The 56,947-nt window shown below is 70.0% G+C and carries 48 protein-coding genes and 1 pseudogene (2 of these 49 only partly in view); 21 read left to right on the top strand and 28 right to left on the bottom strand.

Going from position 1 to position 56,947, the window contains the following annotated elements; genetic code table 11:
- The 5 genes from OV208_RS04520 to OV208_RS04500 form a co-directional block, all read right to left on the bottom strand.
- Window positions 1–191, bottom strand: the beginning of a protein-coding gene (locus tag OV208_RS04520) for a S1C family serine protease (protein ID WP_267572555.1). It extends 700 nt beyond the left edge of the window; only the first 191 of its 891 coding nucleotides appear in the window; it begins with the start codon at window positions 189–191; its stop codon lies beyond the left edge, outside the window.
- Between the two features lie 147 nt (window positions 192–338).
- On the bottom strand, window positions 339–1,274 hold the full coding sequence (locus tag OV208_RS04515; protein WP_267572554.1) for an HNH endonuclease: 936 nt from the start codon (window positions 1,272–1,274) through the stop codon (window positions 339–341).
- 50 nt (window positions 1,275–1,324) lie between these two features.
- Entirely contained in the window at window positions 1,325–2,182 is an 858-nt protein-coding gene (locus OV208_RS04510; RefSeq protein WP_267572553.1) for an ROK family protein, read from the bottom strand.
- Window positions 2,179–3,372: a glycosyltransferase gene (locus OV208_RS04505; RefSeq protein ID WP_267572552.1), complete on the bottom strand. Its 1,194-nt coding sequence runs from the start codon at window positions 3,370–3,372 to the stop codon at window positions 2,179–2,181. The genes OV208_RS04510 and OV208_RS04505 overlap by 4 nt, the downstream gene beginning before the upstream one ends.
- Window positions 3,357–4,898, bottom strand: a complete 1,542-nt coding sequence (locus OV208_RS04500) for an asparagine synthase C-terminal domain-containing protein (protein WP_267572551.1) — start codon at window positions 4,896–4,898, stop codon at window positions 3,357–3,359. The genes OV208_RS04505 and OV208_RS04500 overlap by 16 nt, the downstream gene beginning before the upstream one ends.
- Window positions 4,899–5,165: 267 nt before the next feature.
- Between OV208_RS04500 and OV208_RS04495 the strand changes: the two genes are divergently transcribed.
- From OV208_RS04495 to OV208_RS04485, 3 genes are all read left to right on the top strand, one after another.
- Window positions 5,166–7,088, top strand: coding sequence for a RecQ family ATP-dependent DNA helicase (locus OV208_RS04495; protein ID WP_267572550.1), 1,923 nt, complete (start codon window positions 5,166–5,168; stop codon window positions 7,086–7,088).
- A 62-nt stretch (window positions 7,089–7,150) separates the two neighbouring features.
- Window positions 7,151–8,938 carry a DEAD/DEAH box helicase gene (locus OV208_RS04490; protein WP_267572549.1) on the top strand — a complete coding sequence of 596 codons (1,788 nt, stop codon included), beginning with the start codon at window positions 7,151–7,153 and terminating at the stop codon, window positions 8,936–8,938.
- A 40-nt stretch (window positions 8,939–8,978) separates the two neighbouring features.
- The gene (locus OV208_RS04485; protein WP_267572548.1) at window positions 8,979–9,773 is read left to right on the top strand and encodes a radical SAM protein; all 795 of its coding nucleotides are present in this window, start codon (window positions 8,979–8,981) and stop codon (window positions 9,771–9,773) included.
- An 11-nt stretch (window positions 9,774–9,784) separates the two neighbouring features.
- On the opposite strand, the gene OV208_RS04480 is transcribed toward OV208_RS04485, so the two are convergent.
- From OV208_RS04480 to OV208_RS04450, 7 genes and pseudogenes are all read right to left on the bottom strand, one after another.
- Window positions 9,785–11,944 carry an ATP-binding protein gene (locus OV208_RS04480; protein ID WP_267572547.1) on the bottom strand — a complete coding sequence of 720 codons (2,160 nt, stop codon included), beginning with the start codon at window positions 11,942–11,944 and terminating at the stop codon, window positions 9,785–9,787.
- 32 nt (window positions 11,945–11,976) lie between these two features.
- Window positions 11,977–12,276, bottom strand: a pseudogene (locus tag OV208_RS04475) (aldo/keto reductase); the annotation flags it as partial.
- 158 nt (window positions 12,277–12,434) lie between these two features.
- The gene (locus tag OV208_RS04470; protein WP_267572546.1) at window positions 12,435–13,733 is read right to left on the bottom strand and encodes a phenylacetate--CoA ligase family protein; all 1,299 of its coding nucleotides are present in this window, start codon (window positions 13,731–13,733) and stop codon (window positions 12,435–12,437) included.
- Window positions 13,730–14,293 carry a hypothetical protein gene (locus OV208_RS04465; protein WP_267572545.1) on the bottom strand — a complete coding sequence of 188 codons (564 nt, stop codon included), beginning with the start codon at window positions 14,291–14,293 and terminating at the stop codon, window positions 13,730–13,732. Before OV208_RS04465 ends, OV208_RS04470 begins: the two co-directional genes overlap by 4 nt.
- On the bottom strand, window positions 14,293–15,972 hold the full coding sequence (locus OV208_RS04460; protein ID WP_267572544.1) for a M48 family metalloprotease: 1,680 nt from the start codon (window positions 15,970–15,972) through the stop codon (window positions 14,293–14,295). Before OV208_RS04460 ends, OV208_RS04465 begins: the two co-directional genes overlap by 1 nt.
- Window positions 15,969–16,796 (bottom strand): hypothetical protein, encoded by an 828-nt coding sequence (locus OV208_RS04455; protein ID WP_267572543.1) that lies wholly within the window; start codon window positions 16,794–16,796, stop codon window positions 15,969–15,971. Before OV208_RS04455 ends, OV208_RS04460 begins: the two co-directional genes overlap by 4 nt.
- Window positions 16,793–18,328 (bottom strand): MoxR family ATPase, encoded by a 1,536-nt coding sequence (locus OV208_RS04450; protein WP_267572542.1) that lies wholly within the window; start codon window positions 18,326–18,328, stop codon window positions 16,793–16,795. Before OV208_RS04450 ends, OV208_RS04455 begins: the two co-directional genes overlap by 4 nt.
- Before the next feature lie 80 nt (window positions 18,329–18,408).
- On the opposite strand from OV208_RS04450, the gene OV208_RS04445 reads away from it, so the two are divergent.
- Window positions 18,409–19,680, top strand: a complete 1,272-nt coding sequence (locus OV208_RS04445) for a hypothetical protein (RefSeq protein WP_267572541.1) — start codon at window positions 18,409–18,411, stop codon at window positions 19,678–19,680.
- 15 nt (window positions 19,681–19,695) lie between these two features.
- Here OV208_RS04445 and OV208_RS04440 read toward each other — a convergent pair whose 3' ends face one another.
- Complete coding sequence (locus OV208_RS04440) at window positions 19,696–20,325, bottom strand: LuxR C-terminal-related transcriptional regulator (RefSeq protein WP_267572540.1); 630 nt, start codon at window positions 20,323–20,325, stop codon at window positions 19,696–19,698.
- 121 nt (window positions 20,326–20,446) lie between these two features.
- Here OV208_RS04440 and OV208_RS04435 point away from each other — a divergent pair, with 121 nt between their 5' ends.
- Window positions 20,447–21,634, top strand: coding sequence for a S41 family peptidase (locus OV208_RS04435; RefSeq protein ID WP_267572539.1), 1,188 nt, complete (start codon window positions 20,447–20,449; stop codon window positions 21,632–21,634).
- A 4-nt stretch (window positions 21,635–21,638) separates the two neighbouring features.
- Here OV208_RS04435 and OV208_RS04430 read toward each other — a convergent pair whose 3' ends face one another.
- Window positions 21,639–22,715, bottom strand: a complete 1,077-nt coding sequence (locus OV208_RS04430; RefSeq protein ID WP_267572815.1) for a dipeptide epimerase — start codon at window positions 22,713–22,715, stop codon at window positions 21,639–21,641.
- A 65-nt stretch (window positions 22,716–22,780) separates the two neighbouring features.
- Window positions 22,781–23,290 (bottom strand): hypothetical protein, encoded by a 510-nt coding sequence (locus OV208_RS04425; protein WP_267572538.1) that lies wholly within the window; start codon window positions 23,288–23,290, stop codon window positions 22,781–22,783.
- A gap of 349 nt (window positions 23,291–23,639) precedes the next feature.
- On the opposite strand from OV208_RS04425, the gene OV208_RS04420 reads away from it, so the two are divergent.
- Entirely contained in the window at window positions 23,640–25,670 is a 2,031-nt protein-coding gene (locus OV208_RS04420) for an ATP-binding protein (RefSeq protein WP_267572537.1), read from the top strand.
- Window positions 25,671–25,682: 12 nt separating this feature from the next.
- On the opposite strand, the gene OV208_RS04415 is transcribed toward OV208_RS04420, so the two are convergent.
- From OV208_RS04415 to OV208_RS04405, 3 genes are all read right to left on the bottom strand, one after another.
- Window positions 25,683–26,378 (bottom strand): suppressor of fused domain protein, encoded by a 696-nt coding sequence (locus OV208_RS04415; protein ID WP_267572536.1) that lies wholly within the window; start codon window positions 26,376–26,378, stop codon window positions 25,683–25,685.
- Window positions 26,379–26,470: 92 nt separating this feature from the next.
- Window positions 26,471–27,676 carry a GNAT family N-acetyltransferase gene (locus tag OV208_RS04410; RefSeq protein WP_267572535.1) on the bottom strand — a complete coding sequence of 402 codons (1,206 nt, stop codon included), beginning with the start codon at window positions 27,674–27,676 and terminating at the stop codon, window positions 26,471–26,473.
- A gap of 102 nt (window positions 27,677–27,778) precedes the next feature.
- A complete protein-coding gene (locus OV208_RS04405) occupies window positions 27,779–28,189 on the bottom strand; it encodes a winged helix-turn-helix transcriptional regulator (protein WP_267572534.1) in 411 nt (136 codons plus the stop codon).
- Between the two features lie 109 nt (window positions 28,190–28,298).
- Here OV208_RS04405 and OV208_RS04400 point away from each other — a divergent pair, with 109 nt between their 5' ends.
- Window positions 28,299–29,153 carry an SDR family oxidoreductase gene (locus OV208_RS04400; RefSeq protein ID WP_267572533.1) on the top strand — a complete coding sequence of 285 codons (855 nt, stop codon included), beginning with the start codon at window positions 28,299–28,301 and terminating at the stop codon, window positions 29,151–29,153.
- Between the two features lie 69 nt (window positions 29,154–29,222).
- On the opposite strand, the gene OV208_RS04395 is transcribed toward OV208_RS04400, so the two are convergent.
- Complete coding sequence (locus OV208_RS04395; protein WP_267572532.1) at window positions 29,223–30,020, bottom strand: acyl-CoA desaturase; 798 nt, start codon at window positions 30,018–30,020, stop codon at window positions 29,223–29,225.
- 257 nt (window positions 30,021–30,277) lie between these two features.
- On the opposite strand from OV208_RS04395, the gene bioA reads away from it, so the two are divergent.
- On the top strand, window positions 30,278–31,609 hold the full coding sequence (gene bioA, locus OV208_RS04390) for an adenosylmethionine--8-amino-7-oxononanoate transaminase (RefSeq protein ID WP_267572531.1): 1,332 nt from the start codon (window positions 30,278–30,280) through the stop codon (window positions 31,607–31,609).
- A 173-nt stretch (window positions 31,610–31,782) separates the two neighbouring features.
- A complete protein-coding gene (locus tag OV208_RS04385; protein WP_267572530.1) occupies window positions 31,783–33,237 on the top strand; it encodes an FAD-binding oxidoreductase in 1,455 nt (484 codons plus the stop codon).
- Between the two features lie 17 nt (window positions 33,238–33,254).
- Here OV208_RS04385 and OV208_RS04380 read toward each other — a convergent pair whose 3' ends face one another.
- The 3 genes from OV208_RS04380 to OV208_RS04370 form a co-directional block, all read right to left on the bottom strand.
- Complete coding sequence (locus OV208_RS04380; protein ID WP_267572529.1) at window positions 33,255–36,620, bottom strand: ATP-binding protein; 3,366 nt, start codon at window positions 36,618–36,620, stop codon at window positions 33,255–33,257.
- A gap of 249 nt (window positions 36,621–36,869) precedes the next feature.
- Entirely contained in the window at window positions 36,870–37,481 is a 612-nt protein-coding gene (locus OV208_RS04375; protein ID WP_267572528.1) for a DedA family protein, read from the bottom strand.
- Window positions 37,481–38,566 carry an AI-2E family transporter gene (locus OV208_RS04370; RefSeq protein WP_267572527.1) on the bottom strand — a complete coding sequence of 362 codons (1,086 nt, stop codon included), beginning with the start codon at window positions 38,564–38,566 and terminating at the stop codon, window positions 37,481–37,483. The genes OV208_RS04375 and OV208_RS04370 overlap by 1 nt, the downstream gene beginning before the upstream one ends.
- Window positions 38,567–38,970: 404 nt before the next feature.
- Here OV208_RS04370 and OV208_RS04365 point away from each other — a divergent pair, with 404 nt between their 5' ends.
- From OV208_RS04365 to OV208_RS04355, 3 genes are all read left to right on the top strand, one after another.
- Window positions 38,971–39,492: a hypothetical protein gene (locus tag OV208_RS04365; RefSeq protein ID WP_267572526.1), complete on the top strand. Its 522-nt coding sequence runs from the start codon at window positions 38,971–38,973 to the stop codon at window positions 39,490–39,492.
- Between the two features lie 67 nt (window positions 39,493–39,559).
- Window positions 39,560–40,876, top strand: a complete 1,317-nt coding sequence (locus OV208_RS04360) for a TolB family protein (protein WP_267572525.1) — start codon at window positions 39,560–39,562, stop codon at window positions 40,874–40,876.
- Entirely contained in the window at window positions 40,877–41,650 is a 774-nt protein-coding gene (locus OV208_RS04355; protein WP_267572524.1) for an alpha/beta hydrolase family protein, read from the top strand. It begins immediately after the preceding gene.
- Here the strand turns inward: OV208_RS04355 and OV208_RS04350 are convergent.
- From OV208_RS04350 to OV208_RS04335, 4 genes are all read right to left on the bottom strand, one after another.
- Window positions 41,647–43,203: a hypothetical protein gene (locus OV208_RS04350; protein ID WP_267572523.1), complete on the bottom strand. Its 1,557-nt coding sequence runs from the start codon at window positions 43,201–43,203 to the stop codon at window positions 41,647–41,649. The two genes, OV208_RS04355 and OV208_RS04350, sit on opposite strands and share 4 nt — an antisense overlap.
- Window positions 43,204–43,275: 72 nt before the next feature.
- A complete protein-coding gene (locus OV208_RS04345; RefSeq protein WP_267572522.1) occupies window positions 43,276–43,872 on the bottom strand; it encodes a GNAT family N-acetyltransferase in 597 nt (198 codons plus the stop codon).
- Between the two features lie 126 nt (window positions 43,873–43,998).
- Window positions 43,999–45,246 carry an OmpA family protein gene (locus OV208_RS04340; protein WP_267572521.1) on the bottom strand — a complete coding sequence of 416 codons (1,248 nt, stop codon included), beginning with the start codon at window positions 45,244–45,246 and terminating at the stop codon, window positions 43,999–44,001.
- 33 nt (window positions 45,247–45,279) lie between these two features.
- Window positions 45,280–45,645, bottom strand: a complete 366-nt coding sequence (locus OV208_RS04335; protein ID WP_267572520.1) for a DUF4398 domain-containing protein — start codon at window positions 45,643–45,645, stop codon at window positions 45,280–45,282.
- Between the two features lie 252 nt (window positions 45,646–45,897).
- On the opposite strand from OV208_RS04335, the gene OV208_RS04330 reads away from it, so the two are divergent.
- The 4 genes from OV208_RS04330 (at window position 45,898) to OV208_RS04315 (ending at window position 48,719) form a co-directional block, all read left to right on the top strand.
- Complete coding sequence (locus OV208_RS04330; protein ID WP_267572519.1) at window positions 45,898–46,782, top strand: 5'-3' exonuclease; 885 nt, start codon at window positions 45,898–45,900, stop codon at window positions 46,780–46,782.
- Window positions 46,783–46,792: 10 nt separating this feature from the next.
- Window positions 46,793–47,233 (top strand): group II truncated hemoglobin, encoded by a 441-nt coding sequence (locus OV208_RS04325; protein WP_267572518.1) that lies wholly within the window; start codon window positions 46,793–46,795, stop codon window positions 47,231–47,233.
- A 59-nt stretch (window positions 47,234–47,292) separates the two neighbouring features.
- Entirely contained in the window at window positions 47,293–48,129 is an 837-nt protein-coding gene (locus OV208_RS04320) for a hypothetical protein (protein ID WP_267572517.1), read from the top strand.
- 164 nt (window positions 48,130–48,293) lie between these two features.
- Window positions 48,294–48,719: a hypothetical protein gene (locus tag OV208_RS04315; protein ID WP_267572516.1), complete on the top strand. Its 426-nt coding sequence runs from the start codon at window positions 48,294–48,296 to the stop codon at window positions 48,717–48,719.
- A 13-nt stretch (window positions 48,720–48,732) separates the two neighbouring features.
- On the opposite strand, the gene OV208_RS04310 is transcribed toward OV208_RS04315, so the two are convergent.
- A complete protein-coding gene (locus OV208_RS04310) occupies window positions 48,733–49,587 on the bottom strand; it encodes a hypothetical protein (RefSeq protein ID WP_267572515.1) in 855 nt (284 codons plus the stop codon).
- Window positions 49,588–49,755: 168 nt separating this feature from the next.
- On the opposite strand from OV208_RS04310, the gene OV208_RS04305 reads away from it, so the two are divergent.
- The 5 genes from OV208_RS04305 to OV208_RS04285 all read left to right on the top strand — a co-directional run bounded on the left by OV208_RS04305 (window position 49,756) and on the right by OV208_RS04285 (window position 56,486).
- Complete coding sequence (locus OV208_RS04305; RefSeq protein ID WP_267572514.1) at window positions 49,756–51,549, top strand: amidase; 1,794 nt, start codon at window positions 49,756–49,758, stop codon at window positions 51,547–51,549.
- Window positions 51,550–51,600: 51 nt separating this feature from the next.
- Complete coding sequence (locus OV208_RS04300) at window positions 51,601–52,179, top strand: TetR/AcrR family transcriptional regulator (protein ID WP_267572513.1); 579 nt, start codon at window positions 51,601–51,603, stop codon at window positions 52,177–52,179.
- A gap of 94 nt (window positions 52,180–52,273) precedes the next feature.
- Complete coding sequence (locus OV208_RS04295) at window positions 52,274–53,395, top strand: aldo/keto reductase (RefSeq protein ID WP_267572512.1); 1,122 nt, start codon at window positions 52,274–52,276, stop codon at window positions 53,393–53,395.
- Window positions 53,396–53,512: 117 nt separating this feature from the next.
- The gene (locus OV208_RS04290; protein WP_267572511.1) at window positions 53,513–55,276 is read left to right on the top strand and encodes a glycoside hydrolase family 88 protein; all 1,764 of its coding nucleotides are present in this window, start codon (window positions 53,513–53,515) and stop codon (window positions 55,274–55,276) included.
- A 91-nt stretch (window positions 55,277–55,367) separates the two neighbouring features.
- Entirely contained in the window at window positions 55,368–56,486 is a 1,119-nt protein-coding gene (locus OV208_RS04285) for a spore photoproduct lyase family protein (protein WP_267572510.1), read from the top strand.
- A 68-nt stretch (window positions 56,487–56,554) separates the two neighbouring features.
- Here the strand turns inward: OV208_RS04285 and OV208_RS04280 are convergent, their stop codons facing one another.
- On the bottom strand, window positions 56,555–56,947 hold the 3' portion of the coding sequence (locus OV208_RS04280; protein WP_267572509.1) for a glutathione S-transferase N-terminal domain-containing protein. It continues 240 nt past the right edge of the window; only the last 393 of its 633 coding nucleotides appear in the window; its start codon lies off the right edge, out of view — the gene reads right to left on this strand; the stop codon is at window positions 56,555–56,557.

The raw sequence follows: 56,947 nt of genomic DNA, 5'->3' as shown, positions 1-56,947 counted from the left end.
GCGAGGCCCACCTGGATGGAGCCTTCGTGTTCGACGGCGTGGCTGGTGGTGAGGATGTGACCGTCGGCATCCCAGACGATGCCGCTAGCGCCCCGGCGACGGCGGGCCTCGACGCGGACGATGGAGGGGGCGATGCGCTCGACGACGGTGGCGATGGACTGCGAGAGGGATTGGAGGGCGTCGGTGGACATGGGGTGTTCCTTTCGAGCTTGAAACTAAAAGGCTCGAAGGCGCGCCACATCGGCGAACCGGGCAGGACGGAGACCTGCCCATTCGGGTAGGCGGCCCCTCCATTCGACCTGGGTCGTTCGTGTGCCCGGTGCTTCGGGCAGGGGTCTTCAGCCCACCTTGCGGAAGCGCTCGTAGCGCTCTTCCAGGTAGAGCTTCTTGGGACGCAGTTCGTTGGAGCGGGGCGTCTGGAGGGACTTGCCGACGAAGCCCTTCAGCGCGTGTTCGAGCGTTGGCCCGTCATGGGTGGCAAGCAGGCTGGGGGCCAGTTCGATGATGCCGTCCGGACGGAAGCCCATCAGATTCGTGTCGAAGGCGCCGTGGTGGAGTCGGCAAAGCGCCAGTCCATTGGGGACCTCCGCGTGGCCTCGGACGTCGTGGTCGGGAAGGATATGGGCTGCGTCCAGCAGCTCCGTGCGAGGAAAGCCGCACACCGCGCAGCGCTCTTCGTAGGCGCGCAGGACGTGCCGTCGGAAGGCGGCCTGGTGCAGGCGCTTCTTGGTCTGCACCGTCGTGTAGCGGCGCTCCACCGCGCGCATCTGCGCGTCCGCCGCGTGCGAGGTGGATTGGAACTGCTTCACCGTTTCGGGCGCGGACACCATGACGTGGAAGGAATGCGAGGCGAGGTTCACCTCGGAGATGTAGACGGGCCAGAGCGGCTGATACAGGCCGGGCTCGATGCCGTAGAAGTAGATGAGGGGCGCGTCCAGTTGCTGCGCGCGCACGAGCCGGCGGTTGTCGCGGGCCTCCACGTCCGTGCCCTGGAACTTGTAGAGGAAGGCCCCATCCGAGGCCACGTTGTCATCGTCGTACCGAGCCACCCGTGAGCCGCGCGGCACGGTGGTCTTGATGGACAGCGCGGTCTCCTGCATCTGCCGGGGCCAGAATATGCCGCGCGTCCGGTTGGCGAACAGGTGCTGCTCGCCGTGGAGCATGAAGCCTTCCTGGATGTGCTCCCAGGGCAGCACATCGCCGTGTCGCTTCACCAATCGCTCCAGGGCTTTGAAGGCAGCCAACCGGATGGCCTGGTCGTTGTTGGAGGGCATGGGAGCGGGTCTTCGACCAGGCTACCAGGCTCCCCCACCCACGTGTCACGTCACCCCCGGTCGAGCAGGGCTCCCCCCGGGCCGAAGCCCAGGGACATGCACAGCACCCGCTGCCCGGTGACCCGGGCGTCGCGCCGGGCGGATTCGGCCGCCAGCTCCGCGTCATTGAGCACGAACACCGGGCCTCCTGTGTCCGGCAATCCGGCGCGGGCGAGGATGTCCGGCACGAGTGACGCCGCGCCCTCGAAGCCGTAGGTGCAGCCTCCTGGCATCAGGTCCTCATCCAGCGGACATGGCAATGCGAGACAAAGCGCGTCCGGAGCGGTCCGTGCGTCCTCCGCCAGGAACGTGCTCAGCGCGCCCGCGATGAACGCGACGATGTCGCGGATGTGATGGCCGTCCTCGGGACGCGGCTGTCCGATGAACAGCGGTGGCAGGTGGGACAGGTCCCGTTCGAAGACGCGCGTCACCCCATGCCTCGCGCACTTGATGCTGGTCTGGCCCACGTCCACGCAGACGGGTGCGTGGAAGCCCTGCGCCTCCAGCATGCGCAGGCCCGCGTGCACGGGTGCGAAGCGTGGCGTCGGCGCGATGTAAACCGGGCAGGGCAAGGCGGCCGTGGCTTCGTTCAACGCGGCCTGGAAGCCGTCCAGCTCCGCCAGTCCTCCACTCAAATACGCCGCATCCGGGACGTGCCGGGCCACCAACAGTGCGAGCGCCTCGGCCAGGGGCGGCATCATGCGCGCCGTGAGCGCGGTGCCGGCCACTCCGGCGCGCCGGTCCTCCTCCACCCACGGCGAGCCCAGCACCTCCCACAACTCCCGGCCGAACACGGGCAGGTTCCACACCTCCAGCGGGGTGATGCCCGGAGGATGGTGCCTGCTCGGACTCCAACGCACGGACGTCACGCGACGAGTCCGGCGATGCGTTCGGCGGCGGTCCTGGCGCCGTCGTGGGCCCGGTAGGACCGGGAGATCTCCGCCACCCGCTCGCGCATCGGTGACGCGGGCGCGAGGAGCTGGGCAATGGCTTCCCGGCATGTCTCCACCGTGAGGTGCCTCGGGTTCCTGGCGAGCCCCGCTCCGGACTTCTCCAGGAAGTGTGCCTGCACGGGCTGGTCGTTGCACACCGGCAGCAGCAGCATCGGCACCCCCGCGGTCATCGCCTCCATCACGGAGTTGGCGCCTCCGTGGGAGATGAACGCGGCCGCGCGCTCCAGCACCTGTCGCTGCGGCGTGTACGGCACCGCCACCACGTCACCGGGCAGCGTGTTCGGGAAGTCCGTGTCGGCCAGCTCGCCCGCGCACAACACCAGCGTCACTCCGAAGGGCTGCGAAGCCTCCGCGATGAGGCGGAACAGCTCCGGCTGATAGGAGATCTGGCTGCCGAAGGACACGTACAGCACGGGCTTGTCGCCCAGGCGCTCCCAGGGGAACGGCACCTCGTCGCCCCGGGGTTCGGGTGGAGCCGACGGTCCGACGAGCAGCGTGTTCGGCGGCACTCCGGCGTCCGGGCCCAGGAAGGCCTCGGTGGCGAAGATGACGTTGAGCCGGGGTGACAGGCATTCACAGGTGCGGAAGCGCGCGTCGAAGCCGTGCCTCTGGAACAGGGCCTGCCGGTCCTCCTTGAGCGCGCCCACGTTGCGCAGCAGGGGGATGTCCGGCCGGGGCTCCAGCAGCGTGAGCGCGGAGGACACGCCCGCCCACGGGATGCCCTCCGTGTGCGCCGCGAGCACCGCCGCATACTGCATCCCGTCCAGGGCCATCACGTCGGGACGGAAGGCGCGCACCACCTCGCGCACCGGCTCCAGGAGCGCGGGGGCCGCGTCCAGCAGCAGGCCACGGATCCACTTGCCCAGCGCCACATCGTCCAGCACCAGCTTCGCCAGGGCTTCGCCACCGGTCTCGATGCCAGGGGGCTGCGCTTCGCGGTGGGGCAGGTGGAGGATTTCCACGCCCAGCCCGTCGAGCTGAGGCGTCGGTTCGGGGATGCACAGCCAGCCGACGGTGTGCCCCAACAGGCGCAGCCATTGGGCCACCCCGACCATCGGGTTCACGTGGCCCTTCTCGGGCGAGGTGGCGATCAGGATTCGGGACATGGTGGATGCGCCTCGGTGTGGGCCTGGAGCATGGCCAGGGACACGAGTCGCATCAACAACCGATCCATCACCCCTGCCTGCGCGTCCTCGGGCGACAGCCGTGTGTAGCGCTCCAGCAGCCGGGAGACGGCCCCGGGGTCGATGACCTGGAGGGGTTCCAGGCGCTCGGGGGTGAGCCAGGCGCGGTACAGCTCCAGCCAGCGTGTCCGCACCGGACTGGAGAGCGCCGTGTGGCCATATCGGGGCGTCTTGCGCGCGAGGCGCACCTCGTCGGGCACGAGCGAGCGCACCGCGTGCCGGAACAGCCATTTGCCGAACCCGTCCCGCATCAGCACGGACTCCGGCAGCGCGAGCGCCACCCGCGCGAAGCCCGGGTCCAGGTACGGCGTGCGGACCGTGAGGCCGTGGGCCCGCGCGCCTCGCAGTTCAGGCGGGAGGATGAGCTCCCGCAGCACCCATTCGGCGTAGCGCAGCTCTCCGGAGGCGGAGGCGTCCCCCGGCGGCAGATCCCACGGAGCAGGCAGCGCCGCGAGCACGGCCCCCAGGTTGTCCACAGGGGGGGATGCCGGTGCGTGATCGCTGTTCACGCGCTCGGAAACACCCCTCAAGTTGTCCACAGGCTGGTGATTGCCACGAGGGCTCGCTGTTTGATCGCGACCCCGGGTTCCAGAGGGGGTGAGCCCGGTTTCTAAGGTGGACGACTCCCCGCGGGCTCCCGGTTCCTGATCGCGGGCCCCCGCTGTGCCCAGAGGCGTTCCCGAGTTGTCCACAGCCCCCCGGGGGGCTCGGAGGGTGTCCTCATGATCGCGCGAGCCGCCCCGGAGCGACGCCCGCAAGTTGTCCACAACCGCCAGGGCGTCGTGCCTCAGGACCTCCACGGCCAGGGCCCGGTCTTCATCCACGCGGGTCTTCGCGGAGGCCATCGCGCCCGGGGTGCCCTGGAGGACTTCATCCGCGCCCGCGCCGCTCAGGAGGACGGGACCCGCGCCCAACTGGTGGGCCTCCAGGTAGAACACGAAGCTCGCCACGGCGCGGGCGTTGAGGATGACGGCCTGGTTGGCGAGGACCGCGCGCTCGAACAGGTCCGGTAGCACGGCGTCCGGGATGAGCACGTCCACCAGCTCCGCGCCCGTCACCTTCGCCATCCGCCGTGCGTTGCCGCGCTCCACCGCGTCCGCGAAGTGCACATCCATGGTCCACGCGCGCACCTGGCCGTGGGCATGGCGCGCGACCATCGCGCACAGGGCCGCGCTGTCCACCCCGCCGCTCAGGCTGACCTCATGCGTGCCGGCCTCCACGTGGGCCCGCACGGTGTCGGACCAGATGGCCAGCAGCCGATCCGCCAGCGCGTCCTCGTCTTCACGCGTGTGCGCCGGCCGGGTCATGCGCGGCAGCGTCACCTCCAGTGACTCCGCTCCCGGCAACAGGGGCGTGTTGGACGCGCTCCCATGGCACAGCAATTCGGCGACCGCTTGGGCGGAGAGGCCGTGCGCGGACGGTGGCGCGTTGGGAGCCCGGATCGGCATGCGGGCCGCATCATAGAGGCTGTGTCCGCGCTTGACCGCTCCCGTCGTGTCGGAGGGCGCGAGCGTCTTGGACAAGGCCTGGTCCGTTGCGCCGGCCAGGGAGGAAGCGAGTACGAAGCCGATCCGTGAAGCCCCGCGGTGGGTGAGCTTGTGCGATGACATGGGAAGCCTTCGGGAAGGCGCCAGAGCCAGGGATCCGGAGGGCTACAGGGGCGGGTGGGATATCCTCACGCGAACAGGGAAGGGCGGGACATGCGGGAGGATGCGATGGACGTCGTGTTGCGGGAGCGCTTCGGTCTGGATTCATTCCGGCCCGGACAGCGCGAGGTGCTCACGGCCCTCTTGAAACCCCAGGGCTCCGCGCTCGCGGTGTTCCCCACGGGCGGTGGCAAGTCGCTGTGCTACCAGCTCCCCGCGCTGCTGCTCGAAGGACTCACGGTGGTGGTGTCACCGCTCATCGCGTTGATGAAGGATCAAATCGACGCGCTGGGCCGCAAGGGCATCCGCGCGGCACGGTTGGACTCGTCCCTGTCGTTGGAGGAGTCGCGCGAGGTGACGGAGTCCCTGCGCGATGGGTCGCTCAAGCTGCTCTACGTGGCCCCGGAGCGCTTCAACAACGAGCGCTTCATGGGCCTGCTGAGCGAACTCCCCATCTCATTGTTCGCGGTGGATGAAGCGCACTGTGTCTCCGAGTGGGGCCACAACTTCCGTCCGGACTACCTCAAGCTCGCGCAGGCGGCGCGGACGTTGAACGCCGAGCGCATCCTGGCGCTCACCGCCACCGCGACACCTCAGGTGGTGCACGACATCTGCGAGGGTTTCGGCATCCCGGAACAGAACGCGATCGTCACCGGCTTCTACCGGGGCAACCTCACGCTGGAGACGACGCCCACGGGCATCGAGGCGCGCGACGCGCTGCTGGTAGAGCGGCTGAAGTCCCGCCCGCCCGGCTCCACCATCGTCTACGTCACGCTGCAGAAGACCGCCGAGCGCATCGCGGCGCTCCTGTCCGCGGCAGGCCTGCCCGCGAGCGCCTACCACGCGGGTCTGGAGTCGGAGGATCGCGAGCGGGTGCAGGAGTCATGGACCCACTCCGCGAAGGGCATCGTCGTGGCGACCATCGCGTTCGGGATGGGCATCGACAAGGCGGACGTGCGCGCCGTGTATCACTACAACCTGCCCAAGGGCCTGGAGAGCTACAGCCAGGAGATTGGCCGCGCGGGACGTGACGGCAAACCGTCGGTGGTGGAGTTGCTGGTGTGCCCGGACGATGTGCCCACGCTGGAGAACTTCGCGCTCGGGGACACGCCGCTGCCTGAAGCGCTGGAGAGCCTGGTGACGGGCCTCCTGGCCGCCGGGCCTGAACTGCACCTGGACATGTATGCACTGGGCAACCGCCACGACCTGCGCCCGCTGGTGCTGCGCACGGCGCTGACATACCTGGAACTGGAGGGCGTGCTGCGGCAGGGCACGCCGTTCTACGCGGGCTACAAGGTGCAGCCGGTGGGCACGTTGGAAGCGCTCATCGGGAAGTTCCAGGGCGAGCGCGCGCGCTTCGTGAAGGACCTGTTCGCGCACGCGAAGAAGGGACGCACCTGGTACACGTTCGATCCCGCCGAGATTTCAAAGGCGATGGGACAGCCGCGCGACCGCATCGTGAAGGCGCTCGACTACTTCCAGGAGCAGGGCTACGCCGAGACGCAGGTGGCCGAGCCCCGCCAACGCTACACCCGGCTGCGCGAGCACGAGGACGCGCAGGCGCTCGTGTCCCTGTTGCAGGAGCGCTTCCAGAAGCGCGAGGCGCAGGAGATGTCACGGGTGCGGGAGGTGCTCAAGCTCGTCACGCATGACGGGTGCCAGAGCAACGCTCTGGTGGCCCACTTCGGTGAGCAGCGCGAAGCGCCGTGCGGACACTGCACGTTCTGCCGCACCAGCGTGGCCCGCGTGCTGCCACCGCCGCATCCCCGGCCGGACCTGCGTGAACAACTGGATGCGGCCGCGTTCCAGTCCCTCGTCACGAAGCACCCGGACGCGCTGGGCCACCCAAGACAGGCGGCGCGCTTCCTCTGTGGCCTGAGCAGCCCCGCGCTTTCCAAGGCGAAGCTCAATGGGCACAAGCTCTTCGGCACCCTGACCGAGTGGCCGTTCGCCCAGGTGCTGGCGCTTTGCGAGGAACGCCGAGTTACATAGGCCGCCTTCTCCGGACGGGAGGCGGAAATGCTGTTTCCCTTCCACCAGGATAGGCTTGGGACATGGCGACGCTCATCCCAGTCCTGAGCCAGTGCCTCGGCCGGATGCAGGCGGGTGAGAAGCGGTTCGCCCGACGGCTGGAGGAGAAGCTCGAGGACGACTACCTCCTCTGGTACGACGTGCCCATCGGCGGAACGGGGCACCACCCGGACTTCCTCGTCGTGCATCCTCGCCGGGGGCTCCTGGTCCTCGAAGTGAAGGACTGGAAGCGCGACACGCTGCGAAACCTCGACAAGGCGCGCGCCGTCCTCCTGACGGAGACCGGTCTCAAGGAGGTGGGCAACCCCTTCGAACAGTCGCGCACCTATGCCCAGGAGATCGCGACGCGGCTCCAGCGCGACCCGATGCTGGTCTGTCCTGACGGTCCCTATCGGGGCCGGCTGGTGCTGCCCTGGAGCCATGGGGTCGTCCTCTCGAACATCACCCGCAAGCAGTTCGACGAGGGCAACCTGGGCGAGGTGCTGCCCCCTCACCGGGTCATCTGCAAGGATGAGATGACGGAGGAGGTCACCGCCGAAGCCTTTCAGCAGCGGCTCTGGGCCATGTTCCCGTGGGTTCCGGAACGGCCTGTGTCCCTGCCGCAGTTGGATCGGATCCGGTGGCACATCTTCCCGGAGCTGCGCATTGGCAGCTCCCCGCTGGACCGCTCCGCGCCGGTCCAGGTGGAAATGGAACTGTCCGTGCCGGACCTCATCCGCATCATGGATCTCCAGCAGGAGCAGCTGGCCCGCAGCCTGGGCGAAGGACACCGCGTCATCCATGGGGTCGCCGGCTCCGGCAAGACGATGATCCTGGGCTACCGCTGCCTGCAATTGGCCAGGACGCTCCATCGCCCCGTGCTTGTCCTCTGTTTCGGCAAGCCGCTCTATGGCTGGTTGGAGCAGATGTTGCGGGCCCGAGGACTCTCAGAGCAGGTGGTCATCCAGACCTTCCACTCCTGGTGTCATGCCCAGCTCCGTCATTTCCACGCCGGACTCCCACCGCAGGGACTGCCACCTGGGGAGTACGCCGAGCAGCTCGTCCAGCGGGTCATCGCCGCCGTGGATCGCGGCCTGATTCCCCGGGCACAGTACGGCGCGGTGCTCATCGACGAAGGGCACGACTTCCAACCGGAATGGTTCAAGCTCGTCTCGCAGATGGTGGACCCGTCCACCAACGCGCTCCTGCTGCTCTATGACGATGCCCAGGCCATCTACCCGCACAAGCGGTTCAGCTTCCGGAGCGTCGGCATCCAGGCCCAGGGGCGCACCACCATCCTGCGGCTGAACTACCGCAACACCGCGGACATCCTCCAGTTCGCCGCGGCCTTCGCGCAGGAAGTGCTGACCCCCAGTGATGCGGATGATGATGGGGTTCCGCTCATCCAGCCCCAGTCGGCGGGACGGCGCGGACCCACGCCCCAGATCATCTCCCTGCCCAACCTGCACGAGGAGCTGCGCTACATCGCGGGACGCTTCCAGCAGTTGCATTCGGAGGGCAGGGTCTGGAACGAGATGGCCCTGCTCTACCGCAGCGCGGACATCGGCCGGGTCGCCGTCCAGCACCTGACCCGGATGGGCATTCCCCTGCAATGGGTGGGCAAGGGCGCGGGTCAATCCACCTTCAGTCCGGGCGAGGCCAGCGTGAAGGTGCTGACCTTCCACTCCAGCAAGGGATTGGAGTTCCCGGTCGTCGCCATTCCTCGCCTCAAACGCCCTTCGCCGGAGCGGCCCGAGGCCAAGGAGGAAGCTCGCCTGCTCTACGTGGCGATGACCCGCGCCATGGACCAGCTCGTCCTCACCGCGAGCTGAAGTCCGTCCGCTCCCGGATTCGGGGCTACACTCCACCGCCGTGCGCTACGAGCTTCACGACAGCCGCGTCCTCACCTGGTCCCTGGAGACGCACGTCACCACGCACTGCAACCTGCGCTGCGTGCAGTGCTGCCCGCTGTCGCCGCACCTGCCCGCGTGGGCTGTCTCCCCAGAGGCGCTGGGCGAGGACCTGCGCAAGCTCGCGCGCGTGCTCAAGCCCAACGTCTTCAAGCTCACCGGCGGCGAGCCCTTCCTCCACCCGGACCTGCCCGCCGTACTCGACCAGGTGCGCGCCTCCGGCATCTCCGAACAGGTGTCCATCACCACCAACGGCTTCCTCGCCCAGAGCGCTCCGGACGCCGTCTATGAGCGGCTCGACCGGATGACCCTGTCCGTCTACACCTCCGCGCCCCTGCCCGAACGCTCCATCGCGCGCATCACCGAACGCTGCGAACGCCACGGCGTCCACCTCTCCGTGAAGCACATCGACGCCTTCCAGCGCATCACCCCGGACGCACCGCTGGACTCCGACGCGGACATCCAGGACGTCTTCGCGAAGTGCTGGCTCAAGCACCGCTGCCACCTCGTCTACCGGGGCCGCTTCTTCACCTGCACCCGCCCGCCCCACGTCGCCACCGTGCTCGCCGCGCAGCACCCGCACCTGCCCGCGCTCGCGGAGTCGGATGGCCTCTCGCTCGACAGCCCGGAGCTGCTCTCAGGCCTCCTCGCCTACCTGGAGCGAGACACTCCCCTGGCCACCTGCCAGCATTGCCTGGGCTCCAGCGGCCCGTGGGAACCCCACGCGCAGTTGCCTCGCCTCCGCGCGGCTACCTGAGTCGGGCTGAGTCAGGGCGGCGGGGGAATCAGGGCGGGCGGATTCGCTCGCAAGGGCAGCGCCATGGTGAAGACGGACCCCTGCCCCAGTTGGCTCTCCACGCGCACCGTGCCGCCCATGGCCTCCACCAGCGTGCGCGTGATGTAGAGCCCCAGGCCCAGGCCTCCGTAGTGCCGCTCGCTCACCGCGCGCTCGAAGCGGCCGAAGAGCCTTGGCAGTGACTCCGCCGAGATGCCGATGCCCTGGTCCCGCACCGTCAACGTCGCATGCCCGTCCGTCGCCTCCACGCGGATGTCGATGGGGCGCCCCTGGCCGTACTTGATGGCGTTGTCCACCAGGTTCACCACCACCTGCTCCAGGCGCGGCCGGTCCCACCACCCCGTCGTCGTGGTGTCCACGCCCTCCACGCGCAGCTCGGAACCCGAACGCGCGGCGGGGCCCTCGTAGGCGGCCACCACGTCGCGCACCAGCTCCGCCAGGTCCACCGACGCGGGGTCCAGGGACATCCGCCCGGAGGCGATGCGCGACACGTCCAGCAGGTCGTTCACCAGCTCCGCCAGCTTCTTCAACTGCCGCGAGCCCACCTCCAGGTAGTTCTCCACCATCGCGCGCGACACCGGGCCCGGCGTGCGGTCCATCTCCCGCCGCAGCGACTGGAGCTTGAGGTTGAGCGGCGTGAGCGGCGTCTTCAGCTCGTGGCTCGCGATGGACAGGAACTCGTCGCGCAGGCGGACGGCTTCGCGCGCCTCGCGGTACAGCCGCGCGTTCTCCATGGACAGCGCGGCGCGGTTGGCCAGCTCCTGGAGGAAGGGCAGGTCCGCCGCCGTGTAGCTCCGGCCGGACGCACGGCTGGTGGCGAAGCTGATGACGCCGAGCGTGCGCTCGCGGGCCACCAGGGGCACCACCGCGAAGGAGCGCAGCCGCAGGCTCCGCAGCAGCTCCAGCCACTCCGGGGATTCGGTCAACTGCTGGAGGGACGCGTCGGTGGCCTCCTCCACGAAGAAGGCCTGCCCCTTGAGCAGCAGGGCTCCCGCGCCCTTCGCGGGGTAGCAGCACGTCTCCGAAGGCGGCGTCCGCAGCTGCTCCGCGAGCGCCTCTGGCTCCGTCCTCGCGTGCGCCACCTCCATCCGCTTGTAGGTGCCGTCCTCCATCGCCATGTCGACGATGCACCAGTCCGCCAGCGTGGGCACCGCCAGCCGCACCACGTTGTGCAGCGTGGCCTCGTAGTCCAGTGACGTGGCGAGGAAGGAGCTGGCCCCCGCCAGCATCCGCAGGTGCTCCTCGTTGTGGGACAGCTCGCGCGCCAACTGCTCCGCCCTTGCCCGCGCGCGCACGTGGCCCGTCACGTCGAAGCCGAAGCCGGCGATGCCGTCCACCTTCCCCTCGGCGTCATGCGTGGGCGTGTACGTGATGTCGAAGAAGTACTCGCGCACGGAGCCATCCGGTTGCTTCAGCTGGAGCGGCATCTCCTTGCCATGGAAGGGCTCGCCCGTCGTGTAGATGCGGTCCAACAGCCGGGAGATGCGCGCGGCCTCCTCCTTCGGCCCCACGTCCCGCGCGGGCTTGCCCAGCAGGTCCGGGTTGCCCAGCATCGCGGAGTTGAGGGGGTTGGACAGCTCGAAGAGGTGGTCGGGCCCGCGGAAGATGACCAGGTGCGCGGGCGCCTGCATGAAGAGCTCGCGCAGGCGCGCGCGTTCGTACTCGGCGGCGGCGCGGGCCGCGCGCTCGCTCTCCAGCAGGCTGGCGCGCTCCATGTTGGCCCGGCGCAGGCGCGCGTTGAGCAGCGTCACGAACAGGGACAGCGCGAGGAAGAGGCCCAGCGTGATGAGGCTGCCGGTCCGCACCTTCCAGGTGTGGATGGGCGTCAGGAAGAAGTAGTCCACGGCGACCAGCGAGATCCCCGTGGCCAGCAGCCCCGGGCCCCACCCTCCGCGCCAGCCGGAGAACATCACGGCGGCGAAGAAGGCGAGGAAGGGCATCCCCACCGTGAACGACGACAACAGCTCCTGGGCCACGAAGGCCAGCGCCACGCTCACCACCGCGAGCCCGTAGCGCAGCGGCGCGGACCCTTCCTCCTTCGAGACGGCCGGAGGTCCCGGGGGAGTCGGAGTGGGGGGCGCCGCCGGAACAGGGACCGGGACCCGGACTGCGGACGTCGAGGGGACGGACATGGGCGCGGCTCAGCCTACCTGTCGGCGTGGCTTCAGCGGGCTTCCTTGCTTGTGGGAGGGGTGGACTGGGTCAGGCCCTGCATGGAGGCAGGGTAGCGCTCCCCGGCGGCCACGCCGGGCGGAGCGATGGCTTCGATGTCCTTCAGGTCTTGCGGCGTGAGCTTCACCTCCAGGGCCCCCAGGTTGTCGTCCAGGTACTTGCGGCGCTTGGTGCCGGGGATGGGCACCACGTCCTGCCCGCGCGACAGCACCCAGGCGAGCGCCAGCTGCGCGGGCGAGCACTGCTTCTGCCGGGCGAGCCGGTCGATGTGCTCCACCAGCTCCTCGTTGCGTCCCGGGCCATAGGCGTCGGCGGTATCGAAGAAGGTGATGCCCTGTCTGCCCAGCTTCCGAGTCTCCATGGCTTCCATCCTCTCCTAAGAGGTCCCTTCCTGGAGGGTCTTCATGCGCAACGTGGGAGTCCAGGACAAACGACCGTCCGACAGACGGCTCACCCTGGAGCCGGAAGCCCGCTCCGGAAGGGGAGCGGCTTGGCGGACGGTGGGAATGCCTCCGTTCCGCTCACCGCCACCTCGGGCGCGAGCCAACCCAGGTTGCGCAGCGCCGCGGTCAAGCGTTCGCACAGCGCGACCACGCTGTCCTCGGGTGCCCCCGCCAGCTCCAACGTGAAACATTCCCGCGACACCTGCGTGAGCCGGAATGCGCGCAGCGGGTGATGTTTGAACACCCACGCCAGGGCCCACGCATCCACCGCGCGTCCCGTTGGCGTGTGGAACGTGCAGGCCCCCCGGCCACCGAAGCCCGTCAGCGTCCAGCCGTGGAAGCCGCAGGTGCAGGCGTCCCTGCGGACGGTGCCGGTGTCGCCCGGCCGGTAGCGCAACAGCGGCAGCACGCTGGGCCGCAGCCGCGTCACCACCACCTCGTCCCCGTCCGGCTCCAGCCAGACATCCGGCGTGAGCACGTGGAAGCGGCCCGGGTTCGCGTCCTCGCGGCACTCCCACGCGAGCGGCCCCGTCTCCGTGGCGGCGTAGTAGTTGAGGACCGGCACGCCCCGCTCGTGCTCCCACGCGTCGCGCAGCGCTCGCGGCAGGTGCTGCGCGGAGGTGAGCACCAGCCGGGGAGCGGGCACCTCCCGATGGGCCAGCAGCCAGCGCAGCCCTTCCGGGTCGGAGAAGACGACAGCCGCGCGCACCCGCTGCAAGCGCTCCACCGCGTCGTCGCGCAGCACGGAGACGCGGTGCAGGGCGCCGTCGTGGAAGAGGGGCAGCCGCACCGAGTACTCCAGCCCGCCCGGCAGCACGTCCAGCAACACCACGCGCGGACGCGGCGGTGGCACCGTGCCCGTGTGTTCAGTGAAGAAGCGCAGCACGGCCCACATCAACAGGCAGTCGCGTCGGTCCCGCAGCACGTTCACCGGATCGCCCGTGGTGCCGGAGCTCTTCACCACCACGCACTCATCGGAGGCGTCAGGCAGCGTGGGCACGTCCCCCCAGTGACGCGCCAGGGTCGAGCGGTCCAGCGCGGGGAAGTGCCGCAGGTCCTCCAGCCGCTGGAGGTCTCCCGGGTGCAGCCCCGCCTCGCGCAGCACCCGCACGTAATAGGGCGAACCCTGGAGCGCCTGCCGCAGCCATCCCAGGCGCGACTCCAGCTCCGCGCGGGCCACGGCCTCGTCCACCGTGGAGGCACCGCGCCGGAGGCCCGCCGCCACGTCCAGCGCCCACGGCAGGTGGGGCCGCTGCGTCCGTGCATCGCGGCGGATGCGGGCCCGGGGCGCGACTCCCAATGTCACTCGCGCCAGCCCCGGGCCTCGGCGTCCTTCTGCTGGGCCTCCTGGAGCATCTTCGTGCGTCGGTCCGCCTCCTCCTTGCGGGCCTCCTCGATGCGGCGCAGGTCGGTGACGGCCTGCCGGTAGTCCAGCGCCTTCAGGCGCTCCTTCGACTGCTGCTCCGTCTCCCCTTCGATGTCCGCGCCCACCACGGACAACCACCTGCGCAGGAACTCCTCCTGGCGGAAGGCGTTGGAGCGAATCATCTCCGCGGTCAGCGGCAGCACCTCCTCCAGGAACTGTTGCAGGCGCGCCTGCGGCGTGCGGTCCCCGGTGAGGTAGAGCACCGTCTTCTTGCGCAGCTCCGACGACACCAGCACGTGAGCGAGCATGCCCACCTGTTCGCGGAACAAGGGGGTCTTGAGCCGCTTCTCCAGCTTGTCCCACTCGGCCTGGGAGGGCGGCTTCTGGCTGGCCTGGCGGAAGGTGTCGCAGATGATGGCCACCGCCAGGTCGTGCGGATACGGCGAGACGATGGGAGAGGCGGCCAGTTGTTCACGCAGCTTCACGAGCGAGACAGCCATCAGTTCTCCAACAAGGCATCGGCCAACGCCGCGGCGGCCGGCCCGAAGTCAGACATCCATTGCACCGTCGCGAGCCGGAAGCGCGGGTCGCGCAACGTCGGCGCCAGCACCTGCCGGGCGCGCGTCTCTTCCGGGACCGCGAGCAGGGCCACCACCCGGCGCGAGCGCTTCACCGCCCTGCCCAGCCGCTCCTGCGCCTGGGCGTCCTGCATGTTCGAAAGGAAGTCGCTGTCGGAGATGATGACCCGCAGCACGTCCGGACGCTCGTGGGAGAGCTTCTCCATCTCCTCCACCGGAAACCACGTCCCCCCGCCGATGTAGTGCAGCAGGAAGTCGCGCGCTGTCTCCTCGTCGTACATCCACTCGGAGATGCGCGGCTGCCGGTCCGAATAGATGATGCCGCGCACCGTGGCGCCCTTGCGCAGCGCGGACGCCGACAGCACCTGCGCCGCCAGCGTCATCGCGTTGAGCTGATGCTCCGGGTTGGGCATGGAGCCGCTCGTGTCCAGGTACAGCTCCAGTGCGGGCACGCCCAGGTCCGACGGCGGCGGCAGGTCCGCCTCCAGCTCGCGGCGCAGGGGCGCGATGGCGGACAGGTGTCCCTGCGTCACCACCGTGAGCGTCCAGTCGATGGTGGACGGGTCGTCGCCGTACTCCCACGCCTCCGGAATCGTGCGCAGGTACGGCTCCGGCTTCGACGGCGCGGAGGGCAGCTTCAGGATGTGCCGGTCCACCAGCCGCCGGTAGTGCCGTGCCACCAGGGCCCGCCGCAGCCTGCCTTCGCCCCTGCCGGGGAGGTGCTTCGTCACGCGGTCGATGGTGGTGAGCGGATCCGCGTCCTTCGTGTCGTGCGTCGCGTCCAGCCAGCCCTGCTCCCGCGCCTTCTCCAGCGCGTCCTCCCACCGGCCGCCGGACTGCACCGCCGCGTCCAGGTCGCCCTCGTCCGGGCCGGGCACGTCGCCGGCCAGCGGAATGAAGAAGCGCGTCTTGCCGGGCTCGTCGATGAAGCGGATGAACGCGGCGCAGAAGTAGAGGAACTGGAGCCGCGCATCCGGCAGCGCGTAGAACGTCTGCACGAACAGGCGCGCCTGGATGCGGAAGCCCGGGTAGTCCTGCTCCAGTCCGCTCAAGCGATTGGCGGGCACGAGGTCGCCGGGCGTCTTGCTCCACAGCTCCTCGTAGAGGGCCAGGTAGAAGCAGAACAGCGGGGACGTCGCCTCACCCTTGCCCTGTCGGGCGTCGGGCGTGCGCAGGAAGCCCCGGTACACCTCGCACAGCGCCTCCGCGTGGGTGCGCCCCACGAACTCATTCACCTGGAGGTCGTAGAACAGGTTGGTGAGCGACTGGCCCAGGCCGGGCAAGAGCCGCTGCTCCAGCACGCGCAGCTCCGCGTCCCAGCCCAGCGTGTGCGGGAAGCGCACGTGGTGCCCGATTTCGTGCGCCAGCACGGCGGTGAGGCTGTCGCGCGCGCCCATCTTGTCCAACAGCTCGAAGTGGACGAACACCTGCCGGCGCACCAGGTCGATGTACGCGAGCGGCTCGTGCTGCGCTTCATCGCCCGGGAGGAAGGGCTGGTGCGGTTCGGGCGGGCTCAACTGCACGTGCACGTCCCACAGCGCCAGCGCGTCGCGCCAGCACTGCTCCACCTCCTCCGGGGTGAAGGCCGCGCGCCGGGTCATGTCGGCAGGATGACCGCCAGCCACTGGGACGTGTGCATCGTGGCCACCGCGCGCCATTCGTTGCTCAGGGTGCTGTACCAGTCCCCCGCGCGCGGGTCGCGCTGCGCCAGCGAGGTGAGGGACTTCTCGGTCTTGCGCGAGGGCTCCAGCCGTTCGTTGCAGCCCATGGGGCCCAGGAGCATGGGCTTCTTCGAAAGCCACACGCCCTGGGTGGCCGCGTCGCGTCCTCCGGCGGCGGTGGCGCGGTGCCGGTCGTGCACGCACACCACGGCGGGCGCGAGGAAGTGCACTTCGCCCGGCATGAAGCGGCTGTCCTCCTGCGACAGGTCCACCCACAGCGCGGTGGAGGTGTCGCCCAGCGTCTGCGTGGGCGGCTCCATCGCCTCGTTGGCGACGGCGTGCAGGTGGCCCTCGATGTCGTCCAGCGAGCGCAGGGTCGCGCCCATGCGGCAGAACAGGCGCTGCACCCAGGGGGGCGCGGACTCCATGTTCTCGCTCAGGTTCCACATCCGGGCGAGCGCCGGGGCCTGACGCTCTCCGGGCAGCGCCGGCAACAGGCGCGGCACCAGGTCCGACCACGCGAGCGTGAAGAAGTTCTGCCGCCCGGCGGACGCGGGGTAGAGGTAGCCCAGGCCGATGCCCTCGGCGCCCAGGCGCAGGTAGGCGCGGAGGATCTCCTCGCCCTGGGCAGGGTCTCCACCGGCCGCCAGCGCCTGGCCCATGCGCGCCACGGGGCCGCTGAGAAAGCCCTGCCACAGCGCGGGGTCCCAGCGCACGAAGCGGGACCGGGCTTCCTTCTCCAGCGTGTTGACGAATTCGCTCATGGCTGACCGCCCGGGTTTTCCTTCAGCCACGTCGCGTAGTTGCGGTAGCGGCTGTAGAGGGACTTCAAGTGGATGATGTCCTCGTACACCGGGCCGGACAGCTCGTGGCGGGACATCAGCTCGTTCATCAGCACGGTGACGGCGGACAGGCGCTTCTCGGTGGTGCGCAGGTCCACGCCGGACAGGCCCAGGTCCAGCTCCGTGCGCAGTTGGACGACCTTCTGGCGCAGCGGCGCGTGCGTGCCGTAGCGGGCCATGGCCATGTCGAACATGTTGCGGATCCACGCCACGCGGTCCTGGAGCAGCATCTTGTTCCCCTTCGCCTCGAAGAAGGGGCTGCGCGCGTTGGGGGTGAGCTTCTCGTGCAGCACCCAGGGGATGATCTGCCGGAAGTCCTCCAGCTCCACGGAGCGGTGGCCCCGGAAGAACGCGAGCGCCTTCGCGAAGTGCAGGATGGTCTGGTACGCGCGCACGCTGGTGCCGTTCTCCGTCTGCGTGCAGAGGTGCACCTTCTTGTCCAAGGGGCACTGCTCGTTGCACACCGCGGACACCGTCTGGCCGGCGAGCTTCAGCGTGTCCTTGTGCTTGAACTCGAAGCGCGGGGACGCCATGCGGCAGAAGTCCAGCTGTCCCAGGAAGAAGGCCACGCGCTCCAGCGCTCCCTTGGGTACCTCCACGGCGAGGATGGCGTTGTAGGCCTTCTCCAGCTCGCCCGGCGTGAAGACGATGTCCTTGGGCAGCAGCTCTTCGGGGGACTTGTCGGACTCGATGCGCTGGAGCAGCGTGTCCACGAAGCCGGAGTTGAACGGGACGGCGCGCACCACGACGTCGATGCGGTCCTTGAGCGCTTCGATGACCTGGAAGGTGCCGCCGCCCTGGTCGTCGTTGGCGGTGAGGAACCAGGACGAGCGCCCGGTGTAGACGTACTGGTCCATCATCTCCGCGTAGCCCTCGCCCAGGAGCGACAGCAGGGCGGACTGGGTCTTCGTGGGGATGCGGTTGTACTCGTCGATGATCTTCACGCGTTGGCTGATCCACTTGCGCCAGCTCACCTTGACGGCGGACAGGTCCTCCGCCTTGAGCATGTCCGACGGCAGGGGCGCGCCCAGCAGGTCCGCGATGGACAACTGCGGATGTCCGCGCTGGATGCCCCGGTGCACGTCCTCGCGGCCCATGCCGGACAGCAGCGCCATGAGGATGGCGCTGGTCGTTTTCCCTCGGCCCGGCCCGCCCACCAGCAGGGCGCGGCGGCAGGTGAAGAGGGTGAGCAGGGGGATGAGGACGAAGGAGCTGTAGCTCATGTCCTCCGGCAGGTGCAGCTCATCCCCGGCGGCGTTCTTCAGCGCGGCGGTGCCGCCGAACTCGATGTCGTAGTAGGGGCAGATGACGGCGTTGTTGGTGATCCACCAATACGCCTGCCGCATCTTGTCGTGGAGGCTGCCGCCGTCGCGCTCGGAGAGGTGGACGCTGAGGCCCTTGTCCGCCGACGCGCGTCCGGTGAGCAGGCGCGAAACCCAATCCTGGTTGGCCATGGAGGAGGCGGACTCTAGCCCGTGCGCGAGGGGGTGGGGGAGTGGATGGTGGTTGCCCGCTCCTCCAGTAGGCTGGGGCGATGAAGGCGCTCTGGCGTTCCCTGTCCCTGTCACTCCTCGCGGTGCAGTTGTCCTGCGCGTCCCTGCCGTTCAGCGCGGAGCGGCGCACCGAGGCGCGAATCCATCAGGTCGTGGACCAGATCTGGAGGGATGACCTGTCAGGTGCGCAGGAGGCGATCGCCGACGTGCTGGAGGATGCCCCCGGCAACCCGGCGGCCCTGGTGGTCCAGGCGTGCCTGTTCCTGGAGCAGGGGAACCTGGACGCCGCGACCCGGACGGTGGCGCGACTGGACGCGGTGGCCCCGAGGCAACCGGAGACGCACATCCTCCAGGAGCTCCTCGAAGAGCGTCGCCGAACGCCGGTGCCCGGGTGGAGCGAGTCGATGCGGCGGGCGTGGGTGGACGCGGGGGCGCCAGACCTGGAGAAGGAGGGGCTGACGACGAACCTCACCCTGCGGACGGTGCCCGTCTCCCCCACGGTCTGGGAGAACACGCGGTCCGCGGAGGATCGCCTCGTCGCCATGCTGGCGGACGACGGCACCGAGGACCAGGAGCGATGGCTCGCCGACCACCTCTCGGAGTTGCAGGACCCCAGGCTGATGCTCTCCGCCCTGCAATACTTCCTGCCCCGCGAAGATCGGCCGTGGGAGGCCCGTGCCCGGGCGCGACAGGGGCTGCGAAAGCGGCTGGCACCGCTCGCCGCCGTCGAAGCGCGTGAATCCGAGCTGCCGTTGATGTTGCTGTTGGCGGACACCTCCCAGGAAGCACCGCTCACGCGGGAGGAGATGGCGGCGCTGGAGCGCCTTGCGTCCCTGCCGCTGTACACCGGCACGTCGATGGCCCAGTTGTACGCGGACGCGGAGCGACGGTTGAGGGCTTCGGGGGTCACCCACCCCGGCACCGGCCCTTTCATGGCCGCCGTGATGTCGATTCACACGGTCCCGCCATTCTGGCTCCTCAAGCGGGTTGACGTGACGAAGGACCGGCTCTCCGCCGAGGAGCGGATGCGGCTGGGCCGGACGGTGTGGACGCTGGGCGGACGCGTCGCCTCCGGGCCCACGCTGCTGGAGCACCAGACGGGGTTCCGGCTCATGGAGCAGGGGGCCGAGCTGATGGGGGACGAGGCGCAGCGCGCCCTGGCGGCTTCGGAGTTCCGGCAGGGGGAGGCGATCCGTTCCGCCTCCAACCAGATCCTGATCACCCGGTGGCCGCTGCCGTCCCTCTTTCGTGACTGGATGAACGAGAGCGTGGCCCATGAGTGGGAGCACCTGGGTAAACTCATCGAACCCTGATGCGCGGTTTTCACGTCAGAGCGTCACGAGCCCCAGCCGCGCGGCGCGCACCACGGCCTCCGTGCGCCGCTGCACGCCCAGCTTGGCCAGCACCGCGTTCACGTGGAACTTGGCCGTGTGCTCGCTGATGGCGAGCCGGTCCGCGATGGCCTTGTTCGACAGGCCCTCCGCCAGCAGGCCCAGCACCTCGCGCTCGCGCGGCGTCAGCGTGTCCTGTGCCGGTGCTCCCGTCGGGGCGGTGTTTCGCGGCGCGGCGCGAACCTGCGACAGCCCGGGTTCGAACACCGTGAGCCCGCGCGCCACGGCGTGCAGCGCGGCCACGAGCATCTCCGGTGCCACGTCGCGGAACAGCAGCCCGCGTGCCCCCGCGCCCAGCGCCAGCTCTCCTGCTGCTTCGTCCGCCACCAGGGCCAGCACCGGCGCGCCCAGGTCCGGCGCCGCGCCCTCCGTCAGCCGCAGGCCCGTGTCCCAGAGCACCACGTCGGGCGGTCCGCTCCGCGCCGTCTCCAGCTCCACCTGCGTGCCGGAGGCCACCACCGTCCAACCCTCTCCCTGGTCGCTCAAGGCCCGTGCGAGCGCACCCCGGGCCAGGGGGTCCTCCGAGACGAGGGCGAGCCGCTGCGATGAAGGGGGCGCATCCAACATGGGCCCCTCATCCCTAACCGCCCCCGCCGCGTTCGCCACTCCACCCGGTACCTGAAACCCGTGGCTTCCCTCGGGGCGACAGGCCTGTGAAGAATCGTGAAGTCCCCACGGGAGGTGTCACATGACGGTCCAGACGGCGCGGTGGCTGGCTTTGGCGGGGCTGCTGGCGTCGGCCAGCGTCCACGCGGCTCCAGGGCCCTACGCGAAGCTGGGCGATGAAGTCGTCACCCTCGTGCGCACGCGCTTCCACGACGCGACGAAGGGCGCCGCGTGGGCGGACGCGCACCAGGGCTATGCCGCCGACGTGAAGGACGCGGAGGACTTCGCCCGGCGCACGAACGCGGCGCTCGCGGAGCTGAAGGTCTCCCACACGACCTACTACCCGAAGCAGTCCCCGGGCCACGCGGCCGTGTCCTCCCTCTTCCAGGGCTTCCTGAAGCCGAAGAAGGTGGAGGCCACCGGCATCGGCGTGGACATGATGGAGACCCCGGACGGCTTCTTCGTCCGCCACGTCTTCGTGGAAGGTCCCGGCGCGAAGGCGGGCCTCTTGCGCGGTGACCGGCTGCTCACCGTGGAGGGCCAGCCCTTCCATCCCTGGCGCGCCTTCGCGAACCGCACCGGCAAGGCCACGCGGTTCACCGTGGAGCGCACGAAGGGCGCGGAGCCCCTGTCGCTCACCGTCACGCCTCGGAGCATGGACCCGCGCAAGGAGTGGCTCGCGTACCAGAGGGCCAGCTCGCGCGTCGTCGAACACCAGGGGCGCCGGGTCGCGTACCAGCACCTCTACTCGTGCGCGGGCGAGGACCACCAGCAGTTGCTGGAAGAGACACTTCAGGACGCCTTCGCGGACGCGGAGGCCCTGGTCATCGACTTCCGCGACGGCTGGGGCGGATGCAGCCCGGCCTTCGTGAACCTCTTCAACCCCCAGGTGCCCACGATGGTGAGCACCGGCCGCGACGGCAAGACGCAGACCCTGGCGATGGCCTGGCACAAACCGGTGGTGCTGCTCGTCAACGGCAATTCGCGCAGCGGCAAGGAGCTGGTGGCCTTCGCGATGAAGCGCCACCGGCTGGCGACGCTCGTGGGGCAGCGCACCGCGGGAGCGGTGATGGCGGGCGGACCGCAGAAGCTGTCCAACGGTGACCTGCTCTACCTCGCGGTGATGGATGGGACGGTGGACGGCGAGCGCCTGGAAGGCGTGGGCGTGCCGGTGGACGTGGAAGTACCAGACGCGCTGCCGTACGCGGTGGGCGTGGATCCGCAGAAGGCGCGGGCGCTCGACGTGGCCGCGTCGTTGGTGAAGGGCTGACGCTTCAGCGCAGCGTGACGCCGTGGCCGGGTGCGTCCGCGTCCAACGTCAGCCGCGAGCCCGCGTAGTGCGCGCCGCCCTGGAACGGGTGGCTCGCGATGAACAGCGGCGTGTCCAGGTCCGCGTAGGTGAAGCCGCCCAGGCCCGCCGCCAGGTGCGCGGACGCGCTCATCGCGAGCACGCTCTCCACCATGCCGCCCACCATCAACTCCAGCCCCGCCGCGCGCGCGAGGCTCCACATCGTCAGCGCCTCCACCATCCCGCACTTCATCGTCTTGATGTTGATGGCGTGACAGGCGCCCTCGCGGATGAGCCGGAGCACGTCCTTCGCGGACCGCGCGGATTCATCCGCGCACACCGGCACCTTCGAGCGGCGCGTCACCTCCGCGAGCCCCGCGAAGTCGGCGGCGGGCACGGGCTGTTCGAACAGCGACAGCGGCACGTCCGCCCGCTCCAGTTCCTTCAGGAAGGCCAGCGCCTCCGCCACGTCGTAGCCCCCGTTCGCGTCCGCGAAGAGCCGCGCCTTCGGGGCCTCCTGGTGGATGGCCACGAGCCGCGCCGCGTCCGCGTCCGGATCCAACGCCCCGACCTTCACCTTCAGCGTGTCGATGCCCCGCCCGAGGATGGCCCGCGTGGAGGCCACCGCGTGCGCCACGTCCCCGGCCGTGACGGTCATGTCGATGTCCAGCGCGGTGCCCGCCCCGCCGAAGAATGCGTGCAGCGGGATGCGGTGGTGCCGCGCCAGCGCGTCCAGGAGCGCCATCTCCACGCCACACCGCGCGGACGGGGCGAGCGCGAGCGCATCCGCCAGCGCCTCCGACGTGGGCCGCCAGGCCTGGACGTCGCGGCCCAGGAGCAGCCCCCGCACCGACTCCAGCGCGGACAGGGTGCTCCCTTGCGTCTCCCCGCTCACGGCGGTGAAGGGCGCCGCCTCGCCCAGGCCCACGGTGCCGTCCGCGAGCGTGACGCGCACGAGCGCGTTCTCCGCCGCGTGCTGCGCGCCCGTCGCGATGGCGAAGGGCTCCGTGAGGGGCAGGTGCAGCGCTTCGAAGGAAACCTGCGTGACGTGGGTGGGGCGCATGGGCGGGGCCGAGTGTGGCCGACGTCCCCGGCCCATGGGGAGCACTTCCTTGCGCGACGTGCCCGCTACAGGCGGGTGAACGTGAGGGACGCGGACCCCGCCAGCCGCGTCAGCCCCTGGGGCCACAGGCACGCCAGCAGGTCCGTGTTGAGGAAGCGGTTGACGAGCAGCACCTGGTCCCCTTGGAAACGACCGTGGGTCACCTTTCCCACGGAGGTGAAGACCTGGATGTTGCCCACCACGTTCGCGCTCACGCCCTGGAAGGTGAACGTCGACGAGGAGCCATCACTCCACTCGATGGTGGCCTGCGAAGGCCCGATGTTCACGGCACAGCTGTTGTTGAAGCTGGCGGTCACATCGAGGGTGCCGAAGGTGATGGCGGAAACGCTCGTGGTGCAGTGGGTGTAGTCGGAAGCATTGGTGTGGGTGACCACCCGTGGAAGCACCTTGAGACCGGGCGTCCAGGTCTGCTGGATGGCGCCATCGCACTGCACATCCACCAGGGCCTGGGCGGGTGCCGCATGGAGGAGCAGCAGGGCGAAGAGGGCAATGGAACACGAAGCGAACCGGGGCATGGGGGGACCTCGTGGGGGAAGGGGCGGGCAACGGGCCCATGGCCATGGTGCGGATGCCTCGTCCCGCGGCCCATCGCCTCCCGGGGTCAACCACACGTCGCCTTACGACATTGTCAGTTAAAGGAAGTCTTACCGCTTTGTCCTTCCTCCCAATTCCGCCTGTTTGCTCTCCGATTACCTGAAATTCCAGAGTGATGTGAAAGACGCGTACGGGGGGACCCTGACTTGAGCCGCCGTGCGATTCGTGGCGACATGCGGGTCCCCGGGAGATGGGTAGGGCCGGGGCCGCTCAGGGGAATCCTGTCGGGGGGCGGCTCCCCAACCCCACTGGATGCACCGGAGGAGGCGGATGTCCGCGACCGACACGTTCGTGCCCCTTCCGCTCGCGGATGCGCTCCTCGTCGCGCTCGAGGAGGCCGAGCGTGAGCACCCGGAGGCGTGCATGCTGCTGCGCGCCGTGCGCTCCGACAGCGGGGCCATCATCGACTTCGAATGGTTGTGGGCGAACCCCGCCGCCGCGCGCGCGCTGGGCCACGGTCCGGAGTTCCTGCGGGGCCGGCGCCTGGGCGAGGTGTCCACGCCGGAGGGGCTGGCGGGACGCTTGGACGTCCTGCGGCAGGTGGTGGAGTCCGGCCGAGCGCGCGCGGACAACTTCGCCGAAGGGGAGGCCTGGCTGCAGAGCACCGCCGTGCGCCTGCGCGACGGGGTGCTGGTGCGCCTGCGCGACGTCACCAGCGCCCAGCGGATGGAGGAGGGGCTGCGCGACACGCTGGACTGGGTGCGCGACGTGCTGGAGAGCATGCCGGACGCCTTCTTCACCGTGGATACCGACTGGCGCATCACCTACGTCAACCGCAACGCCGCGGCGCTCACCGGCCACACCCAGGAGACCCTCTTCCGCCGCGTGCTGTGGGAGGCCTGCCCGGAGATGTGCGGCACGCCCATGGAGCGCGCGCTGCGCGAGGTGGCCACCGAGGAGGGCTACCGCCTCTTCGAGCTGCGCACCGGCAAGGACCGCTGGCATGAGGTGCACACCTGGTCGAGCGGCCGCAACATCTCCACCTATGCGCGCGACGTCACGGACAAGAAGCGCGTCCAGGCGGAGCGCGACGCGCTGCTCGCCCGTGAGCACTCCGGCCGCCTGGAGGCGGAGGCCCTGGCCCAGCGCCGCACGCATGAGCTGATGGCCGCCCGCGAGCGGCTGGTGCAGTCGGAGAAGCTGGCCATGGCGGGCCAGCTCGCCGCGGGCGTGGGCCACGAAATCAACAACCCGCTGTCCTACGTCGCCGGCAACCTCCAGTTCGCCGTGGAGCAGCTCACGCCGCTGGCCCGCCGCGCCAACGCCGGGGCCGCGGTGCAGGCGGCGCTGGGCGAAGCGCTGGAGGCCCTGCGCGAAGCGCGCGAGGGCGCCGAGCGCATCCGCGTCATCGTGCGCGACCTTCAGACCTTCGCCCGCGCGGACGAACTGCGCCTGTCGCCGGTGGATGTGCACTCGGCGGTGGAGTTCGGCATCTCCATGGCGATGACGCACCTGCGAAGCCGCGCCCGGGTGGAGCGCTCCTTCGGGCAGGTGCCCCACGCGCTGGCCCACGAGGCGCGCCTGGGCCAGGTGTTCCTGCACCTGCTCATCAACGCCGCGCACGCCATCCCCGTGGGCGACTTCGAGCGCCACCGGGTGACGCTCACCACCCGCCGCGAGGGCGCCTGGGTGCTGGTGGAGGTGTCCGACACCGGCCTGGGCATGACGCCGGAGGTGCTCCAGCGCGCCTTCGAGCCGTTCTTCACCACGCGCCCCGTGGGAGAAGGCACCGGCCTGGGCCTGTCCATCTGCCTGGGCCTCGTGCGCAGCATGCACGGGGAGCTCACCGCCACCAGCATCCCCGGCCTGGGCAGCACCTTCCAGGTGCGGCTGCCCGTCTCGGAGGCCGTCACGCACCCCGGCGTCCCCGCGGTGCGGATGGCCGAAGGGCCCCAGCGCAAGCGCGTGCTGGTGGTGGACGACGAACCGCAGCTCACCGCGGTGCTCAAGCGCATGCTGGGCCGGCAGCACGACGTGGTGGTGGCGCACAGCGGCCGCGAGGCGCTGGCGCTGCTGGAGCAGGACGACGCCTTCGACCGCGTCTTCTGCGACCTGATGATGGCGGACCTGACCGGGATGGACGTGCACGCGGAGCTGTCGCGGCGCCGGCCGGAGCTGCTCTCGCGCTTCGTGTTCATGACGGGCGGCAGCTTCACCGAGCGCGCCCGGACGTTCCTCCAGGCCGTGCCCCTGCCGCGCATCGAAAAGCCCTTCGAGCCGGGCCTCCTGCTGGCGCTGGTGGACGCCTCACCACCGCGCCCGGGGGCCGTCGTCCGGCTCCCCGCGCGCGAAGGTTCGTGACCGCGGGGACGGCTACAGCTTCAGCTCCTCCCGCTCCGGCCGGGTGATGTACGCGGTGCTCGGGTTCGCCGGGTCCGCCAGCTTCTGCAGCAGCTTGTCCATGCCGTTGGAGCGCGAGAAGGCCATCTCGTTCTTCGTCACGCCCACGAGCGTGAGCAGCTCCACCTGGCCGCTGGGCAGGGTGAAGTGGCTGGGGCGCATGGCGTCCTTCACGAACACGAAGCCCGCGAGCTTCGTCTCGCCGCCGGTGAGGGTGCCGTCCACCGGGTAGCGGTGCCCCATGGCGAACAGCCGGGCGCACACGAGGTTGTAGGCCATCATGTCCATGAGGCGCAGCACGGGCCAGCGCTCCTCCTCGGGCGTGTGGATGACCATCTCGTAGCCCAGGCCACTGCGCGCGTCGTCCGCCAGCTCCTCGCCGGGCGATACCGTGAAGGGGTTGGACAGGCCGCTCGTGACGTAGGTCCAGTACGGGTGCTCGGGGCTGGGCGGCGCCACGCGCACGCCCATGGGAAGCCAGTTCGGATCCAACGCCTGACCCTGCGCCAGCTCGCTCTCCAGCCATCCCTCCAGCACGCCGGTGCCTTCCAGGAGGTCTACTTCCTCGCGGATGGCGCCGAACAGCTTCGGGTACTCCACCTCGTCACGGTCGGCCCAGCAGTCTTCGTACCACTGGATGAAGTCTTCGTCGGTCTCCGGGACTTTCATGGGGCGGACTCTAGAGGTTCACCCCGATTTCACAACTTCATCCGAGCGTCGTCGTCATCCGGCCGGTGGGCTGGCGGACAGACGTTCAGGATTCAGGTTCCAGTGGACCCGGGGGCGACGGGGGGCGCGGGGGGCGCGGGGGTCCAGGGCTTGAGGCCGCAGATGCGTTCGGCCTCTTCCACCGCGGGTGTCAGTCGCATCCGCTCCATGCGCAGGAAGCCCCGGACGGCCTTGTCCAGGCGCTTGTCGAAAATCAGGTGGGCGCTGTGCACGGCGGTGGGCTCGAAGCCGCGCGACACCTTGTGTTCGCCACCCGCGCCGGGTTCAAACACCTTGCGGCCCATCTGGATGCAGTCGTCCACGGACTGGTACAGGCAGACGTTGAAGTGCAGGAAGGGGTGCTCCTCGGTGCAGCCCCAGTACCGGCCATAGAGCCGCTCCGGGGTGACCAGATTGAAGGCCCCGGCGATGACCTGGCCGTCCTTCACCGCCTCCACCATCTCCACGGCCTGGGGCAGGTGCTGGAAGACGCGGTCGAAGAAGCCCGGGGTGAGCTGCACCTGTCCCCAGGAGTGGCGCTCGCAGGTGGAGGTGTAGAAGGTGTACGCGCGCTTCGCGTGCTCCGGGCCCAGGTCCGCGCCTCGCACGGTGCGCAGTTGGATGCCCTGGGGGCCTGCGGCGGCGCGCTCGCGCTTGAGCTGGTGGCGGCGCTTGGAGTCGAAGCGGGCCAGGTAGTCGTCGTAGCTTTGATAGCCCGGGTTCTTCCAGTGGAACTGGAGGGTGATGCGGCGCGCGAGCCCGGCCTCCTCCAGGAAGTCGGCCTCCTCGTCGGTGGGGTAGAGCACGTGCACCCCGGAGCAGCCCGCGTCCTCGGCGCTGGCCACCGCGGCCTCCAGCAGGGCCCGGCGCAGGACAGGGGCGTCCTCGCCCGGGGCGGTGAGGAAGCGCGGCACGGTGGCGGGGGACAGGGGGCCGCCCACGAGGAGCTTGGGGTAGTACTCCACGCCCAGTTGGGCGGCGGCGTTGGCCCAGCCGAAGTCGTAGATGTATTCGCCCATGCTGTGGAACTTGAGGTAGGCGGGCGCGGCGGCGACCAGCTTCTTCCCCCTCCACAGCGTCAGGTGGTGCGGGGCCCAGCCGGTCTCCTCGGTGGCGCTGCCGCTGTCCTCCATGGCGGACAGCCACGCGTGGCGCACGAAGGGGGGCGCGCCGGGGGCGATGAGCGCGTCCCATTGGGCGGCCGGGACGTCGTGGATGGCATCGAGGATGCGGACCTGGAGCGGGGTGTCGACGGGCACGGGGGCAGTCTTAACGCGAGCCCGCGCCCTTCGCTTCCGTCCGTTCCGCTGGCTGGCGTCCGGGGGAGGGAGCGCGGGACGCCTGCCCTGGGAAAATCTGGGTCAGGAGGCCTTCTTGCGGCTGACTTCCTGCGTCCGGGCGAAGAGCACCCGCTGCAGGTTGCCTTCAATCCAGGTGGTCAGGGTCTTCACGTGCTCGGCGACCTCCTGGCCCATGGGGGTGAGGCTGTAGTCCACGTGAGGGGGAATCACCGGGTGGGCCTCGCGCAGCACGAAGCCGTCCTGCTCCAGGGCCTGGAGCGTCTGGGCGAGCATCTTCTCGCTCACTCCGCCCACCTTGCGGCGCAGCTCGCTGAAGCGGTGGGTGCCCTCTTCCTTCAGTGCGATGAGCACCAGCACGCCCCAGCGGCTGGTGACGTGCTCCAGCACCCCGCGCGACGGGCACACGGCCGCGTAGAGGTCCCCGCGCTGCTTCACCTTCGCCAGCAGTGCACTGCCCTTGCTTGCCTTCATGGATTGACACTTACCACGAGGTGCGTACTTACGAAAAGTGAGTACCTCCGTTAGGGTAAGTGCCAGTTCGAATCCACGCGCACGGCGCGGGAAGAAAGAGGCACGGGCCATGATCGTCGTCACTGGAGCCACGGGGAAGCTGGGGCGTTTCGTCGTCGAGGGGCTGTTGAAGAAGGTGCCCGCGAATCAGGTGGCGGTGGCGGTGCGCGACCCGGAGAAGGCGAAGGACCTGGCGGAGCGCGGGGTGCAGGTGCGCAAGGTGGACTACAGCCAGCCGGAGACGCTGGCGGGGGCGTTCGGGAAGGGCGATGTGGTGTTGCTCATCTCCGCGAACGAGGTGGGCAAGCGCTTCCCGCAGCACTCGGCGGTGTTGGAGGCGGCGAAGAAGGCGGGCGTGAAGCTGCTGGCGTACACGAGCGCTCCGTACGCGGACACGTCGGGCATCAAGCTGGTGGGGGAGCACAAGGCCACGGAGGAGGCCATCAAGGCGTCGGGGCTGCCGTACACGTTCCTGCGCAACGGCTGGTACTTCGAGAACTACACGGACAACCTGGCGCCGGCGCTGGAGTACGGCGTGGTGCAGGGCAGCGCGAAGGACGGCCGGGTGGCGGCGGCCAGCCGCAAGGACTACGCGGACGCGGCGGTGGAGGTGCTCACGGGCACGGGCCATGAGAACCAGGTGTATGAGCTGGCGGGTGACACGGCCTTCACGATGACGGAGTACGCGGCGGAGGTGTCGCGCCAGTCGGGCAAGAAGGTGGCGTACGTGGACCTGCCGGTGTCGGAGTATTCGGCGGCGCTGGTGAAGGTGGGGCTGCCGCAGGTGTACGCGGACGTCCTGGCGGACGCGGACGCGGGGCTCGCGAAGGGTGAATTGTACAACGACAGCCACACGCTGAGCCGGCTCATCGGGCGGCCCACGTCGAAGCTGGCGGATGCGGTGGGCGCGGCGCTCAAGCGCTGAGGTCGGAAACGAAAACGGGGGAGCAGTCCCTGACGGACGGCTCCCCCGCGTGACTTCAATGCCAGGACCTCAGGCCGTCTGCGCCCCGCCACTGCTCGCGCGAGCCACTTCGCGCGGCTCCGGGTACACCGCGCGCTGGGGCGTGGTGATGCGGATGACGCCCAGTTTGGACAGCACGCGCATCACCTGCCACGTGGGGTCGATTTCAAAGGCGCGCGCCGCGAAGTTCGGGCTCGCGCCGAACTTGTGGTGGTTGTTCTGGAACAGCTCGCCCATGCACAGCACGTCCACCGGCAGCGTGTTGCGCGACTGGTCGCTGCCCTTGAAGTTGCGGTAGCCGTACTTGTGCCCGCACCAGTTCACGATGGCGCCGTGCACCGGCCCCATCACGAAGTGCACCGGCAACAGCAGGAACATCCAGGGCGACGTCGCGAACGCCACGTAGAACGCCGTGTACAGGCCCACCCACACCAGCGGCGCCCACCAGGACTGGCCCAGCGTCTTGTCGACGAGCGGCCACTCCGGATACCCACCCTCGAAGCGCGGCTCCGGCGTCAAGGTGCCCTTCACGAAGCCGTCATAGCGCTTCTTCGTGTGCAGCATCATCCGCAGCGCGTCCTTGAAGAAGTGCGGAGAGTGCGGGTCCTTCTCCGTGTCGGAGAAGGCGTGGTGCTCGCGGTGCAGGATGGCGTACGCCTTGGGCGACAGGTACGACGAGCCCTGCACCAGGTAGGTGAGCAGGTGCATCGCCTTCTCCGTGCGCGGACCCATGCTGTACATGCGGTGCGCCGCGTAGCGGTGCTGGAAGAAGCTCTGGAAGAAGACGCAGAGCAGCCAGTGACTGATGAAGAAGATAGCGATGGCCATGACTCTCCCGTGCTTTCAGACCAGGGGTAACACTCCGGCTGTCACGGCAATGTCAGCGCTCTTCATGACGTCGGCAGCACCCGGCCCTCCCGAACAGCCCCGGACGACCGACACTGAGCGTCCCGCCTCCCCGCGTGTCCGCTGACGGATAGGGCGCGGTGCGGCAAGGACGTTGCGGCCTGCCCCCAAGGAGGGCAGAACGGCACGCGGCGCGTCACCCGGGGCATGGATCATCCCCCCAGTCAGGAGCACACACCGTGGAGCGGGCAGCCATCGTCGGCCTGGACAAGCAGCACGTCTGGCACCCCTACACCGCCATGGCCCAGTACATCGCGGACACCGACCCGCTGGTCATCGTCCGCGCGGAGGGCGTCTACCTCCATGACGCCGACGGTCAGCGCTACCTGGACGCCAACGGCTCCTGGTGGGTGTCCACCCTGGGACACCGTCATCCCCGGCTGGTGCGGGCCCTCACCGACCAGCTCGGCTGCCTGGCCCACGCCTCGCTCGCGGGCATCACCCACGGGCCCGCCGCCCTCCTGGCCGCCGAACTGACCGCGCTGGCCCCCGGCGCGGACCGCGCGGACGTGCCGGCGGAACAGAAGCTGTCGCGCGTCTTCTATTCGGACAACGGCAGCACCGCGGTGGAGGTGGCCATCAAGATGGCCGCGCAGTACTGGGCCCAGAACGGCCGGCCCCGCCGCACCCGCTTCATCACCCTGTCCGGCGCCTTCCACGGCGAGACGCTGGGCGCCACCAGCGTGGGCGGAGTGTCCGAGTTCCGCGACGTGTTCGGCCCGCTCCTCTTCGACGTGGTGCACGTGCCGTCCCCCGCGGAGGAGGGCGGACACGCGCGCGCCCTGGCGCAGCTGCGCGCGGCGCTCCAGGCGGACCCGGACGGCATCGCCGGCGTCATCCTGGAGCCCGTCATCCAGGGCGCGGTGGGCATGTGGATGTCGTCGCCGGACTTCGTGCGCGAGGTGCGTCAGGCCACCCGCGACGTGGACACCTTCCTCATCGCCGACGAGGTCTTCACCGGCCTGGGCCGCACCGGCGCCCGCTTCGCGGTGGACCTGGCGGACGTGGTGCCGGACCTGCTGTGTCTGGCCAAGGCGCTGAGCGGCGGCCTGATGCCCTTTGGCGCCACGCTCGCGTCGGAGCGCATCTTCGCGGGCTTCCTGGGGGCGAAGGACCGGGCGCTGTATTACGGGCACTCGTACTGCGGCAACCCGCTGGGCGCGGCCGTGGCGCGCGAGGTGCTGGCCGTGTACCGCGACGAGGACGTGCTGGGACAGGTCCAGCGCAAGGCGCCCCGCGTGAAGGCCGCCTTTGAACGCATGGCCGCCACCATCCCCGGCCTCGTGCGCCCGCGCGCCGTGGGCATGGTGGGCGCGCTGGACCTGGGCGGCGGGGGCTACTTCGCCAACAGCGGCTGGCGCGTGTACGAAGCCGCGCGCCGCCGGGGGCTCTACCTGCGCCCGCTGGGCGACACCGTCTACATCGCGCCCGCGCTCAACATCCCGGACGCGGACCTGGACGTGCTGCTCGCCGGTGTGGAGGACAGCCTGCGGGAGGTGGCCTCGGGCTGATGCCCGCGGAGGTCCGCTGGGAGAGACGGAGGGGCGGAGCGCTGCGTCCGCTCCCGCCGGGCGGCGCGTGCCTGGAAGCCCCCTGTCGCCCCCTTATGTCGAGCGGCTGGCGGCGTGCGCATTCGTTGATTCAGGCGCCGTGTCGTCTCCAGCCCATCCAGGAAGGAATTCCCATGACTGTCGAAACCCAACGTCCGACTCCGACGAGCGGCACGGGACCGCCCTCCGGGCTGACGCCCGACAGCGTGGAACCCTTCCGGGCGCGGCTGCGGGGAACACTCCTCCAGCCGGGGGACGCTGGCTACGAGGAGGCCTGCCAGCTCTACAACGGGATGATCCACAAGCACCCGGCCCTGGTGGTCAGGTGCGCGGACGCGGCGGACGTCATCGCCTCCGTGAACTTCGCCCGGGAGCGGAAGCTGGAGCTGTCCGTGCGCGGAGGCGGACACAACGGCGGCGGCCTGGCGCTGTGCGACAACGGGCTGGCCATCGACCTGTCGAACATGCGCGGCGTGCGGGTGGACCCCGAGGCGCGCACGGTGCGGGTTGCGGGCGGGGCCGTCTGGGCGGACGTGGACCACGCCACCCATGCCTTCGGACTCGCCGTGCCCTCCGGCATCATCTCCACCACGGGGGTGGCCGGACTCACGCTGGGGGGCGGCATGGGCCACCTCACGCGCCGCTTCGGCCTCACCATCGACAACCTGCTCGCCGTGGACATGGTGCTCGCCGACGGGCGGCTCGTCACCGCCAGCGCGGAGAAGTACCCGGACCTGTTCTGGGCGGTGCGCGGCGGGGGCGGCAACTTCGGCGTGGTGACGTCGTTCCTCTTCCGGGCCTGTCCGGTGGACACCGTCATCGCCGGCCCCACGCTCTGGCCCCTGGACCGCGCGGCGGAGGTGATGCGCTGGTACCGCGAATTCCTGCCGAACGCGCCCGAGGACCTCAACGGCTTCTTCGCCTTCATGACCGTGCCGCCCGCGCCTCCCTTCCCGGAGGAGCTGCACCTCAAGAAGATGTGCGGTGTGGTGTGGTGCTACACCGGGGACCCCGCGAAGGCGGACGCGCTGTTCGCGCCCGTGCGAGCACTCAAGCCCGCGCTGTATGGCGTGCAACCCATGCCCTTCCCCATGTTGCAGACCGCCTTCGACGCGCTCTACCCACCGGGGCTGCAATGGTACTGGCGCGCGGACTTCGTGCGTGAGCTGGGCGACGAAGCCATCGCGCGTCACGTGGAGTTCGCCGAACGCCTCCCGTCGATGCAGTCCACCATGCACCTCTACCCCATGGACGGGGCCGCGCACCGGGTGGGCCCGAAGGACACGGCCTTCAGCTACCGCGACGTCCGCTGGTCGGAGGTCATCGTCGGAGTGGATCCCTCGCCGGAGCGGGCGGCGGAGATCACCGACTGGACGAAGGCCTATTACGACGCGCTGCACCCCTACTCCTCGGGCGGCGCCTACGTGAACTTCTTGATGGAGGAGGGCCAGGAGCGCGTGCAGGCGACCTACCGCGACAACTACGCGGGGCTGGTGGAGGTGAAGAACCTCTACGATCCCACCAACCTCTTCCACTGGAACCAGAACATCCGGCCCGAGGAGAAGAAGCCCCCGCGCGTCGCGCACTGAGGCGGGCCGCTGCCGCCTCAGGCCCGGGCTTGGGGTTGCAGCGGCAGCTCGATGGTGAAGGTGGCGCCCTGGCCCGCGGCGCTGTCCAGGCGCAGCTGGCCGTGGTGGCCCTGGACGATCTGGCTGGCGATGAAGAGCCCCAGCCCCAGCCCGTGCACGGAGCGGGGCGGCCCGCCGCGCTCGAAGCGCTCGAAGACGCGGTCCTGGTGCTCACGGGGGATGCCGGGGCCGGAGTCCGCGACGCGGATGGCCAGCTGTCCGTCGTGCGGCGCGACCTCGATGCGGATGGGCTGACCGGGCGCGTACTTGATGGCGTTGGACAGCAGGTTCACCAGCACCTGCTCCATGCGCGAGCGGTCCCACCACACGCGCGCCCCGGACGTCACCCGCAGCTCCACCACGCAGTGGACTTGAGCCAACTGCTCCTGGAAGGACTCGACGACCTCGCGCACCAGCTCCGCCGGGTCGCTCTCCTCCAGGTGGAAGTCCAGCTTGCCGGCCTGGATGCGGGAGACGTCCAGCAGTTCGTCCACCAGCCGCGCCAGCCGCTCCACCTGCCGCAGCGCCGTGTTCATCGCCGCCGTCATCCTCGCGGGTGACAGGGGCTCGTCGCGCGTGGGGGACAGGCGGCGGCGCGTCACCTCCAGGTTCAGCATCAGCGCGGCGACGGGCGTCTTCAGCTCGTGCGACGCCACGCCCAGGAAGGTGTCCCGCGAGGTGAGGGCGCTCTGGAGGTCGTGGGTAAGGGCCTCCAACTGCTTTCGCGCGCGGACCTGTTCGCTGACCTCCTGCACGGCGACGAGCAGACCCTGGATGTGGCCCTCCCCGTCGCGCTGCGGGTGGATGTCCACGTCCGCCAGCAGCTCCTTCAGACCGCCCCGGCCGTCCGGCTGCCGCACCGGCACCTCTCGGCCCACGAAGGGCTGGCCCGTGTGGAAGACGTCCTCCAGGTGCTTGAGCAGGACGCCGTGGCCCCCTTCCGGCTGGGCATCGCGGGCCCGCTTGCCCAGCATGTCCCGGCCCATCAGGCCCGCGAACATCGGGTTGATGACCGTGAAGACCAGCTCCGGGCCCGTCATCACGCACATGGCCGCGGGGGCCTGCATGAAGAAGTCGGAGAGCTGCTGGCGCGCGCGTCCCAACTGGAGCTGGCTGTCCACCCGCGCCTGCAATTCCCTCGCGGAGAAGGGCTTCACCAGATAGTCGTCCGCGCCGGCCTGGAGGCCCTCGATGCGCGCTTCTTCGCCCGCGCGCGCCGACAGCAGGACGAAGGGGATGCCGCGCGTGCGCGCGTCCGAGCGCAGCTTCTTCAAGAGGCCGAAGCCGTCCAGCCGGGGCATCATCACGTCGCTCAGGATGAGGTCCGGCGGGGACGCGAGCGCCGCCTCGAAGGCCGCCTCGCCATCCGCCACCGCGCGCACGTCCCACTGGGGGGCCAGCAGGCTGCTCACGTACGCGCGCATGTCCGAATTGTCGTCCGCGACGAGGATGCGCCCGCGTCCCGGCGGCGGCGCGAGCCCCGCGCCCAGACTGCCCAGCGCCGTGCTGGAGTCCACGCGCGTGGCCTGCTCCGGCACCGACAGCGGGGGGACGTCCAGCGCGTCCGGCAGCCACCGCAGGGCCTCCTCGCTGAAGGCGGAACACAGCTTGCCCGCGTGCGCGTCGCCCCGCGCCTGATGGACGTGCTCCGCCGGAAGGTGCGCGCTTCCCAGCGGCATCTCCACGAAGAAGGTGCTGCCCGCATCCTCCACGCTCGACACGCCCAGCGTGCCGCCGTGCAGCTTCACCAGCTCCTGGATGAGCGCCAGCCCGATGCCGGTGCCCTCGTGCGTGCGTCCCCGGGAGGTCTCCACGCGGTGGAAGCGCTCGAACACGCGCGGCAGCTCCGCCTCCGGGATGCCGGTGCCGGTGTCGCGCACGGTGAACCGCACCCGGTCCCCGTCACGCCCAAGCCCCACCGTGACGCTGCCCTGGAGCGTGAACTTGAAGGCGTTGGAGAGCAGGTTGAGGACAACCTTCTCCCACATGTCCCGGTCCACGTAGACGGGCTCGCCCACGTCCGTCACCTCCACGGTGTACGTGAGGCCCGCCTTCTCCATCGCGGAGCGGAAGACGCTGGCCAGGTCCTCGGTGAGCCGTCCCAGGTCCGTGGGGTGGAAGTTCGCCTTCACCCGCCCGGCCTCGATGCGGGAGAAGTCCAGCAGCGAGTTGACCAGCTTGAGCAGGCGCAGCGCGTTGCGGTGGGTGAGCTCCTGGCGCGCGAGCTGGGCGGGCGGCAGCGGGTTGACGGTGTCCGCGAGCGATTCCTCCAGCGGGCCCAGGATGAGCGTGAGCGGCGTGCGGAACTCGTGCGACACGTTGGAGAAGAACGCCGTCTTCGCCCGGTCGATGGCGGCCAGGGCTTCCAGGCGCTGCGCCTCCGCTTCATGGGCGCGCACGTTCACCACCGCGGTGGTGAGGGTGCTCTGCAACTGCTCGTAGAAACCCCGGTAGGCGTCGTCCATCGCGCGTCGGGGACTCACGCCCGCCACCAGGTAGCCGAAGGGCTCCGTCATGCCGGCGGGGATGAGCGGCAGCACGCGCGCGTGCACGGGCGCATCCTCGTACGGGCCACACGTCACGCCCTGACGCGTCGCGCCCGGGACGTGCACCGTGCGGGGCTCCGGCCCGGTGCCGACCGCGAAGGGCCATGGCCCGTCCAGCCCAGCCTCCTCCGGACTCCACGCGCTGCCCCGGGGCAGGCCCATGGCGCCCACGAGCCGGACCCCGGCGCGCGCCTCGTCGCGGCGGTAGAACAGCAGGAAGGGCACGTCGAGCGCCGCGTCCGGCGGGAGCTGCGGCAGCGCGGCGCCAATGTCCTCCACCCTCTTCACCTTGCCCAGCAGCGCGGACAGCTCGCGCAGCGTCTGCGTGCGCCGCGCGCTGAGCATCTTCTCGGTGACTTCGGTGATGGGGTGGAAGAGCCCGCCCACGGTGCCGGACTCGTCGCGGATGGGGCTGAAGGAGAAGGTCATGAAGGCCTCCTCCAGGTAGCCGTACCGGTCCAGGAGCATGCGCTGGTTCTCGATGTAGGAACCCGTGCCGGCGCCCGCCTTGTCGAAGGCTCCGCCCACCACCGGCAGCGCCGTGGCCCAGCAGTCGCGGAAGGGCTGCCCCATGGACTCCGGATGCTTGGCGCCGCAAATGGGCCGGTAGCTGTCGTTGTAGATTTGAACGCGCTCCGGCCCCCACGCGATGAGGATGGGAAACGTGGAGGACAGGCACAGGCTGACCGTCGTGCGCAGGCTCTGCGGCCAGGTCTCCACCGGGCCGAGCGGCGTCCTCGACCAGTCCATGGAGCGGATGAGCCCGCCCATCTCACCGCCTCCGGAAAGCCAGTCCATCGGGGCTCCAGGGGACATCAATCCCCCTGACCCGCCGCCCTGCGTGATGCTGTCCTGTTCCATGTCTCCTCGGGAGGCGCGAGCCTGGGTCTTCACCCAACCCGGGCGATGCGAGGCGGTGTTCCCGGTGTGTCCAGGTCAGGGAACACGTGCAGTAGATATCGAAACCGTGTGGAAGGTGCCGCGCCTCCGCATGTGGAGTGTGCGCTTGCTTGCTTCCTCTCAGGGGGGGTGAACAGGACCGCTCCGTCAGGCAGGGGCCTGGTCGCGTTGGCGCTCGCGCACGTGGCGCACGCCCAGGATGATCAGCAGCGCGGCCACGCCCCCCAGCGCGATGAAGTGCTCCACCTGACCCACGCCCTTCGCCACGCGGTCCACGCTGGCGGAGCCCACGTAGCCCAACAGCACCACCAGGGGGGAGCTCAGACACAGCGCCAGTCCGTCCCAAAAGAGGAAGCGGCGCAGGGGCATGCCCTCGGCCGCGGCCATGGCGAACACCGGCACGCGCAGCACGGACATGAAGCGGCCGACGAAGACGACGCGCGAACCATGCTTCGCGTACAGGCCCTGGATGCGCGCGCGGCGTTCGGGGGGGAACAGGCGGCGGGTGCGCGGGTGCGTGTACAGGGCCTGCCCCAGACGCCGGGACGTGAGGAAGAGCACGGTGTCGCCGCACAGCACGCCCAGGAAGCACAGGGCCAGGGCCGCGGACAGCGGCATCAGGCCCCGGTGCGCGAGCACGCCCGCGGCCAGCTGGACGATGTCCTCCGGGAACGGCAGCCCCAGTCCTCCCGCCACCAGCACGAGGAAGATGAGCGGTCCCGAGCCGTGGGTGAGCAGGAACTGGAGCGGCGAGGCCATCAGGACTCCACGGGAAGCACCGCCGCCTCGCGGCGCTCCTGACGGAAGAGGAGGACTTCCCGGAGGATGATCTGCACCGTGGCGGCCACGGGCACCGCGACCACCGCGCCGACGATACCGGCCAGTTCCACACAGAAGAGGACGGCCAGGAGCGTGAGCAGGGGATTCACGTGCACGGTGCGCTTGAAGATGAGCGGCGCCATCACGTTGCCCTCCAGTTGGCCGTACAGCAGGAAGTAGACGAACACCGCCAGCGCCTTCCACGCGCCGCCCGTGACGAGCGTGAGCAGCGTGATGAAGCCGCCCGCGATGATGGGGCCCGCGTAGGGCACGAGGCTGGAGAAGCCGCTCGCGACCCCCAGGGGCAGGTAGAAGGGCAGGCCCAGCACGGCCAGCATCGTGGTGGTCAGCGTGGCGTTGACGGCGCAGATGAGGGTGATGCCGGACAGGTAGCCGCCCGTCGCGGTGTAGATGTTGTGCAGCACGCGCACGTATCGCATGCGGTGGTCGGGCCGGGTCAGCTCCAGCAGGCGCTTGAGCACGCCGCCGCCGAACACCAGCATGAACACCACCAGGAAGAACACGGTGAGCATGCCACCCAACAGGCCCACCACGCCGCCAATGGCGCTCATCAGGAGCGCGGGCAGCGGGCCGGCGAGCGCCGGGGTGGCTTCCTCCAGGCGCTCATTCCAGCCCAGGCTGTGCAGCCGCTGGTTGAGCGCGCGCAGGATGCCGGTGCCGCGCACCTGCTTCCACAACGTCGGCCACTGGGTGACGAGCGCGTCCACCTGCTCCACCAGGTCCGGAATCACCAGCAGGCCCAGCGCGGACACCGCCACGAACAGCGCCAGCAGCACCAGGGCGATGGCCAGCCACCGCTTGAGGCCGCGCTTCTCCAGCCGCGACACGCCGTGCTCCAGCGATAGGGCGAGCAGCGCCGCGATGCCCGTGAGCGTGAGCGCCACGCGCGTCTTGACGACGAGCGTCGCCAGGATCATCACCCCCAGCACCGTGAGGCACACGGTGAGCACCGTGCGCAGCGTGACCTGGGAACGCAGCTCCAGCCTGACTTCGGGTTCAGCCACCGGTTCGACTCCCCAACGGGGGCCACCGTGCTCGGGCCCGTGTCCTGCGGATGCGACATCCCTCGCCTGACGGCAACCGTCCTCGTTGCCCAAGTGTGTGCGCCGGGGTCGCATCCGGGCCAGGTGTCCGGCGGGTGACATCCGGCGCTGCTCCGGACCTGTTCGCGGCAGGCAATCGCCGCGTGCCCGGTTCGTCCTCCGCACAGCGCGGAATCCGCCGGTCGCCTGTCCCCGGAAGCGGGGTTGCGCGTCCTCCAAGCGACGGCCGCGCCGCCCCGCGTCCGGCAGCGGACGGGCCGGGACGTCCCGGGAAACAGGGACAGCACGCTTTGCGGGGCCCACGCGTCAGACCGGGATGGGAACCTTCGTGGTGAGGGGACCTTCGCGGGATGGGAGAGGACACCATGAAGAAGATGGGTGAGCAGGAGCTGGACGGGATGCGGCGGGAGGCTCGCGAGACGGAGGCCCGGTGGCGGGTGCTGGCGGCGAAGCTGACGGAGTTGGGCGGCGAGGCGATGGACGCGCAGTTGCTGGTGACGTTCCGGGGCGCGCGGGACGCGGGGGCGGTGCCGCCGGACGCGGGATTTTTCCTGGTGGCGCACATCCTGACGGCGATGGCGGACGAGGCCATCGCGGAGGATCCGCGCGTGCGGATGCGGGCCGGGGAGCTGGACGCGATGGAGCGCGAGTACGGCCTCACGGGGGAGGGCTGGCCGGAGGGGGACATTCCCCCGGAGGACTGGGAGGCGCTGTGCGTGGAGTACGAGCGGGCGTGTGACGAAGCGCGCGCCGCGTTCTTCCGCGCCTACGGCGAGGAGGAGATGGCGCGGCTGTACCTGCATCAGCGCGTCACCTTCCACCACCGCTTCGAGAGTGGGCGGCGCTTCTTCCACGGGCTGCCCATGCTGCCGGAGCTGCTTCACTGAGCCAGGCAGTGGGGCCCGGGGGCTTTCCGCTACACTCCGCCGCCGCGGTTCTTCGCGGAGGCGGTCGATGCGAGCGGGAAGCCTGGGCCTGGTGGTGGGGTGCCTGTTGTGGAGCGCGCTTTCGGCCGGTGCGGTGCCGCCCCCGGCCGTGCCCGCGCGTCCGGAGCCGGGCGCGGTCTACGACGCGCTCCAGCGCACGGTGCGCATCAAGCAGGTGGCGCTGTCGCCGGACGGCGCGCGGGTGGCCTGGGTGGAGTCGGTGCCGGTGACGGAGGGCGCTCGCGCGGAGGCCACGCGGCTCCAGGTGTTGGAGCGGGCGCATCCGGAGCGGCCCCCCTTGCGCGTCACCGCGTCGCCGGACGGTGTGCCGTGCGCGGAAGGCTCGCTGGCGTGGAGTCCGGATGGCAGGCGGCTCGCGTTCCTGTCCACGGCGGGGGAGGGCACGGCGCGGCAGCTCTACGTGGCGGACGCGACGGGGACGGGCGTGCCCGCGCGCCGGCTCACGACGGTGAAGGGCGTGCTGGCCACGCCGAAGTGGTCACCGGACGGCAAGTCGGTGGGGGTGCTGGTCATCGAAGGCGCGGAGGACGCGCAGGGGCCGCTGGGGCCGGCGGCGCGTGAGACGGGCGTGGTGCGGGAGTCCTCGCCGGTGAAGCGCTTCGCGGTGGTGTTGGTGGAGGACGCGAAGCTGCGCTTCGTGTCGCCCGCGGGCCTGTTCGTCTACGAGTACGCGTGGAGCCCGGACGGGGCCCGCGTGGCGCTCACGGCCGCGCCGCCGCCGGGGGATGCGAACTGGTGGGTCGCCCGCGTGTACGCGGTGGAGGCTGTGACCGGGGAGACGTCGCTGTTGCACGCGCCCACGTGGCAGGTGGCGGAGCCCGCGTGGAGCCCGGATGGCAGGCAGCTCGCGTTCATCGAAGGGCTGATGAGCGACGAGGGCAACACGGGCGGAGACGTGTGGGTGGTGTCGGTGCCGGAGCGGCTGGCAGCCAAGGTGCGGCCCGGGGAGAAGGCGGTGTTCGGGGGCAAGGTGCCGCCCGCGCGCAACCTGACGGACGGGGTGAAGGCGTCCGCCACGGACCTGTTCTGGCCGACGGCGGAGCGGCTGGTGTTCGCGGCGCAGGTGCAGGGGGAGTCCGCGCTGGTGGCGCTGTCCCCGAAGTCAGCGGAGCTCACGGTGTTGTGGAAGGGCCCGGAGCACGTGACGGTGTCGCTGGCGCGCGACGGCGTGACGAGCGCGGTGGTGCGCGACACGTTCACGCAGCCGCCGGAGGTGTGGACGGGGCCGGTGGGGGCGTGGACGCAGGCGACGCGGCTCAACGCGTCCGTGCGGGTGTCGGTGGGGGAGGTGCGCAGCGTGACGTGGACGAGCGACGGGCTCTAGGTGCAGGGCTGGCTGGTGCTGCCTTCGGGCTCCGCGGAGGTGAAGGGCCGCAAGGTGCCCATGGTGACGGTGGTGCACGGCGGGCCGGCGGCGGGCATCACGCCGACGTTCAGCCCGCAGACGGTGTTGCTGTCGGCGCGGGGCTACGCGGTGTTCCTGCCCAACCCTCGGGGCAGCTATGGCCAGGGTGAGGCGTTCGTGCAGGCCAACCGCCGCGACTTCGGCCACGGCGACTTCCGCGACGTGCTGGCCGGCGTGGACACGGTGCTTGGGTCGGCGCCGGTGGACCCGGCGAGGCAGGGCATCACGGGGTGGAGCTACGGCGGCTTCCTGGCGATGTGGGCGGTGACGCAGACGCAGCGCTTCCAGGCGGCGGTGGCGGGCGCGGGCATCGCGAACTGGCAGAGCTACTACGGCACGAATCACATCGACACGTGGATGCTGCCGTACTTCGGCGCGTCGGTGTACGACGAGCCGGAGGTGTACACGCGCTCGTCACCCATCAATGGGGTGAAGCAGGTGCGCACGCCCACGCTGCTGCTGCACGGCGAGCGGGACGTGGAGGTGCCCGCGTCGCAGAGCTACGAGTTCCACAAGGCGCTCAAGGCGCTGGGCGTGAAGACCCAGCTCGTCATCTATGCGGACGAGGGCCACGGCTTTCGTAAGCCTGAACACCAGAAGGACCGGTTCCTGCGCACGCTGGACTGGTTCGACGCGAACCTGGCGCCGGTGGTTCCTGCCCCGGCGCCGAAGGTGCGGGCGCCCTCGCGTTAGGGGGCTTTCAGGGGCGCTGGTGGCGTGGGGATGGGGGCCTTCAACGCGGGCTCCCACCGCACGGGGCCGATGAGGGGCTTGCCCCGTTCCACCACCGAAGAGGGACTGGGGCGCAGAGCCCGTCCCCAGGTGTCGATGGCCATGGGAGCGTGCTCGACTTCGCCCAGCACGCGGCCCGTGCGCAGGTCGATCCACTTGTCCATGATGAGCACCGTGTCGCCTGCCTTGTACTGGCCGAAGTCTTCCGACTCGCTCACGACGCTCTGCTCCTGCGTCTCCGCGTTCCACAGCCACAGTCGCTGCGTCCACGTGTCTTCGGGCCTGGAGCGGACCTCCTGCAGCAGCGCGAGCGCGCCCAGGGACGTCACCAGCGTCCGTGGGGGTAGGGGCTGCGCGGTGCGCCGCTCCATGTCGATGACGAGCGTCAGCCACGTGTTGGGCTGGGTCTTGGATTCAACCTCCGTGAAGACCAGCCGGCCATCGCGTCCGGAGTCGGTGCCACGACTCATCAAGGTCGCGAGGGTCGTCTGCCAGCCGAGTGACTGATGGACCCTGGCGCCGTGCAGCTCCAGGGGCACCATGATCTGCCTCGTGTTGCAGGCCACCAGGACTTGCTGGCGCGCTTCGTCCACGTGCAACAGCTTCGCGTCGCAGCTCGCGGGCACCCAGGTCTCCCGCCGTCCCTCCGCGTCTTCGAAGACGATGGAGCTGTCCGGAGCGCGGCGCAGCATGCCTCTCCCCAGGGGGTGGAGGACGTCGTTGCCCTGGACGAAGGGGCCTCCGTCCACCCGGCGGAAGCGGCGGATGGACGTGCCGCCATGCCCGCTGAAGGACGAACTGGACAGGACCGGCCCCAGGCACCCTGCGTTGTTCGCGAACATGGGGTTCTGCTGGGTCCAGGGCTGCTCCGGGTCGTCGTCCTCCACCAGGTCGAGCACCGCCCAGTGGCCGGAGGGCGTCAGTACGGCCTGTTCGATGCGTCCTCTTCCCGCGTCGAGCACGCGCTCGGTTCCTTCGCGCAGGTCGCGCACGACAGCGACGGACCTGCTTCCTTCGGGACGGAGGAAGAGGAGTTGCCGACCGTCCCGGGAGAAGCTGGCGCGGACGGGGGGCTCGGGACTCGCCGGGTCGGTCGCCACCTTCGAGGCCAGCTCCTTCTCTTCGCGGGTCTCCAGGTCGAGGAGAAGCAACGTTCCGTTCCGCACCAGGGCGAGGAATCGCCCCGTGGGGTCCGTGGCGAGCAGCGCGTCAATGGGGATGCCCGCTCCTGGCTCCAGGAAGAGGTACATACGCACCGCGTCTCCAAAGATTTCACCGTGGTTGCCGAAGAAGATCTGGATCCGCCCATTGCCGTCGGTGTCCGTTCTCGCCTGGCAGGAGAGAAGCCATCGTCCATCCTGCGCTGAGTCCATGAACAGGAACGGATGCGCGGTGCCGTAGTCCGTGGAGGGACTGGAGGGATCCACCCTGGCCGTGGGAGATGTGAAGAAGACAGACCCCCGGGAGGCACACGCGGACAGCATCACGGCGAACAGCACGGGCTGGAGACGCATGCCTCGAAGCGTCGTTGATGCGAGGACAGGCCGGCAAGGGCGGGCCCCGCGCACCACGCCCCGGTGTCTGGCTCAGGGACCGCCGCGCACCCCGGGTTCGGGGGCGGCCACGAGCGAGGTGAGCACGTGGTCGCGCCACCTGCCGTCGAGCAGCAGGAAGTCGCGAGCGTAGCCCTCCACGACGAAGCCCAGGCGGCGCAGCACGGCGGCGCTGCGCAGGTTCTCCGGCAGGTGGCTGGCCTGGACGCGGTGCAGGCCCATGGCACCGAAGGCGTAATCACAGACGGCCTGGAGGGCCTCGGTCATCAGCCCCTGGCCCTCGTGGCGGTGGTCCAGTCCGTAGCCGATGTCCGCGGCCTGGAGGGGCCCCCGCCGGATGTGCGTGAGCGCGACGCTGCCCAGCACGGGGGAGAGGGAGATGGGCTGACCCCGTGGCAGCAGGAACACGCGCAGGGAGATGTCATGGCGGAAGTCCTCGCGGTCCTGCGCGAGGCGCGTGCGCCAGTAGGCGGTGGAGAAGAAGGTCGCCGGCCGGTCCGGTGACACCGGCCCCAGGTGCTGCTTGTTGGCCAGGTGGTACGTGAGCACGCGCTCCGCCGCGTCGGGGGGCAGCAGCATCAGGTGCAGGCGCTCGGTGGTGAGCAGGAGGGGCGACTTGTCGGTCGACATGGCGGGGCCGGACTTCAAAGGTAACGCGCTCCCTCGGGTCACGCGCGTGCGAAGCGCGGACGAAAAAGGTCCCCACCCTCGTGGGATGGGGACCTGGGGTTCTAGCTCAAGGGCCGCGAAGCGGCGTCACTCCCCATGGTCCTGCGGTTGCTCGGGCACCTGCTTCTGCGCGCCGCTGCCGCCGGTACCCTGATCCGGGGCCGGGTCCTGGTGGTCGATGCCCGCGCCGTGCGGCTTCGGCTCCGTCCCGCTGCCGCCCATGCCGCCGGGCTGCGCGTTCTGGCCGCTTTCCTTATCGCCCTCGCCCGGCTGCTGCGCGCCGCTGCCGCCGACGCCCCCCGAACGCGAAGGCTGCGCGCCCGCCACGTTGCGCTCCACCACGATCTCCACGCGGCGGTTGTTGGCGCGGCCCTCCGCCGTGGCGTTGCTCGCCACCGGCCGGTCCTCACCCATGCCCCGGATCTTGATGCGGTCCGAAGGCACACCCTGGTTGATGAGGAAGTTGCGCACGCTCTGCGCCCTGCGCTCCGACAGCTCCTCGTTGTAGCCCTCCGTGCCACGCGAATCCGTGTGGCCCTCGATGAGCAGCGGGTTCTTGGACTCCTTGAGCGCCGTGGTCACGTCACTCAGCCGGTCTCTTGCCGCGGGCAGCAGGTCCGTCGCGTTCGTCGCGAAGAGCACGCTCCCCGACAGCGTCACCACCGTGCCGCGCGCCTCTTCCCGCACCTTCACGTCCTTGTCCTGCAATTGAGTCAAGGCCGTGGACGCGCGCTGTTCAGCCTGGAGCCGCGCCTGGCGCTCCTGCTCCAGTTGCTGCGTGCGCTGCTGCAACTCCTGGTTGAGCTGGGCCATCCGCTGCGCTTCCGCCTCCTGCTGCTGACGCGTCTGCGCATCCGCCGTCCGCAGGCGTTCGGCTTCCTGCTGGCGCTGGGCGTCGTACTGCTGCCGCTCCTGGTCGTATTGCTGGCGCTGCTGTTCGTACCTCGCGCGGTCCTCTTCCTGCTGCTTCGTGAGCGTCTGCGCGCGCGCCTCCTGCTGCTGACGCAGGGCCTGCTCCGACTGGGCCCGCTGCTGAGCTGCCAGGTCCGCCTGTCCGCGGGCCTCCGCGATCTCCGCCTTGCGCAGGGCCACGTACGCCAGCGACCGGGTCTTCACCGAACCGTCGCTCTCCGCGTACTCGTTCTCCGCCTCCTGGAGCGCCGCGCGGGCCGCCGCCACGTCCGCGGGACGCTCGCGGCCTTCGGGACTGCGGGACACGTCGTGGTACGCCGTCCGTGCCGCGGTCAGCTCACTGGGCGCCGAACTGTGCGCGCACCCCACCGTGAGCGCGGAGGCTCCCGCGAATGCCAACCATCCAAATTTCCAACGCTGCATGACGCTCTCCTCACAGACAAAAGGGGATGGACCTCAAGGCTGACCACGACGCAACGAATCGAGCTGTTCGGAGGTCCGCCGCGCCTCGTTCTGCATGGGCACCGCGCGGGCCAGCGCCGACGCCAGGTCCGCGTCCGCCGCGGCCTGACGGAAGCGCAGCTCCGCCGCCTCCTGCTCACCTTCCTGGATCAACCGCTCTCCGTCGGAGATCTGCTGCCGGGCGAACTCCAGATGTCGGGCGGCCTCCGGGATGTTCGGTGCCTGCGAGTTCTCAGCCGAGCGCAGCGCCGCTTCGGCCTGGACGCGTTGCTGATGGGTGGCGGTCGTAATCACCTGCTTGCCTGCACAGCCAACAGTGGCGAAGCAGAGCAGGGCAGCGGCGAACAGCTTCGGGCGCATGGGTCACCTCAAGCCGGGTGGTTGGAATGCTGGGACGCACCGGCGGCCCAGGGGGAGTCGGTCAGAAAATGGGGGCCGTCCGTCCACTCGGCATCGGTGCTCCATTCCCGACAGGCTTGCTGGCCAAGGGGGTTGACAGGCGTCGTGTAGGGAACGAGGCGCACAGGCGGGAGAAGTCGCGCCCCTTCGTCCCCGGCTGTCCGGTCGCACGGGCCGCTGGTCGCGGGGCGGAAGGGACGCTAGAGGGGGAACATGCGCCTGCACCTCGTGGACGGCACGTATGAGCTGTACCGGGCCCACTATTCGCCCCGGCCGGGCACCACCACCCCGGACGGGCGCGACGTGAAGGCCACGGCGGGGGTGATGGATTCCCTGCTCGCGCTGTTGCACGACGAGACCGAGGCCGTGACACACATCGCGGTGGCGTTCGACAACCCCATCCGCTCGTTCCGCAACGCGCTGTTCGCCGGCTACAAGGGCGACGAGGGCGTGCCTCCAGAGCTGCGCGCGCAGTTCGACCTGGTGGAGCACGCGGTGGAGGCGCTGGGCGTGCGGGTGTGGTCCATGAAGGACCATGAGGCCGACGACGCGCTCGCCACGGGGGCGGCACGCTTCGCTGGCGAGGTGGAGCAGGTGCGGCTGCTCACGCCGGACAAGGACCTGGGCCAGTGCGTGCGAGGCCAGCACGTGGTGCAGGTGGACCGGCGGCAACAGAAGGTGATGGACGCCGAAGCGGTGAAGGCGAAGCTGGGCGTGGCGCCCCAGAGCATCCCGGACCTGCTGGCGCTGATGGGCGACGACGCGGACGGCATCCCCGGCCTGCCGGGCTTCGGCGCGAAGGGCGCGGCGACGGTGCTCCAGGCGTATGGAAACCTGGAGGCCATTCCGGACAGCGCGGCGGAGTGGACCGCGAAGCCCCGGGGGGCGGACAAGCTGGCGGCGACGCTGAAGGCGCACCGCGAGGACGCGCGGCTGTACCGGACGCTGGCCACCCTGGTGGAGGACGCCCCGCTGCCGGGCACGAAGTCGCTGGCGGACCTGGAGTGGAAGGGCGTTCCGGAAGCGCGCTTCAAGGCGTTCTGTGAAGGATTGGGATTCAAGACCCTCCAGCGCCGGCCGAAGCGCTGGGCGGTCTGACGAGGAAGCCATGAGCATCGAATTGAAGCCGCCGTCGTCGGATGACTGGGTCCCCACGCTGGAGGACACGCCCTTCATGCGCCTGGGAGGCGAGGCGGCGGTCCACGCGCTGGCGGAGGCCTTCTACGACGTGATGGACGCGCAGGAGCCGGCGCTCGCGCACGTCCACGAACTGGATGCGCAGGGCAAGGTGAACCGGGGCACGCGCGAGCGCTTCGGCATGTTCCTGGTGGGCTGGCTGGGCGGGCCGCAGCACTACAGCGCGACGCACGGGCACCCCCGGTTGCGCATGCGCCACGGACATGTGCCGGTGGACATGGCGATGCGGGATGCCTGGCTGCGCTGCATGCACACGGCGATGGACCGCCAGGGCGTCACGGGCGGCCTGCGCCGCTTCCTGGAGGACCGCTTCGCCCACACGGCGAACTTCCTGCGCAACACCGAAGGGTGAGCTTCCGCGGGGACCTGGAGCGGCGGCGGGCGGTCCCCGTCCTGGCGTAGAGTCCCGCCATGCGCACGCAGTCGCGGCCCAGCCCTCCGCCCCCTGACTCCGCTTCCGACGCCGATGTCGCATCCCCGCCGTCCGTCGATGATCTCGTGCCCCTGTTCGACAGGGCCCTGGCGGATGCCACCAGCGAATCGAGCAGCCGCCAGGTCGGGGCCCTCAATGCCTGCATCGACCGGATGACGCGGACGGAGGACCCGGAGAGGCTCGCGCCTGTCCTGCATGCGCTCCTCGCGAAGGACGGGGTGAACCGACTGGTGGACGAAGAGGGCGTGCCCGTGGGCATCGCCGCCACCCGGGCGCTGCTGGCCCTGTCCTATCCGCATCCGCTGGAGATCTCTCCGGAACGACTGGAGACCCTGCGCCAGTTCGACGACTTCATCGTGCCGCCGGCCCCGAGCGGGAAGCTGTTCTTCGTGCTGGCGGTGGCGGCCCTGTTCCAGGGGATGTTCGTCCTCGTCTCGCATGACGGCCCCTCCTTCGAAGGGCTCAGCGTGGACGTCCTCGCGGGAATGGATCCGGCGTCCCTGCCGCCCCCCACCTTCTGGGCGCGCGTGAAGGAGGGCTTCGGGCCCTTCTGGCGGGTCGTGAAGCCCGCGGTGCCGTGGATCCAGTTCATCGCGAGTGCCCTGGGCTACCTCTTCGCGGTCGCCATCGCGGACACGGCCCGGGAGCGGCTCCTGGCCCGGCGCGGGTTCGTGGTGCTGGGGTTCCTGGGGCTGGCGGCGGGATTCCTGTTGCCCCTGCGTGGCTCCCAGCCCCTGGGGACCTTCGCCTCCGCCATCGGCGCATTGCTCGTGGCGCACAACCTGCCGAAGCCCATCGACCGACGGATCGCCTGAGTGCCCGCCTGCCCGCCGGTGGCCAGACGGACGGCGCGCCCCCACCCTCTTCTTTTCACCAGCAGGGGCCCACTGCTCAACGCCAGGGGCCCGGATGGGGGTTGGGACAGATGCGAGCGAACAATGATGTCTGGAAGGCGGCGGGTTTTGGTGTGCTTGCGGGCATGCGGACCCTGACAGCGCCCGCGTTCCTCGCGGCCTCGCTGTCGAACAAGCCGAGCCGCGTCCTCAAGCGGGCCCTGCCTGGCCTCACGTCGCGCAAGACAGCCCACAAGCTGGGGCTGATGGCGTTTGGTGAGATGGTGGCGGACAAGTCGCCCAGGGCGCTGCCGCGCATCAACCCCAAGGTCATCGCGGGCCGCATCATCGCGGGGGCCATCACCGGCGCCGCCGTGTCGCGCGAGCGCAAGGGCGCCAAGGTCGGGCTGGCCCTCGTGGGCGCGGCGGCGGCCATCGCCTCCAGCTACTTCTTCTACGGCTTCCGGACGCTCGCGTCGGACAAGCTGAAGGTGCCCAACCTGCTCGCGGGCCTCATCGAGGACGGCCTCGCGCTGGCCCTGGGCTCGCGCCTCTCCGGCGAGCTGCGGTAGCTCCCGGCCCGGCTCACCCTGGCGCCGCCTTGCTGGCGGTGAGCCGCGCCTCCAGTCGCTCCAGCACCGAGTGCTCCGCCCGTGCCCGCTCCGCCAGGGGCGCGAAGAGCAGCCGCGAGCGCAGGCCCATGCCTTCGGTCAGCTCGAACTTGCGCAGGTCCTCCGGCAACGCGAGCAGCACCTCGCCCAGCGGTCGCACCCGGTGCAACTGGTAGGAGCCCGCGGCCTCCAGGGCGCGCACCACGTCGGCCTCGGGTTCCGCGCGGGCCAGGGCCTCGCGGGCCTTCGCCTCATACCGAAGCCCTGCTTCCACCCGCTCCTCCAGGTCCGCGAGCACCGCGGCCGAGGTGCGCTGGGCCTCCCTCAAGAGTCGCAGCGGATCCAACGCCCGCTCCACGCGGCGCCGCACCGCCGGAGACGGGGCCCGCGCGCGCCCCTCGACCCGGGACAGCACCGCGTCGCGGTAGCTCGCCGCGAAGCAGACCACGAACAGCGCTTCCTCCAGCGGGGCCCGCTCGCGCGCGGCCAGTCCCTCCGACAGCGAACCCAATCCCTCTCCGGTGAGCACGTACCGGCGTCCCCGGGGCAGCCCCTTCACCGCCGCGCCCGTGCTGGCCTCCGCGTGGCCGCCGCGCACCAGCCGCTCCAGCGTGCGCCGTACCTGCGTGAGGTCGATGTCCTGCGAGGGCCGGGTGACGTCGTGCTCCACCCAGTTGGTGAAGAGCAGGAAGAAGAAGCGCACGTCCGACACGCGGAAGCCGCCCGCCCGTGCTCCGGCCCCATGCGCCGCGAGCAGCGCCGCCTGCACGAAGGTCGCCTGCGTGTCGATGTAGCCCAACCGCGCCGTCAGGGTGCTGTTCCGAGCCATGCCCCGCAGGATGCCAGCACCCGTCGCCGCCGTCGTCATCCTCCCAGGTGACAGTGTCTTTTCCTTGTCGAGCCTTCAGGCACGCGGACCGCTGGACGCCTTCGCGACGTGCACCGCACTCAAGCGGTGGCACACTGGCGCCCCCCGCTTCATTCGTGAGGTTGCGCCATGGCCAGCTCGCGTCGGCAGTTCCTGACCCACACCGTGATTGGACTCGCGAGCACCACCGTCTCCGCCGCCCCGGACGCGGGCACGTCCGCGCCGGCCGGCGCACCGCCCACCTTCGGCGCCGGACCCACCGTGGGACCTGAGGTCAGCCCCACCACCTTCGCGGAGGCGGAGAAGCTGATGCAGGTCCAGCTCACGCCCTCTGAGCGCACTCAGGCCGCCGGCAACTGGCGCGTGTCCATGGCCCCGCTGCATGAGCGTCGCACCGGACCTCGCAAGCTCGCGCTGGAGCCCACGCTGGCGCCCGCCTCGCAGTGGAACCCCACGCTGCCGGGGCAAAGGGAGATACGCCCCGCGAAGGCCCGCTTCGTCCGGAGCCGGGACGCGAAGACGCCCCTGCCCACGAAGGACGAGGACATCGCCTTCGCGCCGCTCACGCAACTGTCCCGCTGGGTGGAGTCGCGCGCCATCACGTCCGAGCGCCTCACGCAGCTCTACCTGGAGCGACTGAAGCGCTTCGACCCGAAGCTCCAGTGCGTCATCACCCTGACGCCGGAGCTGGCGCTCGCCCAGGCCCGTCAGGCGGACAAGGACATCGCGGCGGGCCGGTACAAGGGTCCGCTGCACGGCATCCCCTGGGGGGCGAAGGACCTGGTGGACACCGCGGGCATCCGCACCACCTACGGCGCTGAACCCTTCCGCGACCGCGTCCCCACGACGGACGCCACGGCGGTGGACCGGCTGCACAAGGCAGGCGCCGTGCTGGTGGCGAAGCTCAGCCTGGGCGCGCTGGCGCTCAATGACATCTGGTTCGGCGGCGAGACGAAGAACCCGTGGCTGCCGGAAGAGGGCTCCTCGGGCAGCAGCGCGGGGCCGGGCGCGGCGACGGCGGCGGGACTCGTGGGCTTCTCGCTGGGCAGTGAGACTGGCGGCAGCATCGTGTCGCCTGCCATGCGCTGTGGCATCACGGGCTTGAGGCCCACCTACGGCCGTGTGCCGCGCACCGGCGCGATGACGCTGTGCTGGTCGTTGGACAAGCTGGGGCCCATGACGCGCGGAGTGGAGGACTCGCTCCTGGTGCTCGCCGCGCTCAACGGTCCGGACGCGGGCGACGTGGCGAGCGTGCACGCGAAGCTCGACTTCGACGCGACCGCGGGCGTGAAGGGTTTGCGCGTGGGTTACGTGCCTGCGTGGATGAAGGAGAACCCCGCCACCGACGTGGACCGCGCGGCGTTGGAGACGCTCAAGGGCCTGGGGATGACCCCGGTGGAAGTGCAGTTCCCCGACTGGCCGTACTCCGCCCTCAACGTCATCCTCTTCGCGGAGGCCGCCGCCGCCTTCGAGGAACTCACGCTCAGCCACGGCGTGGACGCGCTGAAGATGCAGGTGCCCGACGCGTGGCCCAATCTCTTCCGCCAGTCGCGCTTCCTGTCCGCGGTGGACTTCGTTCAGGCGGACCGGCTGCGCCGCAAGGTGGCCCAGGAGATGGTCCGGGTGATGTCCCAGGTGGACGTGCTGCTCGTGCCCTCCCTGCGCGACGAAGCCCTCACCATCTCCAACCACACCGGCCACCCGTCCCTCACGCTGCGCACCGGCTTCGTGGAGGTGTCCAAGGCCCGCAGCGACTGGGCTCCGGACCCCAAGCGCCCCGTGCCCACCTTCGCCACCCCACGCCGCGTGCCCCACGGCGTGACGCTCATCGGCCAGCTCTTCGAAGAGGGCACCCTGGGCCGTGTGGGCATCGCCCTGGAGCGCGCGTCCGGCGTCGCGAAGGAGCGCCCGTCCGGTTTCTAGCCCCACGCCGATTCATTTGACAGGTCAGTCCAGAATCCTTAGGTAACACCCATGGCGCGCACGAAAGAGTTCGACCGCGAGGAGGCCGTCCGGCGGGCCATGGCCGTGTTCTGGGAGCAGGGCTACGAGGCCTCCTCCACGGAGGACCTGCTGCGCGCCATGGGCATCGGGCGCCAGAGCATGTACGACACCTTCGGGGACAAGCACGGCCTCTACCTGGAGGCCGTGCGCCTCTACCAGGCGGAGTACGGCGCCAACCTGATGGAGCGCCTGCACTCCAAGCCGTCGCCCCTGGCTTCCATCCGGGAGTTCCTCCTCACCATCCCCAATGGCAGCCCGCAGGTCCGCGCTCGGGGCTGCTTCTCGGTGAACGCCACCACGGAGCGGGCGCACTCGGATCCGGAGGTCGCCTCGCTGCTCAAGGCAAACATCGGTCCGGAAGTGATGACGCGCGCCGTGCGCGAGGCCCAGCAGAAAGGGGAGCTCAACCCCCGGCTGGATGCCCGCATCACCGCGAACTACCTGCTCGCCACCACCGCGGGCCTGCGCGTGAGCGCCAAGGCGGGACTTCCCCCCGCGGCCCTCCGCGACATCGTGGACTTCGCCATCGCGGGCCTCAAGGCCCAGTAACGCCCCCGCTTTCGTCGAAGACCGCTGTGCCGTCTTCGCATGCCTGTAACTGGATTGTTCAGTCAAGAATCCGCCGCAAAGGGAGTTCCACACCATGTCGATGCAGAGCTACTACCTGTTGGGCCGTTCGGGACTGCGGGTCAGCCCCCTCTCGCTGGGCACGATGACGTTTGGAAAGGACGGGCCCTATGGCGGCATCTGGGGTTCGACGGATGAAGTCTCCCGGGCGCTGTTCGATCGGTACCTGGACGCGGGCGGCAACTTCATCGACACCGCGGACCTCTACACCTACGGCACGGCGGAGACGCTGCTCGGGAAGTTCATCGCGGAGCGGGGCGGGAGGGATCGCATCGTGCTGACGAGCAAGTACAGCTACAACAGCACCACCCCGGGGGACCCCAACGCCGGGGGCAACGGCCGCAAGAACATGGTGCGCGCGGTGGACGCGTCGCTGCGCAGACTGCGCACCGATTACATCGACCTGTACCTGCTGCACACCTGGGACCGCATCACCCCCGCCGAGGAAGTCGTCCGCACGTTCGACGACCTCGTGCGGGCCGGGAAGATCCGCTACGCGGGCCTGTCCGACGTGCCGGCCTGGTACGCGGCGCGCGCGCAGACCTGGGCGGAGGCCCACGCGCTGACGCCGCTCATCAACCTCCAGCTCCAGTACTCGCTGATTGAACGGACCCTGGAGCCGGAGTTCACGCCGCTGGCGCAGACGCTGGGCATGGGCATCACCGCCTGGAGTCCCCTGGGCATGGGCCTGCTGTCGGGCAAGTACAAGCCCAGCGAAGGCCGCCTCCAGGGCGAAGGCCGGCTCACGTCGGCGGTGGGTGGCGACAAGATGGGCCTGTTCACCGACCGCAACTGGGCCGTGGTCGCCACGCTGGAGAAGGTGGCGAAAGAATTGGGCCGGGAGATGTCCCAGGTGGCGCTCAACTGGGTCGCGACGCAGCCCGCGGTGGGCTCGGTCATCATTGGCGCCAGCTCCGTGAAGCAGCTCGACGGCAACCTCGCCGCGCTCGACTTCACCCTGCCTCCCGAACTGCGGCGGCAACTGGATGCGGTCAGCACGCCGTCGTCCGTCCCGTTCCCCCACTCCATGTTCGCCATCCCCCACCAGTTCGACCTGCAAGGCCGGGCCGCGGTGGGGGACAAGCCCGCGGGCTACACGCCCCCGGTCTTCGCGGGCCCACCCGCCACGGTCGGTTAGCGCACGTCCGTCCCCTCCGGCAGGGCGGGGGGGACTGCCGGACGGCGTCTCCGGGGCCACTGTGTTCCGGGGCCGCGCACCGCCACCTTCCGCGCCAGTCACTGCGGGGGAGGTGGTATGTCTTTGACACGGCCGGGAGTGAAGTTGTGGTGGATGCTGGCGCTGCTGGTGGCGCCCGTCGCGAATGCCTTCAATGACGCGGATGAGGTGCGGGTGTTGACCTTCGCCCGCGCGCAGCTGGGCGACACCACGGCGGAGATGCCGAGCGTGAACCGCTCTCCCAAGTCCTCGCTGTCCAACGGCACGTGGACGACGGTGGCCAACACCGACCGCGTCGCCTGGACCCAGGGCTTCTTCCCCGGGAGCATGTGGTTCATGTACCAGGTCGGGGGCGAACCCTACTGGAGGGACCGCGCGGACATGTGGACGCGGCCCCTGGAGGTCCAGAAGACGAACACGGAGACCCACGACCTGGGCTTCAAGATGTACCTGAGCTACGGCAATGCCTGGCGGCTCACCGGGAACACGTACTACCGCGACGTGCTGCTCACCTCCGCTGGCTCACTGGCCACTCGCTACAACAGCACCATTGGCATCATCGACTGTTGTGATTGGAACTCGGCCTGGCAGGTCCCGCTCGTCACGGACACGATGATGGACATCGAATTGCTGCTCTGGGGCACGCAGAACGGCGGTCCGGCGGTGTGGCGCACCATGGCCGTGAACCACGCGCTCAAGACGCTCGCGGACGCGGTGCGCCCGGACGGCAGCTCCTACCACTACGTGGACTACGCCACCAACGGCACCATCCGTTCGCGCGGCACGTTCCAGGGCTACTCCAGCACGTCCACCTGGGCGCGCGGGCAGGCGTGGCTCATCTACGGCTTCACCATGGTGTACCGCTACACGGGGGACGCGCGCTTCCTCACGGCCGCGCGCCGGGTGACGGACTACTACCTGGCGAACCTGCCCGCGGACCTCGTGCCCAACTGGGACTTCAACGCGCCCAGCCAGTTCAAGGACTCCTCCGCCGCCGCGGCCGTCGCGTCGGCCCTGCTGGAGCTGAGCGGCCTGGAGACGGACGCCACCCGGCGCACGCGCTACCGCACCGCCGCGCTGGGGATGCTCGACTCGCTGGCGTCGCCCGCGTACCTCGCGCAGGGCACCAACAGTCCGGGCCTGCTGCTGCACGGCGTGGGCAACCTGCCCGCGAACCAGGAGGTCAACGTCAGCCTCATCTACGGCGACTACTACTTCCTGGAGGCCCTGCTGCGCTTCAACCCGCGCCCCGACTACCCCTGGTACTCGAAGCTGTCCTTCGCGCGCAGCCAGCACCTGCTGGGCACCACCAACACGGGCATCCGCAACGTGGAGTTCGACCTCACCCCGCTGGCGGCCAACCTCAACGGCGGCGTCGTGGGCTGGACGGACAGCTCCACGGAAGTGACAGCCTTCAACCGGCTGAACATGGCGGTGCGCATGAGCGAGGACGGCATCTTCCAGGTGCGCAACGGCGCGGGCTATTCGTGGATCCGCCGGGTGCCGTACGTGAGCGGTCAGACGTACCACTTCCGCATGAACGTGGACCTGAACGCGAAGCGCTACAGCGTCTGGGTGACGTCTCCCGGCGCGGCGGAGGTGCAGCTCGTGGACCGCGTCGCCTTCCGCTCGGATGCGCCGGCCATCAACGACCTGGGCCGCGCGGCGGTCCTCTCCACCGTGGTGGACAGCGACTTCCGCGTGAACAACCACCGCGTCTCCGCGCCCGGCCAGGCAAGCAACGTGGCGTTCGCGCCGGCGGCCCCACTGCCCGAAGCCCTGCGGCGCCAACTGGACGTCCCCGAGGCGGCCTCGGTCAAACCCGGTGCGTCCGAACGCTGACGTGATTTCGTCGCCTGGCGGCCTGCTCAGCACCAGGAGCAGGCCGCCGGGGGTGCATCAGGGCCCGGAGGCGATTACATCCCCCCTGGCGATGAACCTGGACCTCTTCCCACCGGAGCCTCCTGCCGCACGTCTTTTCGGCCCCGGGCCGTTGGACCGGTTGCTCAAGGTGTCGCGCATCTACCTGGAGCCGGCGGTGGAGGAGCACGCGCGTGGGCGGGAGATCCTGGCGCGCTTCCCGGACGCGGAGCGGGTGGAGGTGGCCTCCCACCAGAACATCCCCGGTCTGTTCGGCAACGCCGGCAACGTGGAGGCGTGGAATCGCATCAAGGGCAGCACGCTGGTGCTGGGCGTGAAGAAGACGCTGTCCTTCATCGCCAACGACCGGAGCTCGGACTTCATCGCGCCCTCGACCGCGAACGGGTGCGTGATGGCGTGCGCGTACTGCTACGTCCCCCGCAACAAGGGCTATGCGAATCCCGTCACGGTGTTCGTGAACATCGACGGCATCGCGGCGGCCATCCGTCGGCACGCGCACAAGCGGGGGCCCAAGCTCGTATCCAATACCGTGGATCCGCGCGACTGGGTCTACGACATCGGCTGCAACAGCGACTGCTCAGCGGACGCCGCCATCAGCGACAACGTGAAGGACCTGGTGCATTTGTTCACCACGTTGCCCAACGCCAAGGGCAGCTTCGCCACCAAGCTGGTCAACCGCGAGCTGCTCACCTACGCGCCCAAGGGCAGGACGCGCGTGCGCTTCAGCCTGATGCCCCACGCGCAGGCGAAGCTGCTGGATGTGCGCACGGACCCCATCGCGGAGCGCATCGCCGCCATCGACGACTTCGTGGCCGCCGGCTACGAGGTGCACCTCAACTTCTCACCCGTGGTTCTCCAGGAGGGCTGGCAGGACGCCTACGTGGAGTTGTTCCAGCAGGTGGATGCCGGCATCGGGAAGGCGGCGAAGGCGCAGCTCGCGTGTGAAATCATCTTCCTTACGCACAACGCCGGCCTGCACGAGGTGAACCTGCGCTGGCACCCGAAGGCGGAGGCCGTGCTGTGGACCCCGGAGACCCAGGAGACCAAGGTGTCCCAGGGCGGCGGCGTCAACGTGCGCTACCGCACCGGCTTCAAGGGGCGCCACGTGACGGAGTTCCAGGAACTGCTCGCCCGGCACCTGCCGTACTGCCGCGTGCGGTACGCCTTCTAGGCCACCTGGGGGCTCGCGCCACGTCCCTGGAGTGCGGGGACTGGAGGCGACATCCTGGCCCTCGACCCTCAGGTGTCGAAGCGGAAGTCGGTGCCACTGGCGGAAGGCCGCTTCGCGAACTGCTGACAGAAGCGGTTCAGCGTTTGATAGAGGGCCGTGGGCAAGACGTCCCGGAACTCCAGATGGGTCACGAGGCAGAAGAGCGTGACCTCCAGGTAGCTCAGGTCCCGCTCAGGCGGGAGGGCGGCGAGCGCCTCGCTCGCGTTCTCCTCCAGCCACGCCATCATGTTGAGCAGGGACTCGCGCAGTTTGCGCGCATGGGTCGTGCCCTCACCGGCGCCGGCCATCTTCTCCATGACCAGTGTCACCTCTGTCGCCATGGCTTGCAGGGTGAGCTCCTGCATGTTCGCCAGCAGGGGCACGTCCAGAGCCTCCGGCCACACCACTCGGGGCCTGGGATT

The organism is Corallococcus sp. bb12-1 (assembly GCF_026626765.1).
In the GTDB taxonomy this organism is placed as follows: Bacteria; Myxococcota; Myxococcia; order Myxococcales; family Myxococcaceae; genus Corallococcus; species Corallococcus terminator.
The sequence above is the reverse complement of the archived record's forward strand: the minus strand, read 5'-3'. Positions and strand labels throughout refer to the sequence as shown.

Coding starts and splice junctions, on each gene's coding strand:
- OV208_RS04295 (WP_267572512.1), top strand. CDS start 52,274: ATGTCGATGCAGAGCTACTACCTGTTGGGCCGTTCGGGACTGCGGGTC.
- OV208_RS04400 (WP_267572533.1), top strand. CDS start 28,299: ATGATCGTCGTCACTGGAGCCACGGGGAAGCTGGGGCGTTTCGTCGTC.
- OV208_RS04385 (WP_267572530.1), top strand. CDS start 31,783: ATGACTGTCGAAACCCAACGTCCGACTCCGACGAGCGGCACGGGACCG.
- OV208_RS04495 (WP_267572550.1), top strand. CDS start 5,166: ATGGACGTCGTGTTGCGGGAGCGCTTCGGTCTGGATTCATTCCGGCCC.
- OV208_RS04350 (WP_267572523.1), bottom strand. CDS start 43,203: ATGCGTCTCCAGCCCGTGCTGTTCGCCGTGATGCTGTCCGCGTGTGCC.
- OV208_RS04415 (WP_267572536.1), bottom strand. CDS start 26,378: ATGAAAGTCCCGGAGACCGACGAAGACTTCATCCAGTGGTACGAAGAC.
- OV208_RS04305 (WP_267572514.1), top strand. CDS start 49,756: ATGGCCAGCTCGCGTCGGCAGTTCCTGACCCACACCGTGATTGGACTC.
- OV208_RS04445 (WP_267572541.1), top strand. CDS start 18,409: ATGAAGGCGCTCTGGCGTTCCCTGTCCCTGTCACTCCTCGCGGTGCAG.
- OV208_RS04500 (WP_267572551.1), bottom strand. CDS start 4,898: ATGCCGATCCGGGCTCCCAACGCGCCACCGTCCGCGCACGGCCTCTCC.
- OV208_RS04420 (WP_267572537.1), top strand. CDS start 23,640: ATGTCCGCGACCGACACGTTCGTGCCCCTTCCGCTCGCGGATGCGCTC.
- OV208_RS04480 (WP_267572547.1), bottom strand. CDS start 11,944: ATGTCCGTCCCCTCGACGTCCGCAGTCCGGGTCCCGGTCCCTGTTCCG.
- OV208_RS04515 (WP_267572554.1), bottom strand. CDS start 1,274: ATGCCCTCCAACAACGACCAGGCCATCCGGTTGGCTGCCTTCAAAGCC.
- OV208_RS04380 (WP_267572529.1), bottom strand. CDS start 36,620: ATGGACTGGCTTTCCGGAGGCGGTGAGATGGGCGGGCTCATCCGCTCC.
- OV208_RS04335 (WP_267572520.1), bottom strand. CDS start 45,645: ATGCGCCCGAAGCTGTTCGCCGCTGCCCTGCTCTGCTTCGCCACTGTT.
- OV208_RS04315 (WP_267572516.1), top strand. CDS start 48,294: ATGCGGACCCTGACAGCGCCCGCGTTCCTCGCGGCCTCGCTGTCGAAC.
- OV208_RS04360 (WP_267572525.1), top strand. CDS start 39,560: ATGCGAGCGGGAAGCCTGGGCCTGGTGGTGGGGTGCCTGTTGTGGAGC.
- OV208_RS04300 (WP_267572513.1), top strand. CDS start 51,601: ATGGCGCGCACGAAAGAGTTCGACCGCGAGGAGGCCGTCCGGCGGGCC.
- OV208_RS04285 (WP_267572510.1), top strand. CDS start 55,368: ATGAACCTGGACCTCTTCCCACCGGAGCCTCCTGCCGCACGTCTTTTC.
- OV208_RS04450 (WP_267572542.1), bottom strand. CDS start 18,328: ATGGCCAACCAGGATTGGGTTTCGCGCCTGCTCACCGGACGCGCGTCG.
- OV208_RS04430 (WP_267572815.1), bottom strand. CDS start 22,715: ATGCGCCCCACCCACGTCACGCAGGTTTCCTTCGAAGCGCTGCACCTG.
- OV208_RS04440 (WP_267572540.1), bottom strand. CDS start 20,325: ATGTTGGATGCGCCCCCTTCATCGCAGCGGCTCGCCCTCGTCTCGGAG.
- OV208_RS04395 (WP_267572532.1), bottom strand. CDS start 30,020: ATGGCCATCGCTATCTTCTTCATCAGTCACTGGCTGCTCTGCGTCTTC.
- OV208_RS04340 (WP_267572521.1), bottom strand. CDS start 45,246: ATGCAGCGTTGGAAATTTGGATGGTTGGCATTCGCGGGAGCCTCCGCG.
- OV208_RS04435 (WP_267572539.1), top strand. CDS start 20,447: ATGACGGTCCAGACGGCGCGGTGGCTGGCTTTGGCGGGGCTGCTGGCG.
- OV208_RS04290 (WP_267572511.1), top strand. CDS start 53,513: ATGTCTTTGACACGGCCGGGAGTGAAGTTGTGGTGGATGCTGGCGCTG.
- OV208_RS04310 (WP_267572515.1), bottom strand. CDS start 49,587: ATGGCTCGGAACAGCACCCTGACGGCGCGGTTGGGCTACATCGACACG.
- OV208_RS04345 (WP_267572522.1), bottom strand. CDS start 43,872: ATGTCGACCGACAAGTCGCCCCTCCTGCTCACCACCGAGCGCCTGCAC.
- OV208_RS04425 (WP_267572538.1), bottom strand. CDS start 23,290: ATGCCCCGGTTCGCTTCGTGTTCCATTGCCCTCTTCGCCCTGCTGCTC.
- OV208_RS04505 (WP_267572552.1), bottom strand. CDS start 3,372: ATGTCCCGAATCCTGATCGCCACCTCGCCCGAGAAGGGCCACGTGAAC.
- OV208_RS04490 (WP_267572549.1), top strand. CDS start 7,151: ATGGCGACGCTCATCCCAGTCCTGAGCCAGTGCCTCGGCCGGATGCAG.
- OV208_RS04455 (WP_267572543.1), bottom strand. CDS start 16,796: ATGAGCGAATTCGTCAACACGCTGGAGAAGGAAGCCCGGTCCCGCTTC.
- OV208_RS04405 (WP_267572534.1), bottom strand. CDS start 28,189: ATGAAGGCAAGCAAGGGCAGTGCACTGCTGGCGAAGGTGAAGCAGCGC.
- OV208_RS04365 (WP_267572526.1), top strand. CDS start 38,971: ATGAAGAAGATGGGTGAGCAGGAGCTGGACGGGATGCGGCGGGAGGCT.
- OV208_RS04465 (WP_267572545.1), bottom strand. CDS start 14,293: ATGGCTGTCTCGCTCGTGAAGCTGCGTGAACAACTGGCCGCCTCTCCC.
- OV208_RS04320 (WP_267572517.1), top strand. CDS start 47,293: ATGCGCACGCAGTCGCGGCCCAGCCCTCCGCCCCCTGACTCCGCTTCC.
- OV208_RS04460 (WP_267572544.1), bottom strand. CDS start 15,972: ATGACCCGGCGCGCGGCCTTCACCCCGGAGGAGGTGGAGCAGTGCTGG.
- OV208_RS04330 (WP_267572519.1), top strand. CDS start 45,898: ATGCGCCTGCACCTCGTGGACGGCACGTATGAGCTGTACCGGGCCCAC.
- OV208_RS04375 (WP_267572528.1), bottom strand. CDS start 37,481: ATGGCCTCGCCGCTCCAGTTCCTGCTCACCCACGGCTCGGGACCGCTC.
- OV208_RS04325 (WP_267572518.1), top strand. CDS start 46,793: ATGAGCATCGAATTGAAGCCGCCGTCGTCGGATGACTGGGTCCCCACG.